We start from the raw sequence: 57,671 nt of genomic DNA, 5'->3' as shown, positions 1-57,671 counted from the left end.
TTTGGAGCTGCCAATGAAGAGCACCATCATGATGAAGCTCATCATTAATAAATTGAATGTTTAATTAATTAATATATACATTATGCAAATTCCAACAATTGTAGGAGCAGGATTAATCGTTATCGGTGCTGGATTAGGTATCGGTAAAATTGGTGGTTCAGCAATGGACGCTATCGCTCGTCAACCAGAAGCATCTGGAAAAATTCAAACAGCTATGCTTATTGCAGCAGCTCTTATTGAAGGTATTGGTTTCGCTGCGTTATTCGCTGCTTAATTAAAAAAAACAAGCAACAGTTGTAACGGTTGGTTGCAACTGTTGTTTTAAATTTAAATTTTCTAAATACATTAATATAAATGGAGAAGTTAATAGAACAATTTTCACTTGGTTTGTTTGTGTGGATGCTTGTCATCTTCATCGGCTTAATTTTATTGTTGAAAAAATTTGCTTGGAAACCTATCTTAGATGCGGTTAATGAAAGAGAAGAAGGTATCAAAAATGCATTAGCATCTGCCGAAAGAGCAAAATTAGATATGCAAAACTTGACGGCTTCAAACGAGCGTTTGTTGGCAGAAGCCAGAGCAGAAAGAGATACTTTGTTAAAAGAAGCACGTGAAATCAAAGAAAAAATGATTAACGATGCAAAATCTGAAGCTCAAGCTCAAGGTGAAAAAATGATTGCTCAAGCAAAAGCGGCTATTGAAAGCGAAAAAAATGCGGCGATGGTTGAATTGAAAAATCAAGTGTCTTCCTTGTCAATTGAAATTGCAGAAAAAGTATTAAAAAGTGAATTATCCAATACAGAAGCTCAAACCAAGTTGGTCGAGAAAATGTTGGGTGATGCTAAATTAAATTAATCCGTATGTCAAGAGCTGCGATTAGATATGCTAAAGCTATCATGGATAATGCTGTTGCTGCCAATAGAGCAGATGCAGTAAACCTAGACATGAAAACCATTAGCGAAACCGTTCATTCAAACCACGAATTAAAATTATTCTTAGGTAGTCCGGTGGTGAGTGCCGATGTGAAATTTAATGCGTTGACGGAGATTTTTTCCGGAATTCAAAATGAGACAAAAAGTTTGTTTCGTCTTTTGAAAGAAAACAAGCGTTTTGAGATTTTAGGTGAAATTGCTCAACAATATAATGAGCTTCACGATGCCTTAAATGGAATTGAAGTGGCAAAAGTTACCACCGCTTTTCCAATTACTGCTGAATTAGAAGCAAAAGTTTTATCAAAAATCAAAGAATTTTCAAGTAAAAAAATCACGTTAATCAATACAATTGATCCGGCTATAATCGGTGGATTTATCTTGAGAATGGGTGATCAACAATATAATGCGTCTGTAGCCAACAGATTGCAACAATTAAAGAGAGAATTTAGTAATTAATATTCCAAAAAAGATATAAAACAATGGCGGAAATTAAACCTGCTGAAATTTCAGCAATATTAAAAAAACAATTATCTGGTTTTGAATCAGGTGCATCGTTAGAGGAAGTTGGAACAGTACTTCAAGTGGGTGACGGTATTGCTCGCGTTTACGGATTGTCTAACGCTCAATATGGTGAGTTAGTGCAATTTGAAAATGGATTAGAAGCAATCGTATTGAACTTGGAAGAAGACAATGTTGGGGTAGTATTGTTAGGTCCTTCAACAGGTATTAAAGAAGGTTCTACTGTAAAAAGAACACAACGTATTGCATCCCTAAAAGTTGGTGAGCAAATGGTAGGTCGTGTAGTAGATACGCTTGGAAATCCTATTGATGGTAAAGGACCAATCGGTGGAGATTTATATGAAATGCCATTAGAAAGAAAAGCTCCCGGGGTAATTTTCCGTCAACCGGTAAATGAACCTTTACAAACCGGTATCAAATCGATTGATGCAATGATTCCTGTTGGAAGAGGACAACGTGAGTTAGTTATTGGTGACCGTCAAACAGGTAAAACAACTGTTTGTATCGATACCATTTTGAATCAAAAAGAATTTTATGATGCTGGTCAACCGGTGTTTTGTATTTATGTTGCCGTTGGACAAAAAGCGTCAACTGTTGCCGGAATTGCTAAAACATTAGAAGATAAAGGAGCAATGGCTTATACAGTAATTGTAGCAGCTAATGCTTCTGACCCGGCTCCAATGCAAGTATATGCTCCAATGGCGGGTGCTGCAATCGGTGAATATTTCCGTGATTCAGGTCGTCCGGCTTTGATTATTTATGATGATTTATCAAAACAAGCGGTAGCCTACCGTGAGGTTTCTCTTTTGTTAAGAAGACCACCGGGACGTGAGGCGTACCCTGGAGACGTTTTCTATCTTCACTCTCGTTTATTAGAAAGAGCGTGTAAAGTGATTGCGGATGATGATATTGCAAAAAACATGAACGACTTACCTGAATCGTTACGTCCAATCGTAAAAGGAGGAGGTTCATTAACTGCTTTACCAATCATCGAAACACAAGCAGGTGACGTTTCTGCCTATATTCCAACCAACGTAATTTCGATTACAGATGGTCAGATTTTCTTAGATGGTGATTTGTTTAATTCAGGGGTTCGTCCGGCAATTAACGTAGGTATTTCAGTATCGCGTGTTGGAGGTAATGCACAAATTAAATCGATGAAAAAAGTATCCGGAACGTTGAAATTAGATCAAGCTCAATTCCGTGAATTAGAAGCGTTTGCTAAATTTGGTTCTGACTTAGATGCTGTTACTTTAAACGTAATTGAAAAAGGTAAAAGAAACGTTGAAATCTTAAAGCAATCGGTTAACGATCCTTATAAAGTGGAAGACCAAATTGCAATTATTTATGCCGGAACAAAAAACTTATTAAGAAACGTTCCAGTAAATAAAGTAAAAGAATTCGAAAGAGATTTTATCGAATATTTGAATAACAAACATAAAGATACGTTGAATGCATTAAAAGCTGGTAAATTCTCAGATGAATTAACCGATGTTTTAGATAATGCAGCAAAAGAAATTTCAGCTAAATATAATTAACTAGTAATTGGTAATTAGTGATTAGTAATTGGCAAAAAGCACAAACCGACTATTCACTAATTACTATTCACTAATCACTTAAAAAAAATGGCAAACTTAAAGGAAATCCGTAATAGAATCAGTTCCGTTCAGTCAACGATGCAAATTACATCGGCGATGAAGATGGTTTCTGCCGCAAAGTTGAAAAAGGCACAAGATGCCATTACAGCAATGCGACCTTATGCCGAAAAGCTTACCGAAATTCTACAAAGCCTCAGTGCTTCTATGGAAGGGGAAGTTGGTGGTGCTTTTACTGCTCAACGTGAAGTAAAAAAAGTATTGATTGTTGCCATTACTTCCAATAGAGGATTATGTGGAGCGTTTAACACCAATGTTATCAAACAGGTAAAAGTATTAGTAGATTCCTATAACGGAAAACAAGTTGATGTTTTTGCAATTGGTAAAAAAGGAAATGATGTTTTAAGTAAAACTTCTACCGTTATAGCTAATAAAAGTGAAGTATTTGACGCGTTAACATTTGATAATGTATCTACTATTTCAACGCTATTAACGGAGAAATTTATTTCCGGTGAATACGATAAAATTGAAATTGTATATAATCAATTCAAAAATGCTGCTACACAAATTGTTCAAACAGAACAATTTTTACCGTTAGCTCCTGTGGTGGGTGCTGCTATTGTAAATTCAGATTATATTTTTGAACCAACTAAAGAAGAAATTGTGTTGACCTTGATTCCTAAATCATTAAAAACACAACTATATAAAGCCATTCGTGATTCTTTTGCCTCTGAACACGGAGCTCGTATGACAGCCATGCACAAAGCAACCGATAACGCGACTGCTTTAAGAAACCAATTAAAATTAACGTATAACAAAGCTCGTCAAGCTGCGATTACAAATGAAATTTTAGAAATTGTTGGTGGTGCAGAAGCGTTAAACAAATAAGAATATTTACTAAAAATAAGTCAATTAAAATAACATACATTTAAGAAAGTCACGTGGATAGCGTGACTTTTTTATTTTATATCTTTGATATTCTAATCATTTTAAAATGAATAAATACTTTCTCCTTTTCAGTTTTTTGTTTGCCCAATTTCTTTTTGCACAGTCTACGCTTTCGTTATCTGAAATCATGAAAGGAGATGAATTTATTGGACATCAACCCGAAAATCATCGATGGTCTATTGATGGGTCTACTGTTTATTTTGATTGGAATCCGAAAAACGAAAAAGGGAACAGTACTTATTTCTGGAAAAAAGAGATGCAATCACCGGAATTATTGCAAAATGACATCAATTTTTCTGAGTTGAATTTTGACAATCAAAAACAATTTGAAACCGTATATTATATTCAAAACGGAAATCTTTTTTCTTATAACAAAAAATTGAGAGTACATAAAAAAGTTATTGTTACTTCCGGAAGAATTTCAAATTTGAAACGAAGTAGTGTTTCAAACATCCTTTTTTATCAGCAGAATAATAATCTATTCCAATTGAATTTGAATGATTATTCACTGATTCAACTTACGAATTTTAAACAAGGGAAACCGGATGAAAAAAATGATAAAGACAACTTTTTAATTCAACAACAGAAAGAACTTTTTCAATATGTAAATGATCAAATTGCTCAAGAAAAATGGTATGAAGCGAAGGCTAATCAAGATAAAAGAGTGTTGCCAAAGGAATTTTATTATGAAAAAGTTTCTATGGAACAATTGACTCCTTCACCCAACGGAAAATATGTAAGCTTTAGACAATCCGATTATGCTCCTTCAAATGCAACAAAAGTAGAGCAATTTATTACCGCAGATGGCTATACTAAAAGCACAACGGCTCGATCAAAAGTTTCAACATCCAATTTTAGTAAACATAAATTAGGAGTTTATCATGTAGAAAAAGATACGGTTTACTTTGTTTCTTTTTCAAAATTAAGCGGTATTGACGTGTTTCCGGAATATTATCAAGAATATGAAAATTTAAAAGAAGAGGAAAAAACGGAAAAAGCAATCGTTATGCAGGCTCCTGTTTATAACCAAGACGGAAGTTTAGCGGTTTTAGAAATCAGAAGCCAAGACAACAAAGACCGTTGGATTGTTCAATTTCATCCGGAAACCGCAACAATTACTGAGTTAGATCATCAACATGACGAAGCGTGGATTGCCGGCCCGGGTATTCCGGGTTATGCTTTTAGTCGCGGAACGTTGGGTTTTTTAAATGATAATCAAACTATTTATTTTCAATCAGAAGCAAGTGGTTTTTCGCATTTGTATGTGATGAATCTTAAAACTAAAAAAAAGACCCAACTCACTGATGGCAATTGGGAAGTGCGAGATGCAAAACTTTCCAACGACGGAAAATCGTTTTATATCACAACCAACACCACTCATCCGGGCAACCGAGAATTTTATAAAGTAGATATTGAGACCAAAAAAATGACGCCAATCTTAACCCAAGACGGAGCTTATGAAGTGGAAATTTCTCCTGATGAAAAAACGTTGTTGGTCCGTTATTCGTATAAAGATAAACCATGGGAATTGTATATTGCCGATAACAAATCCAATACAAAACTGCAACAAATTACGTTTTCAACTACTGAGCATTTTAAAAAATACAACTGGAAATCTCCCGAAGTTGTTACTTTCAAAGCCAAAGACGGAAATGAAGTGTATGCCAGAATTTATGAGCCAAAAAAAGAAATCAAAAACAATGCAGCTATTATTTTTGTGCATGGAGCCGGTTATTTGCAAAACGCTCATCATTTTTGGAGTAGTTACCACCGCGAATTTATGTTTCATAACTTGTTGACTGATATGGGATTTACCGTATTAGACATTGATTACCGTGGGAGTGATGGTTATGGACGTAATTTTCGAACCGGAATTTATCGTCACATGGGCGGATTGGATTTGGGAGACCATTTAGACGGAAAGCAATTTTTAATTTCACAAAAAGGTATTGATGCAAGCCGTGTTGGTATTTATGGCGGTTCCTATGGCGGTTTTATTACGCTTATGGCATTGCTTACCAAGCCGGGCGAATTCAAATCAGGAGCAGCTTTGCGATCAGTTACGGATTGGGCTCATTACAATCACGGTTATACCGGAAATATTTTGAACTTCCCGGAAACGGACCCAAGAGCATATCAAAAAAGTTCACCCATTTATTTTGCCGATAATTTGAAAGATAAATTGCTCATGTTACACGGAATGGTAGATGATAACGTGCAATTTCAAGACATAGTTCGTTTATCTCAACGATTCATTGAGTTGGGAAAAAAAGACTGGGATTTGGCGGTTTATCCTGTTGAGGCTCATGGATTTAAAGAAACCTATTCTTGGGTAGATGAATATTCCCGAATCTTAAATTTGTTTAATGAAACACTTTTGGATAAAAAATAATTTGTGTTAATTCGTGTAATTCTTACCTCCCACAACCCCCTCCAAAAGAGGGAGAGACGAGACAGTGAAAATTTGCTAATTTTACGATTGTTTTCAACATATAATTTAAAATTCGTGTCAATTTGTGTAATTCGTGGCTAAAAGAAATATTCAGTGTAAATCAGTATAATTCGTGTCAAAAAAAAGTGTAATGCAACTAAAAGAACTCACAACCAAAATAGAAATGCTAGAACAATTGCCCTTAATTCAGCAATTGTACCCTGAATTTACAGAACAAATTTACAGTGATTTATTAGACGAAATGTTACCGAATAACTACAAACAAGTAGTTGCTTTTGAAGACCAAATACCCGTTGGACTTTCCGGTTTTTGGGTGGGAACAAAATTATGGTGTGGAAAATACCTTGAATTAGACAACGTTATTGTTCATCCTGACCATCGATCAAAAGGAATTGGCAAAGTATTGACGGAATATTTAAATCAAAAAGCAATTGATTTAGGCTGTAAAGTCGTAGCATTAGATGCGTACACGAATAATTTTCCGGCTCATAAATTCTATTACAATTTAGGTTTTGTGCCTAAAGGGTTTCATTTTGTAAAGTTTTTAGAGGAGAAGAGATGAAAAATTTGTCATTTATAGTTTTACTGATTTTACTTAGCTGTGCTCCAAAAGACACCTTCCAATCGCAATTTCCCGTTCCGATTTTAGAATATTTTTATGAGGTAATTGGCAATCAAACTCATTTTATTATTGAGTTTAAAGAGGTAGTTCCCGTGGAAATTCGACTGCAAAAACTTTATTTCAGAAATAATGAAAGTCAAATTGAAATGACTTCCAATCGAAAAGCTATAGTTGTTTTTAGTAAACCGGATATCATTCTCGATGAAAATCCGGAAAAAGAGTTTGGAAATCAACCCCCAAATCTAAAGCAGCCAAGATTTCAACTAAAAGTCTCCGAAGCAATAGTAGAATATAAAGAAAATGGGAAAATAAAGCATTTCAAGCTCACCAACGTGAACGAAAAGTCAAATAAATAGTTACTTTTGCTTTTAACAAAATTAAATTCAACTTTTCTTGGGACTTTATAAATCGTTATTCAAACAAACCGCTATATATGGGTTAGCCACAGTGTTGCCTAGAATATTTAGTTTTTTGTTGGTTCCGCTTTATACAAAAATGTTGAAAACAGGAGAGTATGGTGAAGTTTCTATCATTTTTTCCTGGCTAGTGGTATTCAACGTGATTTTGGCCTATGGAATGGAAACTTCTTTTTTTCGGTTTTATCATTCACACGACGATAAAAGAGCGGTTATTGGTACATCAACCATTTCTGTTTTTTGGACCACCATTGTTTTTTTGATTGGAGCACTTTTGTTTCGAAATACGTTAGCTAATCTTTCCGGAATTGATGCCGAATTTATCACCTATACCATTTGGATTTTAGTGTTGGATGCCTTGGTTATTATTCCGTTTTCGAAACTAAGAGCTTACCAAAGACCGATTGTTTATGCTATCATAAAAATTGGAAACGTTGCGGTTAATCTCGGATTGAATCTTTTCTTTTTGATTTATTTACCCAAAATTGCTGCGGCTTATCCGAATAGTTTTTTGGCCAGTTTGTATGTAGAAAATTTTCAAATTGGGTATATTTTTGTGGCTAATATCGTAGCTAGTTTACTAACCTTAATCGTTCTTTCGCCTAATTATTTTCATATTCAATGGCATTTTGATGCTAAATTATGGCGACAAATGCTTCGGTATGGTTTCCCGATTTTAATTGCCGGATTAGCATTTGCCATCAACGAACATTTCGATAAAATTTTATTAGAAAAATTACATATCAGCAAAGCAGAAATTGGAGCCTATGCTGCTTGTTATAAAATCGGACTGTTCATGGTGCTGTTCAGAACAGCTTATACTTTAGGAATCGAACCTTTTTTCTTTAGCTATGCTAAAAATGAAAATGCTCCACAAACGTATGCCGATATTACCAAATATTTTGTGATTTTTGGTTCCGTCATTTCGTTGTCAGTGATTGTTTTTGCAGATGTTTTAAAACTGTTTTTGATTCCAAATGAAACGTATTGGTCGGCAATGAAAGTGGTTCCTTTGATCGTTTTGGCCAATTTCTTTTTGGGAATTTACACCAATCTTTCTGTTTGGTATAAGTTGACAGATCGCACCAAAATGGGAGCGTATATTTCAATAGTTGGAGCTATCGTCACCTTGATTTTGAACTTTTTATTGATTGAAAAATTCAGTTACATGGGTTCTGCTATTGCAACGATTGCTGCTTATGGAAGCATGATGACCATTTCCTATTATCTCGGCAATCGTCATTATCCGATTCCGTATGATACAAACAAAATTGGTTTTTATTTAGGACTTTCCGTGCTGTTTTCCTTTGTCTATTTTTATGGGTTTAGAGAGAATTATTTTGTTGGAATTGGATTGCTACTTGTTTTTCTTTATTTCATTTATCGAAATGAAAAAAATACACTTTTACGAATATTAAAAAAATCATCTTGAAATGAATATCAAAATCATCAATAAATCACAACATCCTTTACCAAATTATGAAACCATTGCTTCAGCTGGAATGGATTTACGAGCCAATTTATCTGAGCCAATCACTTTAAAATCATTAGAAAGAACCATCATAAAAACCGGATTGTTTATAGAATTGCCTATAGGTTGCGAGGCACAAGTTCGTCCACGTAGCGGTTTGGCAGCCAAAAAAGGAATTACTGTTTTAAATTCTCCAGGCACAGTTGATGCAGATTATCGTGGGGAGATTGGGGTTATTTTGGTAAATTTGTCCAAAGAAGATTTTGTTATTGAAAACGGTGAACGAATTGCTCAACTCATTATCGCCAAACACGAAAGAGCAGAATGGGTTGAAGTAGAAGTGTTAACTGAAACATCGCGTGGTGAAGGTGGTTTCGGAAGCACAGGCGTAAAATAATAATCAGTTTTCAGCGACAGTAAGCAGTTTAAAAAATTAATAATTAAAAGTATTCAGTCAAGTCTTAATACTTAATACTCAAATCTTAATACAGCAATATGAAAATAATAGTACCAATGGCCGGACGCGGCTCTAGATTAAGACCTCACACATTAACAGTACCAAAACCATTAATTCCGGTTGCCGGAAAACCTATCGTTCATCGATTGGTGGAAGATATAGCTGGAGTTTTGAACCAACCGATTGACGAAGTTGCTTTTATTATTCATGAAAGTTTTGGCAAACAAGTTGAAAATGAATTAATTGCAATTGCTCAAAAATTAGGTGCAAAAGGAACAATATACTACCAAAATGAAGCTTTAGGAACTGGTCACGCTATTATGTGTGCCAAAGATTCATTGAGTGGTCCAGCCGTCATTGCGTATGCCGATACATTAATTCGTGCCGATTTTGATCTGGACACAACAGCTGACAGCGTCATTTGGGTAAAACAAGTAGATCAACCGGAAGCTTTTGGCGTAGTAAATTTAAATGCAAATGGCGAAATCATTGAGTTGGTTGAAAAACCAAAAGAGTTTGTTTCTGATTTGGCGGTGATTGGCATATACTATTTCAAAGATGTTGCCGTTCTTAAAAGTGAGTTGCAATCCGTTCTAGATAATAACATCATTCATGGTGGCGAATACCAAATTAATGACGGAATCAAACAAATGATGGCAAAAGGCATGAAATTTGTTCCAGGACAAGTGGATGAATGGATGGACTGTGGAAATAAAGACGTAACCGTAGAAACCAACACCAGAATGTTAGGGTTTTTACATCAAGATGGAGAAGAATTGGTTTCAAAAACAATAAAATTAGAAAATGCAACCATCATTCCACCTTGTTATATTGGTGATGATGTGGTTTTGATTAACGCAACGGTTGGACCAAATGTTTCTCTTGGAAAAGGATGTCATGTTGTTGATTCAACCATCAAAAATAGTTTGGTTCAAACCCATTCTCACATAAAGAATGCAAGTTTAGATAATGCTATGATAGGGAATCATGCATCGTTTGATGGTAATTTCACAAGTATTAGCATCGGGGATTATTCGGTTTTAGAATAGAATAAATAAACATAATGCTCGCTCCCCTCTCCCATGGAGAGGGGTTGGGGGTGAGGTAAAATGATAAAACGCACATTACATATTCTACTTTTTATTGGAATTTTTTTTCAATCGATAACCTTATTATCACAAGTAGAACCTGAAGATATTGCTGTTGATTCAAGTGAGTTTCAAGAGGCGTTTTACGAATCATTACGAGAGAAAGGGATTGAAAATTATGATAAAGCTGTAAATGCTCTTCAAAAATGTTTGGTTTTAGAACCCAACAATCCGGTTGTGCATTTTGAGTTAGGTAAAAATTATTTGGCTCAAAAAGAGTATAAAAGAGCGTATGATAGTTTTGAAAAAGCATCTCAATTGGATCCAAAAAACAGATGGTTTTGGTCTGGAATGTACGATGTTTCATATGCTACTCGTGACTATAAAAACGCTATTGTAATTATTAAAAAGCTTATAGAATTTAAAAAAGAATATAAAGAAGATTTAGTGTCGTTATACATGTTTACTCAACAATATGATGAAGCATTAGCTTTAATAGATGAACTAACCACTACAATTGGGAAATCAGAAGTTAGAGAACAATTTAGAAGTCAAATTTTAAGCACAACTCGCTACCAAGGACAAGAGACAGAAAAATTAGTACAAGCGATTAAATTAAATCCAAAAGGTGAAGATAATTATGTGGCATTAATTTATCTGTATTCTGAAAACAATCAAGAGGATAAAGCAATGGAAATTGCAAAATTATTGGAAAAAGAAATTCCATCTTCTGATTGGGCTCAAGTGAGTTTATTCAAATTTCATCTAGAAAAAAGCGAAGGTGAAAAAGCTTCTGTTGCCATGCATAAAATATTGGGAAGTGCCAAAATAGATCGAAAAATCAAGCACCGTGTTTTCAATGAGTTTTTGGTGTTCGCAAAGAAAAATCCGGTTTTTGCAATTGAAATTGAAAAGGCAATTCCGTATTTCAAAAACGATACTCAACTAAATGTTGCCAAAGAAGTAGGGAAATTTTACCAACAAAAAGCAGATTGGAAAAATGCGGCCAAATTTTTTGAACTTGCTTCTGAAAATAACCCAACTGATTTTGAAAACAGTTTTTTATTGATGAATGCTTGGGTAGAAACCAATCAATATTCTTCTTTATTAACTTTTGCGGAGCGAAATAATGAATTATATCCTCTTCAACCGGAATTTTACTATTATGCCGGAATGGCTTATAATCAACAAAAAAAGTTTAAAAAAGCGAAAGATCTTTTAGAAATAGGTGTTGATTATGTAGTTGACAATCCAAAACTAGAGGCAAATTTTTATATTCAATTAGGCGAAGCTTTCAATGGATTGGGCGATGTGAAGAAAAAAGAAAGTTATTTTATAAAAGCAGATAAACTATTAAAAGCAATTAAATAATGAAACAAGTTTTTGGGATAATGATAATTCTATTTTCTTTAGTGGGTTGCAAAGCCAAAAAAGGAATTGTAGAAGGAAAAGCTTCGGATGATTTGACTACTCAAAAAATCATTGAAAATCATTATGCTTCAAAATCTGATTTTTCTACTGCTTATATTAGGGCAAACGCAAAGTATAAAGACAAAAATCAATCGTTAGCTTTTTCAGCAGAAATCAAAATGAAGAAAGATGAAATGATTTTGGTGAGCATTAGATTTCTTGGTATAACAATGGCCAAAGGGTTGATTACACCAAGTGAGGTAAAGTATTATGAAAAAAACGGCGGTAAATTTTTTGAAGGAGATTATACAACGTTAAGCAATTGGTTAGGCACTGATTTAGATTTTTTTAAGGTGCAAAACATGTTGTTAGGAAAAGCAATGGACGATTTAAGAAAAGGGAAATACAGCAATTTAATTGAAAACAAATGGTATAAATTACAGGAATTAACAGACCAAAAAAATGTGAAATCCTATTCTTTTGAAGCCATCAATTTTTTGATTAAAAAACAAGAAATTGAACAAGTGGAGAAAAACAGAAAACTAATCGTATCGTATCCGTTGCATAAAGAATATAAAGAAGCAATTTTACCGTTAAATCTTTTAATTGAAGCCATTCAAAACAGTGAAAAAACAGCTATATCATTGGAATATAATTCTATTACGTTTAATGAGCAATTGTCTTTTCCGTATAGTGTACCAAGTGGATATGAACAATTATTTATCGAAAACTAAAGTCTAGTCTATGCAAAAGTCAGTTTATATATTATTTTTTCTTTTCTGTAGCACTTTAGTTTTGGCTCAAACAGAAGCACAAAAAAAATTAGAGCAACGAAAAGCTCAATTGTTGGAGGAAATCAGATTGAATGAACGAATCCTTCAAGAAAACAAGAAGAAAGAAAAGTCTGTAGTTACGGTTATTCAACAGCAAAAAGCAAAAATTGAATTGCGTGAAAAATTGATTCAAACCAATGAAAAACAAGCTAAATTATTGTCGGATGATATTTATACCAATCAAGTAAAAATAAATCAACTAAACCGCGAATTAGAAATATTAAAAGAGGATTATGCCAATATGATTGTTAAGTCCTATAAAAGCCGATCTGAAAGAAGCAGAGCGATGTTTTTATTGTCTTCTCAAAATTTTACTCAGGCCTATAAAAGGATTCAGTACATGAAACAATATGCCGGACATCGTAAAAATCAAGGGGATGAAATCAAAGAAAAAACAACAGAATTAGAGGTATATAATGTGAAATTAGGAGCCTTAAAGGTTGAAAAAGAAAAAGTGATTAAAGAGCAAGAACAAGAGAAATTAGTTTTAGTAAAAGAAAAACAAGAGCAAGAAAAATTGGTTAAATCAATTAAAAAAGATCAAAAGAAAATTATTGCTGACATCAAGAAAAAACAACAGGAAGCCAATGAAATTGACAAAAAAATCCAACGTTTGATTCGTGAAGCTATTGCCGCTGAAAATAAAAAAACTGCCAAAAAAGAGGGTGTAAAAACTAAGTCAACCGGAACTTCTGAAACAAAAATTGTGCTAACAGCTGAAGGAAAAGTAGAATCAGATAATTTTAAAGCGAACAGAGGAAGTTTACCTTGGCCGGTTGAAAAAGGATTTGTGTCACTTAAATTTGGTAATCAACCGCATCCCGTTCAGCCGTCTTTAATTGTGCATAGTAATGGTGTTGAAATCACAACTGAACAAGGTTCAAATGCCAGAGCTGTTTTTGGCGGAACCGTTATGTCAATTCAAATTCTTTCTCCGGTAAATAAGTTAGTAATGATTAAACACGGTGATTTTATTACGGTTTACCAAAATTTAGAAACAATTTCCGTAAGTAAAGGCGATAAGGTAAACATCAAACAAACTATCGGTAGAATCAGAACAAATGAATCAACCGGAAAAACGGCCATTAAATTTTCTGTGCTTCAAAATGATACTTTCTTGAATCCTCAAAGTTGGTTGTATAACATGTAATTAGAAAACGATAACAAAAATATAAGCCCCAAAAAGTTTAAATCTTTGGGGCTTTTTTATGGATTTATAAGAAAAGTGCTTTTAATTCTGTAGCATCGTTGGGTTTCATTTTTCCTGCTAAAACCAAACTAAGTTGTTTTCGTCGTAAAGCAGCATCAAAGCGTTGTTTTTCTAATTCGGTTTGCGGTTCAATTTGTGGAACAGGAACGGGATTTCCTGTTTCGTCTACCGCTACAAACGTATAAATAGCTTCATTTGCTTTTGTTTTATTTCCCGATTCGCGGTCTTCAATCCAAACATCAATATAAATTTCCATGGAAGTGTTAAACGCACGTGAAACTTTTGATTCAACTGTAACTACACTTCCAAGCGGAATCGCTTTATTAAAGGCAACGTGATTGACAGATGCAGTCACACAAATTCTTCTGGAATGTCTTCTAGCCGAAATACTTGCTGCTCTGTCCATTCGAGCTAATAATTCTCCACCAAATAGATTATTCAAAGGATTGGTTTCACCAGGTAATACCACATCAGTTAAAGTGGTAACAGATTCGGAAGGAAATTTTACTTGCATCTTTTTTTTTGCAAAGGTAGAAATCTACTTTTAAAAAAATAGACAAAGAAAACATAAAAAAAGCCCTTTTAAAAAAGAGCTTCCTATATTATTCTTGAACTAAAAGCCAGGCTTCTTTGTTGTGATTGGCTTTAATTTCACCCAAGGCTTGTTGTGCTTCTTCTAAACGGGAATAACTATCATAAACCACTGGGTGCAATCCATGTTTATTTGGTTCAATTTGACGAGCATTATAGCCTAATTTTTGTAAACTAGCCACAGCTTTTTCAGCATTTTTAAGTTCTCTAAAAGCACCGGCAACAATATGATAATTTTTTTGTTCCTCAACTACAGTGAGTGAAACAGAAGAAATGGGGTTGTCAATAAAAAATGTAGCTTGTTGAATTTTTTGTTCAACTTTTTTCTGAACAGCTTTTTCTACTTGTAACAAATCATTGGCTCTTTTGGTTTCGTGCCATTGATTAACAAAAAAACCACTTATACCTAATCCAACTACTGCCACAGCGGCATATTTAAACCAATTTGGCCTTTGTTTTTCGGTTGAAAGAACGATAACCGGTTTTTCCTCTTTTGGTTCTGGTTCTACAGAAAGTAACTCTCTTTTTACAGGAGGAGATACAATAGAAGTTAAACCAAAAGCATCGGTTAAATAATTCAAAGTATCAATCGGTTCAAATACCAATCTGCCTTCCGGATTTAAGGTTAATTTACCGATCTGGTTAAGAAGTAGTGATTGTTGATTTTGAAGCAACAATTTCCATTCTTTTACTTCATTTTCAATTTGTTCAGTAGCTTTTTCAAAGCTAATTTTTTCAACTTTGGTAATGTAATTCGCCAAAATACCATCGTTGTTTTTTAATTGAAAATTAAACGAAATCATTTTTTTTGGCGGATATAAAGTATGTGTTGACGCCACTAATTTAGCCGATTGAAATTCGGTAAGAAAACCACCGAATCCTGGCACAATTACACATTGGTGTCGATATAACAATTGGGATATATATTGCTCCATTCTCATAACAACAAAGAAAAAAGATTACACGGCCGTTTCAAAATTTTATCAACAAATTTTATCAACAATTCACAAAAAAAGAATAACAAAAAGAACCTCAGAATTTTAGAAAAGCTAATTCTTTAAAAAAATCAAAAAAATACGGTTTAGTGTTTTAAAATTAGTGTTTTTTTTGTTTCTTTGAAGCTCATTTATACGCCATGTTAACATCTGAATTGTATTATACGCTCGCATTATTGAAGGCGGAAGGAGTAGGTGACGTAGTTGCCAAAAAACTCATCCAACACTGTGGTTCTGCCGAAAATGTTTTTCAATCTAAAAAGAAAGAATTACTTTCTATTGACGGAATTGGAACTGTTCTCTTAAAAAATCTCAACAACAAATCTATTTTTGACGATGCTCAAGCCGAATTGGATTTTATCCAAAAAGAAGGCATCATTGTTCATTCGTTCAAAGACGAAACTTATCCCGAAAAACTAAAATATTGTTTTGATAGTCCAACACTATTGTTTTCATCAGGGGAAATTCAGATGAATAAACAACCTATAATTAGTATTGTTGGCACTCGTCAAATTACGTCTTATGGAACTGCTTTTTGTAAACAATTAATTGAAGACATTGCTCCGCTAAACCCTATTATTGTGAGTGGTTTTGCTTACGGAGTTGATATTGTAGCTCATCAGGCAGCAATAGAGCATAATTTGCAAACCATTGGGGTTTTGGCTCATGGTTTAAATCAAATTTATCCCAAACAACACAAAAAATTTGTGGCTAAAATGGAGCAAAATGGAGGTTTTTTTACCGAATTTTGGCATACTTCCAATCCGGATAAAGAGAATTTTGTCAAGCGAAACCGAATTGTGGCCGGAATGGCTGAAGCAACAATTGTCATTGAAAGTGCTGAAAAAGGAGGGTCATTGATTACAGCTACTTTGGCCAATGATTATAATCGGGATGTGTTTGCTGTTCCGGGAAGAGTAGGCGATAAATTTAGTGCCGGATGTATCAATTTAATCAAAACCCAGCGAGCTCATTTGTTAACGTCTGCGGCTGATTTGATATATATTATGAACTGGCAATTGCAACCTCAAAAATCAAAACCGGTTCAAAAACAATTATTTGTTTCGTTAGAAGAAGACGAACAAAAAGTGTATGATTATTTGTTTCAAAAAGGAAAGGAATTGATGGACATAATCGCTATTGAATGTGACTTTCCGGTGTATAAAATATCTTCAATTTTGTTGAATTTAGAACTAAAAGGAGTTATTAGACCTTTGCCAGGCAAATTGTTTGAAGCCATTTAACCATTATATCGACTTTTCCCAAACGACTTCATATTTCGCATATTGACCATTTTCAATGGCTTCTAATACAAATATTTTTGGGAAAAGTTGATTGATGTCTTTTTTGAATTCATTTTTTTCTTCTTCAACAAAAAGATCATTGATGGTAACAATCTTCAGTTTTGAAAAGTCAGTTGAACTAATAGTTTCAAATTGATTTTTTTTGAATTCAAAAACAAAAGTATTTTTACAATAAATAAATCGAGTAATATTTACTTTGCGATGCCTTTTATGAATGAAAGATAAATTGATTTTTTTTAAAGGTTCTTTTTTAATGACAAAAGAGCAATTCTCACTCGCATTTTGGTTAAAAACAAGATAAACAGGTTCCTTACTTTGACCAAAGCAAAAAAATGTTGAAACAAAAAAGGCGAGTAAAATAAAATGCTTCATCTTATAAAAATCCCAATTGTTGTCTAACTCGTTTAAGAACACCATCAGCCACAGAAGATGCTTTTTGAGCTCCGTCACTTAAAGCTCGATCAACCTCTTCTAAATTGTTCATGTAATAATGATATTTTTCACGTTCTGATTGAAAACGTTCTAATACTAATTCAAAAAGAGCTTGTTTAGCATGACCATAACCATAATTTCCGGCCAAATAGTTTTGTGTCATCGCGTATACTTGATCCTGTTGAGCCAATAGTTTATAAATGGCAAAAACTTTACAGGTTTCAGGGTCTTTTGGTTCTTCCAAAGGTTTGCTGTCGGTTTCAATGGACATTATTTGTTTGCGTAACGCTTTGTCGTCTAAAAAAATATTAATGATATTTCCTCTTGATTTACTCATTTTATGGCCATCAGTTCCCGGAATATACATGGTTTCTTCTTGAATTTTGGCATCCGGTAACACAAATGTTTCTCCCATTTGATGATTGAATCTTGAGGCAACATCTCGCGTAATTTCCAAATGTTGTAATTGATCTTTTCCAACAGGAACAATCTCTGCATCATACAATAATATATCTGCAGCCATCAACATTGGATAGGTGAAAAGTCCGGCATTTACGTCCTCCAAGCGATCCGCCTTATCTTTAAATGAATGAGCTAATGTTAAGCGTTGAAAAGGAAAAAAGCAGCTCAAATACCATGATAATTCGGCTGTTTGCGGCACATCGCTTTGACGATAAAAAATTACTTTACTAATGTCTAAACCACAGGCCAACCAGGTTGCTGCTACACTATAGGTGTTTTGTCTTAATGAAGCCCCGTCTTTTATTTGCGTAATTGAATGTAAATCGGCAATAAATAAAAAAGAGGTGTTTTCAGGTTGATTCGCCATTTCAATCGCCGGCAAAATCGCTCCTAATAAATTACCTAAATGTGGTGTTCCTGTTGCTTGAATTCCAGTAAGTATTCTTGACATGTTCTGTTGGTTTAAAAAAGCACAAATTTCGTAAAGTTTTTTGTAAAAAAGCCAATAAATTAAAAGGTTATATTTTTTCGCACTATTTACCAAATTTTGTATAGAAGAATACCAATTGGTTTTAGTACATTTGGATCTATGAAATGGTTAAAAATTGTTTTTTGGATACTTTGGAGAGTATGGTTTTATGTGCTCATAGGACTTTTAATTGTGATTATGTTTCCATTGCTAATTGTTTCTATTTTAAAAGAAACATGGTATCCTTTCTTTTTTAAATTGGCTCAGATTTGGGCAAAAGGAATTTTATTCGGCATGGGTTTTTATACAAAAGTAAAAAGGGAACAACCATTCAAAAAAGGAGAAAGCTACATGTTGGTAGCGAATCATACTTCGATGACTGATATAATGTTGATGTTGATTATTGCAAAAAATCCTTTTGTTTTTGTTGGAAAAAAAGAATTGTCAAATATTCCGCTTTTTGGATTTTTTTATAAACGCACTTGTATTTTAGTCGATAGAGATAGTCCAAAAAGTAGAATGGCAGTATATGAAAGAGCTCAAAAAAGACTTCATCAAGGCTTAAGTATTTGTATTTTTCCGGAAGGACTTGTGCCGGAAGACGAATCAGTAGTGTTAGCTGAATTCAAAGACGGTGCGTTTCGGCTAGCAATTGAACACCAAATTCCTATCGTGCCAATGACTTTTTATGACAATAAGAAAAGATTATCTTATACGTTTTTTAGTGGAAGTCCCGGAATAATGAGAGCAAAAGTGCATGAATTTATTCCCACAGCCGGATTTACGGTTGACGATAAAAAAGCTATTCGCGATAAGGTGTGGGAGGTAATTCACACAGAATTAATCAACGATAATCAATCCACTTCAATAAATTAGAAACGTTCATCGTGCTGCGACACATCCAAACCAACTTGTTCAGATTCTTCGGAAACCCTTAGCGGAATGATACTATTTGTTACCTTATAAAGCAACAATGAACCAAAAAATGTAAAAGCCGCAACAAGAAGTAAGGCAATCATGTGGTGACCAAATACATTCCATCCGCCATGTAGCAAACTAGCGTTTTCACCTTGTGCAAAAATAGCAGTCAAAATCATTCCCATAATTCCACCAACACCGTGACAAGCAAATACATCTAGAGTATCATCAATGGCTTTTAGTTTTTTCCAATACAGCATTTTATTGGAAACGATTGCGGCAATGAAACCGAAGAATATACTTTGCGGAATAGTTACAAATCCAGCTGCCGGAGTGATGGCAACCAATCCAACAACTGCTCCAATACATGCACCTAAAGCTGACACTTTTCTTCCGTGAAGGCGATCAAAAAATATCCATGTAAGCATGGCTGAAGCTGAAGCAATAGTTGTTGTTGCAAATGCCATTGCGGCGGTAGCATTAGCGGCTAAAGCAGAACCGGCATTAAACCCAAACCAACCAAACCAAAGCATACCGGTTCCTAACAACACAAATGGAATATTGGTTGGAATATGCTCGTTGTTTTTTCTTTTTCCAAGCACTAAAACACCGGCCAAAGCTGCAAACCCTGCACTCATGTGCACAACCGTTCCACCGGCAAAATCTTTAACGCCAAAATAACTTCCTAACAAACCATTTGGATGCCAAACCATGTGACAAAGAGGTGTATAGATAAATAAGGTAAAAAGACAAATAAAAAGCAAATAGGAAATAAATCGAACTCGTTCAGCAAATGAACCGGTTATGATTGCAGGAGTAATCACAGCAAATTTCATTTGAAAAAGGGCAAACAACACAAAAGGAATAGTAGAAGCCATCTTAGCATGAGGCAAAACCGATACTTGATCAAAAAAAGCAAATTGAAAAGGATTTCCAATTATGCCATAATAATTCCCATTGATAGTTATTCCAACTGAATCACCAAAAGCTAAACTAAATCCAATGGCTACCCAAAGTAATGAAACGACTCCTAAACAAATAAAACTTTGCAACATGGTTGAAATGACATTTTTCTTTCCCACCATTCCTCCGTAAAAGAAAGATAATCCGGGTGTCATAAGCAATACTAAACTCGAAGAAGTTAATAACCAAGCAACATCAGCTGTTACAATATCTTCTTCTGTTCCAAAATTAGAAAGGTTTAGGGGTTCAGAAGGCCAAATGAGTCCTAAAACTGCTACAAAGGCTATCAAAACAAAGGAAACAATCCATCTTTTTTCAATTTTCATAACTTATACCCTTTAAAATTTAGGGTATAAAAATATAAAAATAAATTAAAAACAAAAACAACCCTTTAAATTTTAGGGTTAAAATATGTTTAAATAAAAAAAGGAAGCAATTTGCTCCCTTTTTCTATATGGTTAAGTTTGAATTATTTTTCCAACTTTAAGAATACAAGTAATCCTGTATCGGGATCGGTAAAACTTATGTTAACAGCATCATATGTAAGTGAAATGATGGAAAGAGGTAACGTTTCTGTTTCTCCTTCTTCATTAACCGTTAATAAGTTAAGGATATTTTTATCTAAATTATAGGTTCCGTTTGTTTGAAAATTTTCGCAAGCCGATCCTACAACTTCAAATGAGTTTTCTTCGAAAGTACCGTTTTCAGTTAATACCAAATTATCTCCTTCACAAGTTGAATCATTTGTATAATCAACATAAACTATGGTATTCAAATTGTTCATAGCACCAATTTGTTTGATGTACCATTTTCCAACAATGTAATTTTCCTGAACAAAATCATCCACCAATTTTTCATCATCTTCACATGAAGTGAAAAGACTCAAAAAAGCAAAAGACACTAATAAAACTAATTTTTTCATACATTAAAAAGTTAAATAAAAACAACCTTATACTTTGGATAAGGTTGTTTTTAAAATATTATTGAATTACAATGTTGTCAATATCCATGTTGGTTGTTAATGCCGGAGATGAAAGGGCTGAACCAACATATTCAAATAAAATTACTCCATTTCCGGTTAAGGAAGTTGGAAAATTCCAAACACCACTATTTGTAAAAGCAGCGGTAGATGAATTAGAAGTTGAAATTGCAAAATTAGAAGTAATATCAACTAAATTAGCAGGATTAACAACTCCACCAATTTGGTAATCTGTTGAATAATAAACTTTTAAAACCGCTCCAACATTGAATGAGGCTCTAGTTTGGAAAGAAATGGAATTGGCACATGTAAAATCTACAGGCACAATAAAATAGGTTTGAACATTTTGTGCAGTGCTAAAAGCAGTCATTTGAATGTATTTATTTGCCGGAGTTCCGTTTGAGCGACATCTCCAGTAAGCATTACCAACGAAAGGATCGTTAATGAAATTTGGAAAATCATTTTGACCTGTTGTATTTGAACCCGCTGTATAACTTTCAAAAGTTTCGTTTAAGCTACATAAGTAAGTTACATTATTACCAACGATTGGTGGAGCAAAATCAATTTCTACTCTTTCTCCTGTCAATTGAATATCTCTTTCATAACGAGCTACAAATTGATAATCACTTCCAAATTTTGTCATTACACCCCTAACTTTACCATAACCTGTTTGAGCTGGTTTTCCAGCAAAACGTGCAAAGCTACTTGTTCTGAAAATTACAGTATTTCCAACATTATTTGTTAACAAATGGTTGGTAGCACCACCTAAATCTTGAGTTGCTTCGTAGTAATTTTTACCAATAACAGCATCAACAAACTGAACACCATCTAACTCAATTAAAGTGTTTAAGTTAGCATCTTGTTTTGCTTCGTTTACAGTAAGTGTTCTTACTAATTGACTTTCCGGTACAATATTACATGTTCTATTTAATACAGATTTGTATTTGTATTCCGGAATTCTTCCTACAGAAGGAACATTTGAAGAGTTCACATAGATATCACCAATACGCAAACCACCATTTGAAATATCAGTATAAGAATTTTGTAACTTAATCATAACTTTTCTTCCTGGTTCAAAATTGATGAAAGTTGATGTTACATCAACAGGAACACTAAATCCTCTAGAACCGTCTAAGGTTTGAAAAGAAATAGATTTGAAAAAAGTTCCTTCTTCGTCACTTGTAGTTACATACGCTTCAATAACATCATCTTCAAGATATTGAGTTACAGTAGCCGTAGCCGTAATATCAGCAACTTCTTTGTTTTTTTGTAAAGTAGTTCCAACACAATCTAAATTTGGAACTTCATAATCGTCATCATTCACACAGCTAGTGCTTATTCCGGCAATTAAAGCCGTGAATAAAATTGATTTTAAGAAATTAGTTTTCATACGTATTTTTTTTATAAATTGATGTAAAAGTTAACAAAATAGGTTCTTCCGAAACCATAAAAATATTTTGGAGCAAATGAAGGTGTTCCACTTGAAACATCTTGATTCAATTCGCGATAATTTGCATTTCTTGCTTGTTCAAATCCTCCTGTTTTATATGTCACGTCAAAAATGTTGTTGATAGAAGCAAAGAAACCAAAAGTGTTTCTGTTTTTACGACTAATTCTCCAAGATTTTCCACCTACTAAATTAATCAATGTAAAATCTTCAAATTTTTCTTGTTTTAACAATTCTCTTGCTCTTTCTTCTGTAGCTTCAGGAAATGGGAAACCACTTATATCTGCCGGATTACTGAAAAAACTATCTGTTCTTAATAATGCAGAAACATCTAAATAATTGTTTGCAAGATAGTTGGCATTTGCTCCAATCCACCAGAATTTAGGATCTCTATATTCAATACCAAAGCTATAGGCTTGTTGAGGTGTTCCTGCAATTTTATAATCTTTTAGTTTAGCCGTTCCAACACCTACAATCGTGTTTTGTCCTGTTGCAGCTAAATTATCATTATTTAAAAACACATTTGGATTGTTTGCATAAGTATATTGCCCCCAACCTGCATTAGCAGTTAATTTAATTGTAGAAGTCATTTGGTATTCAAGACCTAACTCTCCTCCAAAATTTAACTTATCCATTCCGGTTACAATTTCAGCAATAAAGGCATCGCCACCATCACCATCGTTATCTTCAAAAACACCTTCAGCAAAGAAGAAAGAAGTTTCTGTTGCATTTTGAATTTTAGAATAATAACCTGTTAATCTTGCTTTTAGTCTAGGAGCACGGATCACATAACTTAAATCGGCACTTGAAATGGTTTCACTATCAACATCAAGAGTTAAGTTATTCAAACGAGCATTAGGAAATGAATTTCTTAAAGAAGGAGCTTTTGACATGTAAACACCATTTGCTGTAATAAAATGTCTTCCGGTAATTTTATAGGTTAAACCACCTTTGAATCCAAAATTATCGTATTCCAATTTTTTGCTTTTACCGAAAGAACTAGTTGGATAAATACCGTTTTTATATAAACCTTCTCTTTGGTATTCAGAACGCGAAAATTCTTGAGCCAAATAAAAATCAACTTTTTTATACGTAAATTTAAATTGGGTAAACGCGTTGATAACACTTGCATAAAGCTTGTAATTATAACCAAATTTATCGCCTTCTCTAACTTCTCTATCCGGATTATTTAAATCAGATTGCGACGCATCACCATCTTGGAAATTATCAATGTCAGAGTAATATTCACCTCCTAGTAAATCTAATAAATTTTGGAAGTTTTTGGAAGTTAAATTACGATAAGAAGCACCGGCATTCAAAACAATATTATCACTTAATTGAGAGTTAATAATTGTGTTAACTGCCCAAGTTGTATCATCTACACGGTCTTCGTATAAAACATATTTACTTCTGCCGGGTATATAATCTATAATATCATTATTACCATCTACAACTGCAGTTCTGTTGGCTCTATACATCATATCCCAATCAATCTGACGTTGAGAGAAGAAATTTGCATTTGCTGCATTTAATAAATTAGGCGTTGGAATTCCTCCTAAACCTCCAGGTAGATATGCAGAAGGGTTTTGTTGTAAAACTTCATCTACGTTATTGTTATACAACGATGTGTAATAACTTGGTAAGTTTCTGTAATATGTTGGATCCGGATTGGTTGCGTCTTGAAAATCAAGTCTTGAATTTCCAATTGAACCAAATTGATACATTACATTTGTGTTAACAGATGTTTTTTTGGATGGTTTCCAGTAATGACTTAAAATGAATACTGGTTCTTCAATGTCTCGGTCTCTTGAGTTTCTCTTTTTGCCATTTTGCCATCCCCAGTAAGAGTTATATTTTTCACCTGCAATACTGGTTACTTCATCCGTATTTGGCGAATTTTTTCCTCTACTGTTTTGAGCATAAATTGAAGTAAAGTTCAAGCTGTTTTTGCTGTTAATTCTTTTTTCAACACTCGCAAAAAATGAGTTAGCGGCATAATCAGTTCCTTCAAAGAAACCTTCTTGAGCCCATCTTCTTGAAGCGGAAATTACATAAGCCCATCCATTTTTATCCATTCCGGAAGCATGAGTAGCCATTCCTCTCCAACTGTAATTAGAGTTGGTTCCTGAGAATGAAATTCTACTTCCCGGACGGTAAATAGAGGCTCTTGTATTAATTTCTTGTGTTCCTAAAATTCCACCAAATGTATAATCAGATGGTGCAGAGCCCATTGTAAATTCTTGATTTCGGGTAGCATCATTCAATCCTCCCCAGTTACTCCATTGTGGTCTTCCGTCATAAATCTTGTTCATTACCATACCATTAATCATGGTGGTAGCATATTCGTTATCTAAACCTCTGATTCGATAACGAGCTTGACCCCAGTTAAACGCTGCCGCTTGTTGAAACGCATCTCTGGAGGCTTGCAATAAACCGGCGGTATTTTCTGAACCGCTGTTGTCATCGCCTAAATCGGTTTCTGTAAGCGTAATTAAACTTAATTGTTGCTCACTGGTAATGTCTTCTTCAAATGAAATAATTCCTAAGTCAAGTGTTTGACCGGCAACAATTTCTAATTTTAAAAGCTGTGAAGTGTACCCCTGACTTTTAATTTCTAAAAGTTGGTTACCACTTGGTACATTTTCCAAAACAAATTCACCTTGAGCGGAGGTTAGTCTCATGACGCTTGTGTTTTGAAGGGTAATGACCACACCTTGTATGCCGCGTTGTGTTTTGGAATCAACTACTGTACCTTTTACAGTCGTTGAGGTTTGTGCAAACCCCACCAACACTTGCATGACAAGAAAAATACTAAAAACAAGTTTTTTCATAAATAAAGTTAAAATTAATTCTTTTTTGTTAAGTTAAAAATTTCTTAACAGCCTGCAAATGTACATTATTTAATAATATTATTTACTTTTGGTGCGAAGTTTGTATTAAACTTCACTGTAATTTAATATACAATTTATGAAAATTAAACAATTGATTCCTGTTTTTATTGCTTTTCTTTCAATTTTAACCGCTCAAGCACAGCAAAAAAAGTATAAACTGCATACCGTTGCTTTTTATAATTTAGAGAATTTATTTGACACAAAAGATGATCCAAAAATTTTTGATGAAGAATATACTCCCGCTAATGGTTGGACAGAAGAAAAATACCAACAGAAATTAAGAAATTTAGAAAGGGTTATTGCAGAAATAGGCACAGGTGAACAACAGACCAACGCTCCTGTTATATTAGGTGTCTGTGAAATAGAAAATAGAGGAGTATTAGAAGATTTAGTCAAAACGCCAAAATTAGCTGCAAAAGATTACGGAATCGTACATTATGATTCTCCTGATGCTCGTGGTATAGATGTTGGGTTTTTGTACCAAAAGAAACATTTCACTCCAACAAGTTCTGCTAATATACCTTTAATTATTACAGACATAGACGGAAGTGGTAAAAGAGTTTATACCCGCGATCAATTATTAGTGAGTGGTTATTTAGACGGAGAAGAAATGCATTTTATCATTAATCACTGGCCATCTCGTTCAGGTGGTGAGAAAAGAAGTAGCCCATATCGTGAAGCAGCCGGTCGTTTAAACCGTAAAATTATGGATTCACTTATCGCTATAAATCCTAATGCCAAGATCATGACTATGGGTGATTTAAATGATGGTAGCTATAATAAAAGTGTAAAAGTTGAAATAGGTGCAAAATTGAAAAAATCGCAATTAAATGAACCAAGAGACATTTTTAATCCTTTTGAACAAATGGCTAAAGACGGACATGCAACACTTTTTTATCGTGATTCAGGTGATATTTTTGACCAAATCATGGTCTCACAACAATTTATTGGCGAAGATTATTCAACCTTTAAATATTGGAAAGCCGGAATTTATAATAAACCGTTTATGATTCAACAAACCGGACAATACAAAGGGTATCCTTTGCGAAATTCACCGGCTGAACCGGGTTTTAGTGACCACTTTCCTGTATATATTTATTTGATTAAAGAAGCAAAATAAATACTAAAGCCGATTCGTTTCGGCTTTTTTTATTTTGTAAATTTACCATTCTAAAATCGATACAAATGGCTATCCAAAAACCATTCAATCTCAATCAATGGATTGATGAAAACCGACACCTACTCAAACCACCCGTTGGAAACAAGAACATATATGTAGATTCCGGTGATTACATCGTCATGATTGTTGCCGGACTCAACGCCCGAAAAGACTATCACTACAACGAAACCGAAGAACTATTCTACCAACTCGAAGGAAACATCACCGTTTATGTGCAAGACAACGGAGAAAAAATTGCCATGCAACTCGGTCCCGGCGACATGTTTTTATTACCCGCCAAAACACCACATTCACCCGTCCGACAAGAAAATTCAATCGGATTAGTAGTCGAACGAAAGCGTGCCGGACAAGATATTCCCGACGGATTACTCTGGTTTTGCGACCATTGCAACCATAAATTATACGAAGTATATTTTGAACTCAAAGACATCGAAAAAGATTTCTTAGGTCATTTTCAACATTTTTATAACTCCAAAGAACTTAGAACCTGCCAAAATTGCGGTACTGTCATGGAAACCGATTCCCGATTCGTCGCCAAAACCGATAACTGATAACTGAAAACAGATTTTCGGCAGACAATTCCCGCTGTCCGTTACAAGCTTGTTTGCAAAAACTGTTTTTTCTAAGTTGCCCCAAGAGCTTCCTTTGGTCGCTTTGGTTCAACAAGAAAAAATCAGTTTTTGCTGCACAAGGCTTTCCACTACCATCGGGGCTGCAATTCGCTGCTATGTAACAAAAGTGGTTTTCCAAAACAAAAAAAATCGGTATCTTCGCAAAAAATATAACAAAAACCTTTAAAAAAGTTATAATGTCAACAATCGCACAACAATTCGGCATGACCGAAGCCCTAGAAATATTAGGCATCAAACCCATCAACGAAGGAACTTCCACCGGAAACAACCATTTTTCTAATGGAGAAATCATCGAAAGTTATTCACCTGTTGATGGTCAATTGATTGCCAAAGTAAAAACCACCACCGCAGCCGATTACGAAAAAGTAATGCAAACCGCAACCGAAGCTTTCAAAACCTTTCGTTTAATGCCGGCTCCAAAACGAGGCGAAATCGTTCGTCAGTTTGGTGAAAAATTGAGAAAATACAAAGAACCACTCGGGAAATTAGTTTCCTACGAAATGGGAAAATCACTTCAAGAAGGTTACGGTGAAGTGCAAGAAATGATAGACATTTGCGATTTTGCAGTAGGTCTTTCTCGTCAATTACACGGTTTAACCATGCATTCCGAGCGTCCCGGACATAGAATGTACGAGCAATATCATCCGCTTGGTGTGGTGGGAATCATTTCGGCCTTTAACTTTCCGGTAGCCGTTTGGTCTTGGAATACCGCTTTGGCTTGGATTTGTGGCGATGTTTGCGTTTGGAAACCTTCTGAAAAAACCCCACTTTGTGGTGTGGCGTGTCAAAACATCATTGCTGAAGTATTAAAAGAAAATAATTTACCGGAAGGAATCTCGTGTTTAATCAACGGCGATTACAAAGTAGGTGAATTAATGACACACGACAAACGTGTTCCTTTGGTTTCTGCAACCGGTTCCACCCGAATGGGTAAAATTGTTGCTCAAGCTTGTGCCGCTCGTTTAGGCAATTCATTATTGGAATTAGGAGGAAATAACGCCATCATCGTTACTCCGGATGCCGACATCAAAATGACGGTTATCGGTGCCGTTTTTGGAGCCGTTGGTACGGCCGGACAACGTTGTACTTCCACTAGAAGGTTAATCATTCACGAAAGTATTTATGATAAAGTAAAAGACGCTTTAGTTTCTGCATACGGACAATTACGCATCGGAAATCCGTTAGACCAAAACAACCATGTGGGTCCGCTAATTGATGTTCACGCCGTTGAAATGTATAAAAAAGCGTTAGAAAAAGTTGTAGCCGAAGGCGGAAAAGTAATTGTTGAAGGAGGTGTATTATCCGGTGAAGGTTATGAAAGTGGTTGTTATGTGAAACCTGCTATTGCCGAGGCTAGTAACTCATTTGAAATTGTTCAGCACGAAACCTTTGCTCCGGTTTTATATTTATTAAAATATTCCGGCGATGTGCACAATGCCATCGAAATCCAAAACGGTGTAGCCCAAGGATTATCTTCGGCCATCATGACCAACAATTTACGTGAAGCAGAAGCTTTCTTATCACATGCCGGTTCAGATTGCGGAATTGCCAACGTAAACATCGGAACATCCGGTGCTGAAATCGGTGGAGCTTTTGGTGGTGAAAAAGAAACCGGAGGTGGCCGCGAATCCGGTTCAGATGCTTGGAAAATTTATATGCGAAGACAAACGAATACAATTAATTATACCACAAGTTTGCCATTGGCACAAGGGATTAAGTTTGATTTGTAGTTTTGAGAACATAGAACATAGAGAATAGAATAAAGAAAATAGTAAATACAAAGCCTTGCAACATAAAAATTGCGAGGTTTTTTTATGGAATGACGCAACTTTTTGCTTTCTTTTTCATCTATAGATAAATCAATCAAATAATTCATGAAAAAGTTATTTTTATTTTTGGCTTGTATGCCGTTTTTACTCGCCACCACATGCGAAGAAGATGACGAGGTATATTGTACTCAAGAAGCAAAAGCCGGTTTGAATATTACTGTTAAAGATGCGGTGACGCAAGATTTACTTTCACTTGGTGTAACGGTTATAATTCAAGATGGTTTATATACCGAAACTTTAGAAGAATTCATTGGTGAAGATTTTTCATTTTTTATGGGAGCATGGGAACGAGTTGGTACTTATACCGTAACTGTTTCCAAAGAAGGTTATCAAACGTTCACTTCTGATCCCATTGTTGTAACGGCTGATGTTTGCCACGTTATTCCTCAACAAATAACCGTTGAACTTCAACCCAATTAAGACATGTTTTGTTTTGTTTTATACACAAAAAACCCTGCTAAGTACAAAAATTAGCAGGGTTTTTAATTATTTATCCATTGACTATTTGACTAATTGTCCAATTGCCACATTATTTCGTCTTCTTCACATACTGCGTTAAAATCACAATATATTGACCTTCTACCCGACCTTCAATTTGCTCGGCATTATCCCAAACCAATTTAATATTGTGCACAGCAGCACCACGTTTAGCTGTGAAGTTTGCTCCTTTTACATCTAAATCTTTAATCAAAACCACAGAATCACCATCTTTCAAGATGTTTCCGTTGGAATCCTTGTGGATAATTTTACCTTCGTCGTCATCTGCTTCTCCGGTAGCTTTTGCCCATTCTAAGGCATCTTCTTCCAGATACATCATTTCTAACAAATCGTGGTTTTTTAGTCGGGCTAACATTCTCCACGATACAATTTGCACTGGTAAATGTTCGCTCCACATGCTTTCATTTAAACCTCGCCAATCATCCGGATGTGTTGTTTCCGGATTTTCGATTTGATTTTTTAAATTTTCAGTAATTAATATACTGTTTTCTATACTTTCATCCGTTTTAGGAGCAACAGTATATACCACTAAATTTTCGTCAGAGCCGCTGATTTCACAAAGTGAACCGCTACGGTCTCTTAATCTTTTTTCGGTAATGGTCATTATAAATTGAAAGAAGCTCCGATACTAAATTGGAATTGATTGTTTAGTTTTTCATAACCAATTGGGTCATTGTTGTAAGAAGCAATTGGAAATCCAACTTCTGAAAACAATCCAAATCCTTCAGAAAAGAAATAACGAACGCCGGCATGAGCACCAAAATTACGCAATCCTAAATTTAAACCCGGATAAATATCAATAGCTTCCGGTAATTTTAAAACATTTCCAATGTTGGCACTAAAACGAGCTTTGATATCAAATTCGTCTTCAAATTTTGAAGCATCGCAATCCACACTCAACAAGTAAACAGTTTGAACACCAATTGACATGTTTTCACCAATCCCACGGTCATAAAACAAAGTAATTCCGGTTGCGTGGTCTTGAATGTTAGCACCTACTTGAAATTTTTGATCTCCTTTTCCTTTATACGCTTGAGCATTCGCAAAAAGAGAACCGAACAATAGTCCTAATACAAATAATTTTTTCATGGTTATAAAATTTTTACAAAGGTATGATTTTTAGTAAATAAAGGTGAAGTTAAATTGAATTTTCAATTTTTAATGAACACGGATTTTAAAAATTGGAGTAATTTGGATAATTTGATTTTTTGGGCTTTACACCTGACAGGTTTGAAAAAAAACCTGTCAAGTGTAATGTTATCAATAGATTTTTAAAATTTTAGAAATTTCTAAAATCCGTGTTCTAAAAATTAAACCGTCTTAATTTCTTCCTTTTTCGTTGGGATACAATTGAGGCAATGGTTCACTTTGCCAATATTTTTTAGAATCAATATTAATTTTAAAAATTGGAGTAATTTGGATAATTTGATTTTTTGGGCTTTACACCTGACAGGTTTTTTTTCAAACCTGTCAGGTGTAATGTTATCAATAGATTTTTAAAATTTTAGAAATTTCTAAAATCCGTGTTCTAAAAATTAAACCGTCTTAATTCCTTCCTTTCTCGTTGGGATACAATTGAGGCAACGATTCACTTTGCCAGTATTCTTTAGAATCCACATCTAAAATGGTAAGCGGTCCATAAAAAGCAGCTCCGGTATCGATATTCCACACACAGGCTTTGTTGATGGGAATTGTTTCATTGATACGAGTGGTAGGTGTATGACCAATATAAATTTCGTTGTAAAAAGTAAACCTTTTTGGATAATAAGGACTATTTTTAGTTAATTCCGGATTGAGCGAAAGAGCTGTTTCCCACAAGGTTCTATCCCAATAAAAGAGTCGAGGATAATATTCATAGGCAATGCCGTTTACGTTGGTAAAACCTGCATGTATAAACAATCGGTTTTGGTCATCTAAATAATAATCACGTAAATGATTTTCTAAGAAATCGATGTGTTCTAAACGTGTTTTTTCAGAAACGTTTTGATAAGCATCAATGGTTGATTGACCACCATGTTTGAACCATTCTTGGTTGTAATCGTTTGTTTTTAAATAATTGAGTAACAGTTCGTCGTGGTTACCACGTATGAAAAAACAGTTTTGTAGCTTCCCTAATTCAATTAAAAAATCTAACACCTGAGGCGATTCGCTCCAGCCATCTACATAATCGCCTAAGAAAATTAATGTATCATTTTTTGTGGCTTGACTTCTTTCAAGTACTTGGTGTAATGCCCGAAGACCACCGTGAATGTCGCCGATTACAAATGTTTTAGTCATTGATTTTATCATATTTCACCTTCCTCAAAATCCGCATAGTTTCCTTAAAATTGATATATACTAATGGATTTTCAACTGATTTAAGCAGGGTTTTGGCATCAATTAATTTTTGTTTAGCTTCTTCAAAGCCATTCAAATAACAAATCATTAGGGTTGAAGGCAAATTTAGTAAATCCTTGTTATCAGTTACGCTTAAAACGGTTCCTTTTTGTAATTTTTGTAATAAAGCTAAATTGGAATTATAAATATGAAACATCATTTTTCGATTGTATTGTGGTGGGTCAAACAAAAATTCGTTTTCGATTTTATAATATCCGTTATCAAAAAAGGTTAGTATTTGTTTTTCCAGAGGATAGTAACTTGTTTTGTCATTCAGCCCTAACGGAACATATTCAGTAATCGAAAATGTTTTGTCATCATATTCAATGGAAACTTCATCAAAAGCAGAGTAAAATAGCTTGATTTGCTCGTTAATTAATTCAATATCTACTCTTGAAAAAAAGATTTTATCCCTCACTTTTTTCTTTTGACCGGCCCAACAAACCACAAAAAGTTCTTTAAATACATGGTAATTTGAATACATGTCTTTATGACGATTGTTCATAAAATCCAAAACACCTTCTAATGTATAGGAAATACTGTTTCGCGAATTATTTTCAATTCCAATAACGGTTTCAGCATTCATTTTAGAAAATGGAATTTTTTCGTCTGTTGGGATGGAATTACTGCCTCTTCGTACAAAAACGGTGTGAGCCGGAATAGTATAAATTCCCTTTTTAAAAGCAGAAATTTTGCTGTTAGGTTTGATGGTTACCAATCCAACCACTTTGTCTTTTGGTAAGTTTGGAAATGGCACATTTTCATATTGAATTTTAGGAGGATTTTCCAAAAAAGCATTTACCAAGTTTTGAATGCGGCTATCGTCAAAGAAATCATCACCCACAATTTCATTTTCTTGATCTTCTACGCCCACAACAATATACGCATTATTAGTTGGATTGGAATTAGATAAGGCACAAATGTGCTTCAAAAACTTTGCTTTTCCCTCTTTTGAGTGTAGATTAAGTTGTCGTTTTTTATCATAGAAACTATTCTCATCATGATGAGCTAAAAGGTTTTTGATGAGCAATCGTTTATTAATCACGTGAATTACTTTTAATTAAAAAACGCTCAACAAATAAATTTATTGAGCGTTTAAGAGTCGTTAGAAAAAGATTAATTTTTAACTATTTTCTTTGTGCCAATTTTTGTGTTATCAGCAAAAACATTTACAAAATAAACGCCGTTATCTAAGTGTTTTAGGTTAATTTCAGCTTGCTTTGATTCCATTATTTTACGACCATTTAAATCAAATAGTTGATACGAAAAGTCACTAAAATCAGAATTGCTTACAGAAATTGAAACAACATCAGATGTTGGATTAGGATATGCATCAATTCGAGTTGAACGCGAAAAATCAGTAACCCCAAGTGTAGTTCCCTCTAAAGTAAAAGAAAGGTTATTAAAAGCAGTATTATTTGTTAAAGTACTGATTGTAGTCCAATTGGTTGCACCCGCTCCAAAAGCGTTAGCCGGATCAACCAATTTAGCTTGATAATTCGTTCCGCTAGCACCTGTTCCTGTATTCCAATTAAATCGAGCTGCTGCTGTATAAGCGGTTAAATTTACTTTAGGTGCAAAAACCAACCAATAAGTTGTAGATGCATCAACAATAACCGGACTGGGTAGAGCTGTAGTTAAATCAATATCAAAAACTACTGTTTGAGCCGTTTGAGTGAGTGTAATACCGGCTTGAGTTCCAACCACATCTAAATCGGCTACAATAGTTCCACCTAAACCACCGGGTATACCGGATGGAATATTAGTAGCACCATTGGTATAAATCATAAGTCGCATTCCTTGATAAATTGTAGAAAGGTTTTGGTCATTTTGAAATCCTCTCAACGTAACTTTGGTCAATTGAGTTTGTTCAGCAACCGTAAAATCATCGGCACTATACACAGCATTTCCATTCGAAAGAACATTCGAAACAATTCCATTTGTTCCGGTTACGGGTTGATCAAAAACAACTGTTTGACCAAACATAGCACTTGAACAAGCAAGAAGTAAAAAGTAAAGTTTTTTCATAAAAAGATGTTTAAAAATTTCTCCACCAAATTAGGAAATTTTATAATACAAAATATTTTTTTGACATAAAAAAAGCTATTTAACAAAAACAAAATCAGTTCTGTAGAAATTTATAACACTTATTATATTGTTTTAATTGTTTAAAATAGCCTTGTTAAGGCACTTTATTCCCCATACTCTCTGTCCAAATTTCAAACCAATCTTCAATATCCCATTTTATATTTTCGATTTTTTGCAATTGTTGAATTCGAGCAACATTAACAGTTCCCGCAACCGGAATGATGTTTGAAGGATGATGTTTAATCCAAGAAAGTAATAAAATATCGGCTCCAACATCGTATTTTTCTGTCAATCTTACCAATACTTTTTTTAATCTTCTGGTTTGTTCAGAATCTTCTCTAAATACACTTCCTAGTGGATTCCATGCCATCGGACGGATATTGTGAACTTGCATATGGTCTAAGCTTCCATCCAACATGGGTTGAAAATGAGTAGCAGAAAATTGAATTTGATTATACGATACTTTCGTTTTTTGTTGAATTAAATCCGTTTGAGAAGGCGTAAAGTTTGACAAACCAAAGTCAATAATTTTACCTTCTTTATTCAATTTTTCAACTGCTTCCGCAATTTCATCAGCTTGCATCAAAGGGCTTGGTCGATGAAGTAAAAACACATCCAAATAATCCGTTTGAAGATTTTTCAGCGAATTTTCTGCAGACCAAACAATGTATTCCTTTGAATAATCATAATGCTTAATCCGATTATTTCGATTATCAGAAAGATGCTGAATACCGCATTTTGTGATCAATTGAATGGCTGAACGATTGATTTTACTTTGTTTAAAAGCTTCGCCAAATGCTGCTTCTGTGGTATATCCACCATAAATATCAGCGTGGTCAAATGTGGTGATTTTATTTTCTAAACAAATTAGAATTTGGTTGGACATTTCAGCTTCACTTAAATTTTTGTCCCAAACACCCCAATTCATGGTGCCAGCTATTACGGATGATAATTTTGTTTTCATTTTTTATGGATAATAGGTTATTGGTAATGGGTAATAGGTAAAAGGTTATAGGTTGTTATAAATTGAAACTTCTAAACTTCTAAACTTTTAAACTTTTAAACTTTTAAACTTTTAAACTTTTAAACTTTTAAACTTTTAAACTTTTAAACTTTTAAACTTTTAAACTTTTAAACTTTTAAACTTTTAAACTTTTAAACTTTTCCTATTCGGTCTTAAAATTATAAAAACTAAATCACAAAACACTCTTAAAGCCTACTATTTAAAAGAAGTTTTAACGCAATGTTAACATCTTGAAAGGAATAAAATTTTCAATTTGCACTGTTAAAATTAACAATTTAATTTTAGTTCAAAAAACGGAATAAAATGGAAGAAAACACAGCCACATTGGATATTAGAGCCATCAATGAAAAAATTGAAAGAGAAAGTGCGTTTATCGATTTGCTTACTTATGAAATGAACAAAGTTATTGTGGGTCAAAAGCACATGGTTGAACGATTGTTAATTGGTCTTTTGGGACAAGGACACATTTTGTTGGAAGGTGTTCCGGGTTTAGCCAAAACGTTAGCCATTAACACCTTGTCACAAGCCGTTCAAGGTTCGTTTAGCCGAATTCAGTTTACACCCGATTTGCTTCCTGCCGATGTAATCGGAACGATGATTTACAATATCAAACAAAATGAATTTTCCATCAAAAAAGGACCCATTTTTGCCAATTTTGTTTTGGCTGATGAGATCAACCGTGCCCCTGCAAAAGTGCAATCCGCATTGTTAGAAGCCATGCAGGAGAAGCAAGTAACGATTGGTGAAACCAGTTTTAAATTAGATAAGCCGTTCTTGGTTTTAGCCACTCAAAACCCAATCGAACAAGAAGGAACGTATCCGTTACCGGAAGCTCAAATGGACCGTTTCATGCTCAAAACTGTAATTGATTATCCCAAAATGGAAGACGAGCGTTTGGTTATTCGTCAAAACCTAAAAGGAAGTTATGAGAAGGTAAATGCGGTGATTTCGATTGATCAAATTCTTCGTGCTCAACAAGCCGTTCGTGAGGTGTATATGGATGAAAAAATTGAAAAGTATATTTTAGATATTATTTTCGCTACGCGTTTCCCTGAAAAATATAAACTAGAAAGCTTAAAACCACTAATCAGTTACGGTTCTTCGCCTCGTGGAAGTATCAATTTAGCCACAGCTGCCAAATGTTATGCGTTTATTAAACGAAGAGGTTATGTGATTCCGGAAGATGTTCGTGCCGTTGTACACGATGTTTTGCGTCACCGTATCGGAATTACCTACGAAGCTGAAGCTGAAAATATTACTTCGGTTGAAATCATTAATAAGATTGTAAACGAAATTGAAGTGCCTTAAAATTTAGTTGGCAGTTATCAGTTATCAGTAGGCAGTGAAGATGTTTAACGGATAACAAAAAACCGACAACCGACAACTGAAGAAAGAATGGAAACAAAAGAGCTACTCAAAAAAGTACGAAAAATAGAAATCAAAACCCGACGATTGAGTGATCATATCTTTTCGGGAGAATACCATACGTCGTTTAAAGGTCGTGGTATGACGTTTTCAGAAGTGCGTCAATACCAGTTTGGTGATGATGTTCGTGCGATTGATTGGAATGTGACGGCTCGCTACAACGAACCGTATATCAAGGTTTTTGAAGAAGAACGAGAACTCACCATGATGTTGATGGTTGATATTTCGGGTTCGGAAAGTTTTGGTACAAAAAACCAATTAAAAAGTGAGATTGTAACCGAAATTGCAGCAACAATGGCTTTTTCAGCCACGCAAAACAACGATAAAATCGGACTGATTTTGTTTTCAGATGAAATCGAATTGTATGTGCCTCCCAAAAAAGGGAAATCACACGTTCTTCGTATCATTCGGGAGTTGATTGAATTTAAACCGAAAAGTCATAAAACCAATCTTTCACAAGCGTTGAAGTTTTTGTCAAGTGTGATGAAAAAGAAAGCGATTGTTTTTTTAATTTCTGATTTTATTGCCGATGATTCGTATGAGCATACGTTAAAAATTGCCGGAAAAAAACACGACATCACCGGCATTAGAGTATATGATATTCGAGAAGAAAAAATACCTAACATTGGAATGGTAAATATGTTGGATGCCGAAACCGGAGAAACTCTTTTGGTGAACACCAATTCAAAATCCATTCGAATGGAATATGAAAAATACTACCGAGACAGAGTGAATTATTTCAAAGAAACCTTTTCCCGATGTGGTTCTGGAACGGTTCATACACGTGTAGATGAAAGTTATGTAACCAAATTATTGACTTATTTCAAATCCAGATAAACTAGTTGTTAAGCCAAAATGAAACAAAAAATATATATACTTTTTCTACTGCTTACCACTGTGGTTTTTGCTCAACAAAAAAGAGTAACTACTTCAGTAGACAGTACCAAAGTAAAAATAGGAGCTCAAATCAATTTGACACTTAAGACAACGGTAGATACCTTATCCAAAGTTGCCTTTCCGGAAGGAAAATTATTCGGACGATTGGAAGTGCTAGAAAGTTATCCCACCGATACCATCAAGGAAAACGATAAATACCAATTGATTAAAAAATACGGGTTGACGCAATTTGATAGCGGAAGATATACCATTCCTTCCCTTCAAGTGATAATCAATTCAAAAGTTTATCCGACTGATAGTGTTTTGGTTGAAATTCTTCCCGTGGTAGTTGATACGTTAAAGCAACACATGTATGATATCAAAGATATTTCAACGGTTCCAAATGATTATTCGTATTGGTGGATAATTCTATTGATACTGATAGGAGTGGCCGGACTGGGTTATCTTATTTATTATTTTATTAAAAGAAATAAAAAACCGGTTGAAGAAGAAATCTTGTATGCATCTCCCATCGAGAAAGCTACGGCTCATTTAAAGTCATTGGAAAAAAAGAGCTTGGTAGAACGTGGCGAAGTGAAAGAATATTATTCCGAATTAACGGATATTGCCCGAACGTATATTGAAGAAGCCATCGAAATTCCGGCAATGGAAAGTACTACCGATGAATTGATAGCCGCTTTTAAGATTGCCGTGGTTAAAAAGAAACTTTCCTTGACGGAAGAAACCATCAAAAATCTAGAAAAGGTTTTGAAACAAGCCGATTTGGTAAAATTTGCTAAATCAAAACCGTTGGAATTTGAGATTGCTGATGATAAAATCAAAATAGAAAAAACTATTTATAAAATTCATCAATCCATTCCGGAAGTTGTAGAAGAAGAGGAAGATTTAATCGATAACGAAGCAATCAAAGCCAAAATTTTAAAACGTAAAAAAGCGAGAAAACGAAATATCATTATTCTTTCTACGGTTGGTGTTATATTACTTTCATTGGGAATTCTGGTTGCGGTTAAAGGATTTGATTTCTTAAAAGATAATATTATTGGCCATCCAACCAAAGAGTTACTGGAAGGCGAATGGATTTCGAGTGAATATGGAAATCCGGCCATTATTATTGAAACTCCTAAAGTGCTTAAACGAATGGATGTATCAAAAATGATGGGGAAAGAATTAGGGGAATTAGCTAACATGCAAATGTTTGGTTATGGTTCGATGATGGATGATTATTATATAGCAATCATGACAACCAACTTTAAACAAGAAATTAAAGTTGATTTGAATCAAGCGTTTGAAGGTTCATTGAAAATGATGGAAGCAAACGGAGCTCAAAATATTTTAGTGAAACAAAATGAGTTTTCAACTCCGGAGGGAGTGAACGGTTTACGTGCGTATGGAACAATGAGTATTTTGGATAAGCTTACTAAAAAAAGTCGTAAGGCGTTTTATGAAGCAATTTATTTTGCTCAAGAAGGAGGTTTGCAACAAATAGTTGTGATGCACGAGGAAGGCGATGAAGTGGCCAACCAAATTACAGAGCGAATTATGAATTCAGTTGAACTGGCCAAATTAAAACAATGATGGAAAAGATAACGTTTTTACATCCGCAGTTTTTTTGGTTGTTTACCCTTTTACCGGTTGCAATCGCTTGGTATGTTTGGAAAAGAAACAAACAAACCGCAACGTTAAAAGTGAGTTCTTTGAAAGGTTTTAAAGTAAAAGGTTCCATTCTTCCTAAATTAAAACCGATACTTTTTGTGATGAGAATGTTGGCTTTAAGTGCTATCATTGTAGCTTTAGCTCGCCCAAGAACGGTGGATGTAAGCAATAAAACCAAAACCACTCGCGGAATTGATATTGTGATGGCTACCGACGTTTCGGGAAGTATGTTGGCCAAAGATTTAAAGCCCAATCGGTTAGAATCTTTAAAAAAGGTAGCGGCAAACTTTGTGAATGACCGACCCAATGACCGTTTCGGAATTGTGGTGTATGCCGCCGAAAGTTATACCAAAACTCCCGTAACGAGTGATAAATCGATTGTGATTGATGCCATCAAAAGCATTAAGTATGATAACGTGTTGAAAGACGGAACCGGAATCGGGATGGGATTGGCTACAGCTGTAAATCGATTAAAAGACAGTAAAGCCAAAAGCAGAATCGTGATTTTGCTAACCGATGGTGTTAATAATGCCGGATTTATCGAACCGGAAACCGCTGCTGATATTGCCAGAGAATATGGCATAAAAGTATATACGATTGGAATAGGAACCAACGGAATGGCTGAATCACCGTATGCGTATGCTCCTAATGGCGGGTTTTTATACCGCATGATGCCGGTTGAAATTGATGAAGCATTAATGAAAAACATTGCTAAGAAAACCGACGGAAAATATTTTAGAGCCACAAGCAATAGCAAGTTAAAAGAAATTTACGACGAAATTAATCAATTGGAAACTACCGAAATTGAAGAACAAAAATTCTACAATTATGACGAGAAGTTTCGCCCGTTGATTTGGATTGCAGGTTTACTTTTATTGATAGAAATTGTATTAAGACAAACCATTTTTAGAGGTTTTATATAAGATGTATTCACAAATTGACGAAAAAATATATTTGTACTTTTTGGCGGTTATCCCACTGATAGTCTTGCTTTTTCTTTTCAATTTATATTGGAAACGCAAAAAGCAACGCGAATTTGGCGATGTTGAATTGGTTAAAAAGTTAAGCCCTGAAAAATCGGTTTTTAAATCGGTTTTGAAGTTTACCGTTTTATTGTTGGCTTTGGCTAGTTTAATTATCGCTTTAGCCAATCCGAAAATTGGTACCAAAATGGAAACGGTAAAACGAGAAGGTATCGACATTGTTTTTGCAATCGACGTTTCCAAAAGTATGCTGGCCGAAGATGTTGCTCCCAATCGATTGGACAAAACCAAACAGATTGTTTCGCAAATCATTAATCAATTGGGTAGTGACCGCATTGGAATGGTGGCCTATGCCGGAAGTGCTTTTCCTGTGTTGCCGATTACAACTGATTATGGTGTGGCTAAAATGTATTTGCAAGGTATGAATACCGATATGGTTTCTTCACAAGGAACTTCACTGGAAGATGCCATCAAATTATCGGCCAATTTTTTTGATAAAGGAAATGCAACCAATAAGTTGATTATATTAGTTTCGGATGGTGAAGATCATTCTGAAGGCTATGAAGGAGCGGTTGAAGAAGCTGTAAAAGTTAAAGCAAAAATTATCACGATTGGTGTTGGAACCGAAAAAGGCGGACCGATACCATTAAAAAGAAATGGAGTAATTGAAAGTTTTAAACGAGACCAAAATGATGAGGTGGTAGTGACTAAACTTAATCCCGAAATTTTAAAAGAAATTGGTAAAGGAACCAAAGGCGGTTATGTGTATGGTGGAAACACCAAAGAAGTTTTGAATTATGTTAAAAATGCTTTGGAAAATATTGAAAAAACCGAATTTGAAACTACTCAAGTAGCCGATTTTCAATCGCAATTTCAATGGTTTTTGGGAATTGCGTTTCTACTTTTGTTTTTGGATATTTTCTTGTTGGAAAGAAAAACGAAATGGATTAGTAAATTGAACTTATTTAACGAAAAGGAATCATGAAAAAGCTAGCTGTTTTAGTATGTTTACTTTTTTCCTTTCTTTTGCAAGGGCAAGAAAAAGAAAAGCAGGAAAAAGACAAGATTTTGCCTAAAGCAAATGAAGCTTTTGCGGAGAAAAATTATACTGATGCCGAGGCTCAATATAGAATTTCCAATTCAAAAGGACTTTCCGGTGCGAAACCGGCTTATAACTTAGGAAATTCCATTTACAGGCAAAATCAGTTTAGTGAATCGAAGTTTGCATATGGAAAAGCACTTGAAAAAGCAACCACTAAAGAAGAAAAACACAAAGCTTGGCATAATTTAGGCAATGTGTTTATGAAAGAAAAGCAATATAGCAAAGCGGTTGAAGCGTATAAAAATGCGTTGCGAAATAATCCTTCCGATGAGCAAACCCGATACAATTATGCATTGGCAAAAGAATATTTGAAGAACAATCCGGAAGATCAAAATCAAGACAAAAAAGACGACAAAAAAGACGACAAGAAGGACGACCAAAAACAAGACAAAGGCGACGGAGATAAAGACAAAAAAGACGAGAAAAAAGAAGGAGAAAAAGATAAAGGAAAAGGCGACAACAAAGAAGATAAGAACGAAGGCGATCAAAAGAAAGATCAAAATCAAGGAGGTCAACCAAAGCCACAACCTTCAGGAATTTCTAAAGAAAGTGTTCAAAATCTTTTAGACGCTGTAAATAATGAAGAAAAGAAAGTGCAGGAAAAAGTGAATCTTCAAAAAGTAAAAGCAAAACCTGTTCAAACCGAAAAAGATTGGTAATTGAAAATGAAAAAACTAGTATTCATACTATTATTAACGTGTCAAACCTTTTTTGCACAAGTTCAATTTGATGCCAAAGCAAGTAAAACATCTTTGGGATTAAACGAACGATTGCGAATTGATTTTACCATGAATGTGGATGGCGATAATTTTGTTCCCCCGTCATTTGAAGGTTTTCGATTGTTGGCAGGGCCGAGTCAACAAGTGAGTCAGTCGTGGGTGAATGGAAAAAGTTCGTTTAACAAAACCTATTCCTATTTTTTATTGCCTTTGCAGAAAGGAAACTTAACAATCAAACAAGCTTCGATAGAATATAATGGTCAAGTCTATAAAACGACACCAATTGCTATAAAAGTGACCGATGCGGTTGAACAACCTCGCGACCCTAACGATAATTCGGTTTCCATTAATGACGCTTTACATTTGGTAGCCGAAGTAAGTAAAGCAAATCCGTATTTGAATGAACCTATTACCGTGGTTTACAAATTATATTTCAGTCACAATATCGGAATTACGAATTGGCGGGAATTAGACAAACCCAAATACAATGATTTTTGGAGCCAAAATATCGACATTAAACAATTAGTTGCCGAAGAAGGAACCTACAATGGTGAACGTTTTCGTTTTGTAGTGCTTCGCAAAACTGTTTTATATCCACAAAAATCAGGAAAGCTTGAAATTGAACCACTTTCGTTGGATATTGATGTGGAATTGCCAACCAATCGACGAAATATTTTTGGTCAAGTAATGCTCACCAAAGACCATAAGCGGGTTTCTGCCGGAAGCAAAATCATTAACGTGAAACCACTTCCCGAGAACGGAAAACCAATTGATTTTTCAGGAGCCGTTGGTAAATTTGATTTCAAAGTAACACCATCCAAAACCACTTTAAAAAATGGCGAAAGCATGGATTTGGAAGTGAGTGTTTCCGGTTCAGGTAATTTAAAATTATTCAGTTTGCCCAAGCCGGTTGTGCCAACAGCTTTAGAAATGTATGATCCGGTTCATTCCGAAAATGTGAATACGCCTTTGAGTGGAATGAACGGAAAAATCTCCGATAAATACACGATAATTCCACAATTTAAAGGAAATTATACGATCAAACCAATGCAGTTTTCGTATTTCGATTTAGGAACAAATAGCTACAAAACAATTGCTTCCAACGAAATTACCATCAATGTAATGGATGGACCAACTTCGCCAAATGCCGGAAATATAAATCAAGACAATGCTTCGGTGGAGAAAAAAACGGTTTCGGCTCAAGATCAATTCAAATTCATTCATTTAAAAACCAAATTATCTCAAATCAATAAAAAAGATTTCTTTGGCTCTGCAACTTATTATGTTTTGATGGGGATTCCGTTTTTACTGATTCCATTTATTATTTTGTTTAAAAAGAAAAAAGAAGCAATTGACGGTGATGTGATTGGTAATAAGTTGAAAATGAACAATAAATTGGCTAAGAAGTATTTATCAGAAGCCAAAAAACAATTAGGTAACAAAGAACCGTTTTATGTTGCGTTAGAAAAATCGTTACATAACTTTTTGAAAGCCAAATTGAAAATTGAAACATCAGAAATGAGCAAAGAATTAATCAAAGAATTTTTAGCCGATAAAAAAGCCCAACCTGAAACGATTGAAAAATTCATTCAAATTACCGAAAATTGTGAGTTGGCTCGTTATGCACCGTTTTCAAATGTAGCGATGCAAAACGATTTTGATAAAGCAGCAGAAGTTATCTCGGAATTGGAAAAACAAATTAGTTAACCACAAAGGTCACTAAGAAGGCACAAAGAGCACAAAAAGTTTACTATGAGTGAAGATGAAATCGCAAAAATAGTTTTTGAATCAGCCTTAAAAGTTCACAAGGCTTTAGGTCCGGGATTGATGGAAAGTGCTTATGAAGAGTGTTTGTTTTATGAATTAAAAAAGCAATCGTTAAAAGTAGAAAAACAGAAAGCGTTACCTTTAATTTATGAAGAAGTAAAAATGGATGTTGGCTACAGAATCGATATAATAATTGAAGATAAATTTATTGTTGAAGTGAAATCGGTTGAAGCATTAAATGAAGTTCATTTAGCTCAAATTTTGACTTATTTGAAGTTGACAGAATGTAAATTAGGAATGCTAATTAATTTTAATGTTAAACAATTAAAAAATGGAGTTCGAAGAGTAATCAATGGCGTTCTATAGTGACCTTTGTGCCTTCTTAGTGAACTTCGTGGTAAAGAAAATGAAAAATATCATCTATATTTTACTCTTGCTCACCCAAACACTTTGGGCTCAGAGTGTTTTTGATAAAGGAAACGAACACTATCGAAAAGGCAATTATCAAGAAGCGATAAATGCTTACGAAAGTATTATAAAAGGCAAAAAAGAATCGTGCGATTTATATTTTAATTTGGCCAACAGTTACTATAAACTAAACCAAATTGCTCCTGCTATTTATTATTATGAAAAAGCATTGTTGATTAGTCCGAATGACAAAGACATTCAAAACAACCTAAAATTCGCGAAGAACAGCACGATAGACGATATAAAAGAAGTTCAAAAAGTGGGTTTTGAAAAAATTCTAGGCAATTTCACAGGACTATTTCATTATAATTCCTGGGCCTATATTTCAGTTGGATTGGCTGTTTTGTTTTTGCTGTTTTTTATTGGCTATTATTTTTCACACACAACCTTGTCAAAACGCATCTTTTTTGTCGGAATGTTTATCGTTCCAATTTTGATTTTGATGGCTGTTGGAGCGGCAATTTTCGAAAAAAATCTATACGAATCGGAACGTCCGGCAATTGTTTTTGCAGAAGTAGTTTCGGTAAAAAATGAACCTCGTGAAAACGCAACCGATGCTTTCATTCTTCATGAAGGAACCAAAGTTTTTGTGTTAGAAACGGTTGATAATTGGAAAAAAATCGAACTTACCGATGAAACCGAAGGATGGATTTTAAGTGAAGCTATTAAGGAGTTGAAGTAGTTTCTTCATACACTTTTTTCTCATCTTAGATCCAATTGATAACCATTGGCATCATAAAAGATATTGCTTCTAAAATGGGTTCATAAAAAAGTTTTCTTTTTTTTAAACAAAAATAACTTTTTTGTGAACCATTAAGGTATTAAGTTACATTAAGTCTTTATACATCTTAATACCTTAATGGTTTAAATAATTTAAGTTTTTATTTTTTTTAATTATTCTTATTTCTTAAATCTGTATTCTAAAATGTCTTAATTTTAATGGTTTTAATCTAAAAACTTATCTTTGCCAAAAATTTTGGATGATTGATGAAAAAACTCTTCCGTCATCCTACATCCATCTTCCATCATGTCAAGAGATATTCAATTAAAAGAACGTTGGGAAAACGTTGTCAACATACTTTCCAAACAATTTGCCGACGGAGATGAACTCGACCTCGATGCCATTATTTATCTTATTGGGGTGCAAGAATTGGGCAAAGTAAAACAAACCTTCAAAAAAGACGAAAAAATCAATTTGATGCACATTGCCATTTGTCGTTTACTCGAACCGTATGGCTATTATGAATTTGATTTTTATGACAACGACGGTTGGCCGCATTACAAAGTAAAAGAAGAACTTCCGCCTCTGAAAGCAGGTGAGCAAGCTGTATTAATGAAAGAAGCGATTGTGCATTATTTTTTGGAGAAGGAATTGATTAAATAGTTTTCAGTTTTTAATAAAAACTCTCACCTTCCACTTTCCACCTCCCAACTTTTTCCTAAATTTGCACCTTTACAGCACGAACGATGATAGACAAGATTAAAGAATACATTGGCGAAGCACAAGCTTTTCAAACGGATAACGCAGCAACTCTTGAACAATTCCGAATTAAATTTTTAGGTAGCAAAGGTCTATTGAAAGACTTGTTTGCCGAATTTAAAAATGTTCCAAACGAACAGAAAAAAGAATTTGGTCAGGTAATCAATACGTTGAAAAACACCGCAGAAGAAAAAGTAAAATCTATTCAGGAAATGCTGGAAAGCAAAGAAGAATCGGTGGGTGTTTTTGGTGATTTAACGCGTCCGGGTGAGCCATTTCCAATTGGTTCTCGTCATCCAATCTCGTTAGTGAAAAATCAAATTATCGATATTTTTTCCAATATTGGTTTTAATGTTTCCGAAGGTCCTGAAATTGAAGACGATTGGCATAATTTCACCGCATTAAATCTACCGGAATATCATCCGGCAAGAGATATGCAGGACACGTTTTTTATTCAAACCAATCCTGATGTTTTGTTGCGTACACATACTTCATCTGTGCAGGTGCGATACATGGAAAACAACAAACCGCCAATCAGAACCATTTCTCCGGGACGAGTTTTCCGTAATGAAGCCGTTTCTTCGCGTTCGCACTGTATTTTCCATCAAGTGGAAGGGTTGTGTATTGACAAAGATGTTTCGTTTGCCGATTTAAAGCAAACACTTTTATACTTTACAAAAGAAATGTTCGGAAAGTCGAAAATTCGTTTGAGACCGTCTTATTTTCCTTTTACCGAACCAAGTGCAGAGGTTGATATTTATTGGGGTTTAAAAACCGAAACCGATTATCGCATTACCAAAGGAACCGGTTGGTTGGAAATCATGGGCTGCGGAATGGTTGACCCAAATGTGTTGAAAAACTGTGGCATCAATTCTGATGAATACAACGGATTTGCTTTTGGTATGGGAATCGAACGCATTGCCATGCTTTTATACCAAATTGGCGATATTCGTATGTTTTATGAAAATGATGTTCGCTTTTTAGAGCAATTTAAAACGAGTATATAATACAAATAAACCTGACAGGTTTCCGAAACCTGTCAGGTTTAAATAAATTCCCATGAAATCCGACATTATCATTCCTAAAGTAGAAAACGTTTTTCTAGCCGCCATTCAAGAATGGAACGACGACTTTATGGATAACGTTTGGAATGTCTATCTCATCAACGACAGCGACTTCAAATTAGACAGCGTGATGGTCGTTTCAAAAGCGTTTGGTACCGTTAATGGCGAAATGAAAAAAACCTCGCTTTTACGTCATGCTTTTGTTGAAATTCCTTCCGTTTCTGCCGTAAAAATTGAAATGATTGAAGCCAGTGTTTTGGCCTTAAACAATGAATTCATGGTAACCTATTTCATTGGAAATACCTTATACGACAAAAAATTTACTTTCAGAACAAATACCATCAACGAACGAGCAACGGAAGAAGTGCCTGTTTTGTTTAAGAATGGGGTGGTGGTGAAGTAAAAGAATATAGAACAAAGAGAATAGAAAATAGACTAAAATTATAAGTGTCTTGTCTATTTTCTTTATTCTATAATCTATTTTCTAAAAATTAATCCAACTTATCCGTCAATTTTTTAAACACACCTTTTGGGTCTTTACTTTCATATAAAATTTGATAAACCGCATCAATGATTGGCGTTTTGGCTTTGTAATCTTGGTTGAGTTTGTAAGCACTTTTCACGGCATAATAGCCTTCGGCAACCATACTCATTTCCATCATGGCACTTTTTACGGTATAGCCTTTTCCGATCATGTTTCCGAACATTCGGTTACGTGAAAACACGGAATAACCGGTTACTAATAAATCGCCTAAATAGGCCGAATCATTGATGTTTCGTTTCATTTTATGTACTTTTCGGATGAATTTTTTCATTTCGCGAATGGCATTGCTCATTAATAAAGCTTGAAAATTATCGCCATAACCCAAACCGTGAGCCATTCCGGCCGCAATGGCGTAAATATTTTTTAGCATTGCCGCATATTCTGTACCGATAATATCGTCTGAAATTTTGGTTTTGATGTAATTGCTGTTCAGATTTTTAGCAACAATTTTAGCTTTTGACGCATCAGCACAAGCAATCGTTAAGTAGGAAAGACGTTCTAACGCTACTTCTTCTGCGTGACACGGACCGGTGATTACACCAATATTTTCATACGGAATGTTGTATTGTTTATGAAAATGTTCGCCAACAATCAAAAACGTTTCAGGTACGATTCCTTTAATGGCAGAAAAAATCACTTTATCGTTTATGGATTCGGTTAATTTTTCTAATTCTGTATTTAAAAAAGCAGATGGAATGGCAAAAATTAAAATATCGGCATAACTCACCGCTTCGTTTATATCGGTGGTTAGGTGTAATTTTTTGGTATCAAATTCAACGGAACTCAAGTAATTTGGGTTGTGTTTTTCTGTTTTGATATGGTCGATTGCGTTTTGATTTCGCATGTACCAACAGATTTGCGATTGATTAACACAAAGCATTTTTGCTATGGCCGTAGCCCAGCTTCCGCCGCCAATTACAGCAAATTTTGGAGAATTGTTCATTTTGTTTGTTTAGTTTGCAAAGGTAAATTTAACCTAAATTTTTAAATTGATAGTTTAAAAGTTGAATCAATTTGTTTGATGAAACCGTTTTGCCTACAGAATGCTCATTTTCATTAAATTGTGGCGGAGCTAAATTTTGTTCTGACGCTTTTTCTGTATAATATTTTTTTCGAGTGGGATGAAATGGAGCAACAGCATTTAAAACCGTATTCCAAACTTCTTTTTCAATGATTTTTTGAATAATTTCTATGCAATCCTGTTGATGAATTAAGTTGATTGGTGCTTGCGGATTTTCAATATTATTTCTTCCTGCTAAAAAATTTATAGGATGACGGTCTTCGCCAATTAATCCGCCAAATCGGAGAATTGTAGATTGAAAATTTGAATTATTTAAAAGTAAATTTTCAGAAATTAGCAATTGTTTTCCACTTTCCGTTTCCGGATTTGGAACAGTTTCTTCCGTTACAACTTGATTTACATCAGCATAAACCGAAGTAGAACTCACAAAAAGCACTTTTTTAACCGATGATTTTTCGATAAACGGAATGAAATTTTCCATTTTCGCCACGAAATTTTCACCGGAATTTCCTCTTAATCCTGGTGGAATATTGATGATTAAAACTTCTGAATTTTCTAAAAAAGCGTTACTATTACGCGGAAGTTCATTCGCTTTAAGCGAAATTAAAAAAGGTGAAATTCCTTCATTTTTTAGAATTTCTAATTTTGTTTCCGTTGTAGTTGAACCTTTTATCGAATAGCCATTTTGTAGCAAATGTTTCGCCAAAGGCATTCCTAACCAGCCGCAACCTAAAATGCTAATTTGTTTCAAGACTGTCTTTTTGAGTGATTAAAGAATCTATTTCGGTTGTTAGACTTTCTTTGATTTCAACTTGTATTGATTTGTTTTTTTTAAGTTTTTTCTTTACAACAATCGCATCGTTTAACACAAAAGGCATTGGAATAAAAGCATCCGGTCGTTTTGGAATACTAAACTGCGGATTTTCCAATAAATCAAACGAAGAAACCATAATGTCTAATTCTAATTCGTCGTCTTTATGAATTTGAAAACTTAAAGTCAATGGTTTGTTGTTGATTGGATAATAATTCAACACATTGGATTTTTTTCGTTTAAAAAAGCTTCCTTCTTGGTTGATGTTTTTGATGCCATTGGCTTTTAAATGATGAATTTTTAATTTTTCAGGAGCAAAAACATCTATTCGGTTCACTTTTCGATTAGCATCGATTCTTATCGTAAGTGCTCGTTGATTGCCCACAACAGTATCTCTTAAAAAAGTAAAAGTAGGTTTGGCTATGTTTTTCTTTGGAGCTTCAGCTGAAAAACTATATCCGGAATTGTATTTGCTTGACAATCCGTGTTGGTTTAAAATGTTGTCTAAATTCGGTTTTTCGCCTAAATAATTTTTGGTCCAATGGTCTAAAACTTTATCATAGGTTGCCCAATTGGCTTTGTCTTTATCAGCATCATACACATACAACAAGCTGTTGGGTTTTCCTTTTCCTTTTTCAAATTTTCCATCAAAATGAGCTTTGATAAAAAATCCGATGGAAATGATAAACAATAAAGTTCCCCAATTAACTTTTTTTGAAAAATTACCAAAAACTGGCAATAAAAGTGCAAAAGTAAGCACGACCAAAACAGCACTTCCGGTAAGCATTTTTAATCCTAAACCAATTGGAAGCAATTGAATAAACGGAACCAAAATCAGTAAAGCCGGAACGCTAATAGCAACATTTATAAACGGATTTGACTTTTCTTTAAACACAAAAAATACAAGTGTAAAAACAGCAAAATAGACTGGAAACACAAAAAATGCAGCTCCTTTTAAATAGAAACATATTAAAAAATTGATGATGAACCACAAAAATACCGGAGCTACAAAATGGCTTGACACCAATTTAATTTTGGTAAATTTAGCATATATCCAAAAACAAATAGCCAACGACAGTAATACAAATGCGGCAATATAACTATGTCCATTGTAGGTGAATCCGTGCAACATATCTTGGTATTGCGGATATAGCGACTGAATCATTTCCCAACCAAAAAAAGTTACCAATCCAACAATAATGAGAGACAAAAATAAAGGAGCAAATCCACGCACGATTTCTTTAAAATCTAATAAGTGTTTGCCTAAACCAATGGTTACAACACTAAGAAAAAGCACAAAAGCAACAATTAAAAGCGGAAAATTCCATGAAAACGGATAATGAAAAAATCCAATTGGTGAGCTGAAATAAACGTGATCTTCGTCTGTTTTAAGATTACTCAAATCAGCATTTGAATAATAATTCAGCAATGGAATTAAATAAGTTGCTTGATGTTCAATAGATTCGGGTGTAATGTTTTCAAAATTATCTTGAACCGTATGATAATCAAAGTGGTCATCGATAAAGGCAAAATTGAAACCGGGAATATCGGCTTTTTCGCGAAAAGCTGTTAAATCGGTATCGTTGGGTAACATTTTATAAATGCTGTACATCAAGGAATTAGAAACCGGATATTTGGGATTGGCTTTGCTAAAGGTTTTAATCAAATTGGCATTTCCGCCGTTGGTTTCTGCCAACATCATTGATGGGCCAGCTGTTCCACGAGCTTCAAAATTGATAACTAAACCCACATCTTTTGCCCAAGGATGTTCTGAAGCAAAAGCATAGGCTCCGTTTAAACCCAATTCTTCTGCATCTGAAAAAACTATGATAATATCGTTTTTTGGTGTTTTGTTCGTATGCAAATAGGTTCTGATTCCTTCTAAAATAACGCCCAAACCATAGGCATCATCGCTCGCTCCGTAGGATTTTGTGTGTGGAGCACTATCAAAATGAGTGAGTAACAAAAGTGATTTTGAGGAATCGAAACCTTTTATTTTGGCTACAATATTTTGTGTTTCCACTAAATTATTCCATTTGCTCAGTATGGTGCTTTTTTGAATTTGTGGAGAAAGCCCTAACTTTTTTAATTCACTTTCTAGGTAGTTAATGACATTTTGATGGTATGGAGAACCTACATAATGCGGTTCTTTTGAAACTTCTTCAATATGTTTTAATGCTCTTTCGGTAGAAAATTCAGAAAGCGGGACATTTCCTTTTGAATAATCTGAGGGCATCATTCGGTAAAAAATAAACCAAATAATCAATAGAACTAGTAGTGCGTTGAGTAATGAAATGTAATTTTTTTTCATGATTTGGTTTAGTTTTAGTGGTCTCTTTTAACAAGCATATAAAAATCATTTTCCAACATCATATAGCCTTGATCATACAAAAAGTGATAGGTGTTTCCTGTTTTAGTATGCAAAATGGAAGTAAAAAATTCAAAATCAAAACCTTTGCTAAGCAATTTTGATTTGGTGGTTTTACTTTTTCCTTCCACATTTAACTCGCATAAAATGCGATAATTTTTTCGCAATTTGTTATTAATGTTTCGCATTAAATTGTTGCTGTCTTTGTTCATTTTGTTGTTGTAGGCATTTCTACAACCGTCGCTACAAAACTTTTTGTCTTCGCGACCGATGATTTTTTCACCACATTCTAAACAGTTTTTCATCGTTTTAAAACTTTAAAAATCAATCAAATATACAAAAATATTTTCCGTTTGCAAACGTTTACAAATATTTACAGTCGAAAGTAAATGATTTTATACCGAATAAATTTTGCAAACCGTTAAATCTTTGCATCGTCGAAAACAAACAACGACAAAAAATAATTTATAAACCATTTAAAATTTTACACGCCATGAATGCATTAAAAAACAAAGTACAGTTAATCGGACACGTAGGAAAAGATCCAATTATCAGAGATTTAGAAGGAGGAAAAAAAGTTGCTTCCTTATCACTTGCCACTAAAGATGTTTATGTAAACAAAAGTGGAGATCAAAAAGAACAAACCCAATGGCATAATGTAGTTGCTTGGGGCAAAACAGCCGAAATCATCGAAAAGTTTGTTGACAAAGGAAAAAAAATCGGATTAACCGGAAAGCTGACTTCCAGAAGTTATGACGACAAAGAAGGTAACAAACGTTATGTAACTGAAGTAGTGATTAACGAGCTACTTTTGATGAACTAGGAAACAATTTCAATAACAAAAATCAAATTCAATAACAAAAGAATCTGAAACGAGTTCAGATTAAACCATTAAATTTTATACGCCATGAACACAATGAAAAACAGAGTACAGTTAATCGGTCACGTAGGAAATGACCCTGAAGTAAAAACCTTTGAAGGTGGAAAAGTAGCTAATTTAACACTTGCTACAAATGACAATTACACCAACAAAAAAGGTGAAAAAGTTGAACAAACAGAATGGCATCGTGTGGTTGCTTGGGATAGCAATGCTGATATTATCGAAAAATTTGTAACCAAAGGAAAAGAAATTGCTATTGAAGGCAAACTTTCAACCAGAAGTTATGATGACAAAGACGGAAACAAACGCTACATCACCGAAGTAGTGGTGAGTGATATTATGTTGATGGGTAAAAATGTTTAACAACTAAATCTTTAAACGATGAAAGTAAAACATTTTAGAGTTCGTGTAAGTGGGGAACATTTACAGAACGATCAAGACGTTATTAATCAATTTTTAACAGAAGTTACAGTTGAAAAAACAGCCACAAACTTTATTACGGGAATGATTGATTATTGGTCGGTTTTGGTTTTTTATTCGCCAAAAACAGAGAAAACTAAAGAGTCGAATGAAACGGAAAAAGTAGCCGTGTTGAATTATGAAGAATTAACGCAAGAAGAAAAAAACACGCTCAATTCTTTAAAGCATTGGCGAAGTGAAACCTCTAACAAATTGGGTTTACCACAATATATGATTTGTCATAATTCTGAGTTGATGACCATTGCTAAAATGCGTCCGGATTCAATTGATGAATTGAAAAAAATCAAAGGTTTTGGTCAACACAAAATCAATCGTTATGGGAATGATATTTTATCGTTACTTCAAGTAGGATAATTTTAGTTTTTTAAACTTTAAAAAGCGGAGGAGAATTCTTCCGCTTTTTTTGTTTTTAAATCCTTAGAACTCTTTGAAAACCAAAACTTTTCAACACGAAATCGTTTTCGTTGTGGTAATGTATGGGTGTAATGTTAAAACTATTAAACTTTTCTGTAAATTTATTATTCAATTCAGAAAAAGAGTGAATAAATTAAGGTCATTTTTAGTAGTTTTAACCATTTCTTTGATTTCATTTTGTGCATTTGGACAAGTTGGAATCAATACTACTACGCCATTAAGTATGCTTGATATCAATGGTAATTTATCTGTGAAAACAGTTACTTTAACCGGCAGTGCTACTCCAACGCTTATTAATGATGGTGTATATATTTCTGTTCGTCCGATGGCAACTGATCAAGAATTTAGATTGCCTAATCCAGCTAGTTTTCCTGGTAGGATTTATGTTATACGAAATATTCAAAATTCAATCACTGCTATGATAACAACAAGTGGTGGGTTATTGTTTCCTAAAAATTCTACTGTTGGAAGTGCACAGATTTATATGTTTGAAGGAAATTTAAGAACTGTAATTGTAATAAGCGACGGAATAAACTGGACATACATCAATTAAATCTACTTTTTGCTATTCTAAAAGTATTGGCATGAGCTTCAACAATCGTTTTGATTTCCGGTGAATAACCACCACCCATACTCACTTGAACAGGAATTTGATGTTTTAAACACTGTTCAAAAACCAATTCATCTCTTTTTTTACAACCTTCTATCGTACAAGATAATTTACCAAGTTTGTCAGTTGCTAAAATATCAACACCGGCCAAATAAAAGATAAAATCCGGGTTTACTTTTTGGATTAATTGAGGTAAAGTTTCTGCCAAAATTTTTAAGTAGGTTTCATCATTAGTACCATCCGGCAAAGCAATATCTAAATCGGAAACTTCTTTTTTAAACGGATAATTCGATTTTCCATGCATGGAAAAAGTAAAAACGGAAGGATTGTCTTGAAAAATCTCTGCTGTTCCGTTTCCTTGGTGTACATCTAAATCGACTATTAAAATTTTTTTAGCTAGGTTTTGATTCAAAAGAAATTGAGCCGCAATGGCTTGATCATTCAACAAGCAAAAGGCTTCGCCTCTGTCTGAATACGCATGATGTGTACCTCCGGCAATGTTGAACGCAATTCGGGTATTAAAGGCTTTTTGAGTTCCAATGATGGTTCCGTTCGCAATACGAAGTTCTCGTTCAACCAACTCAGCCGATAACGGAAAACCAATTTTTCGAGCCGCTCTTGAATCTAAAGTTAATTCCAACAACTCATTCACATAAGAACGTTTGTGAACATTTAAAACGGTTTCTAAATTAGCCACATCCGGTTCAAAAAAATCATCATGTTCTGCCGTTCCCTCGTGAAGTAATTGTTGAGGTAACAATTCATATTTGATCATCGGAAACCGATGACCTTCCGGTAACGGATGTTTATAAATGGGATGAAAAGCAATCGGGAGTTTCATATTACAAAAGTGTCAGCACTTCTTGTAGCGATGAAAAGGCTTTAAAATTCGGATGATTGATTTCAAAATCAATTTTCTCGTATTCCCAAGTGGTGTGATAGGGAATATGAACCGCGTGACCACCAATGTTCAAAACCGGTAACACATCTGATTTTAAAGAATTTCCAATCATCAATAAATCTTCAGCTTTGCAATCTAAACGGCCTAACATTTTTTGATAATCGATTTCTTGTTTGTCACTCATTACTTCAATGTGGTGAAAATAATGACCAATTCCCGAATCGTGCAATTTTCGGTGTTGGTCTTTTAAATCGCCTTTGGTGGCTACAATTAGTTTGTATTTGCCTTGTAATTGCTGTAAAACAGGTTCTACTTCCGGCAATAATTCAACCGGTTTTTGAAGTAAATCTCTTCCAATCTGTATGACTTTTGCAATATTTTGACCAGAAATAGAATGGTTAGTCAATTCCAAGGCAGAATCAATCATAGACAACGTAAACGCTTTAATCCCAAAACCATATAAAGGTAAATTCTTTATCTGATGGTTTAAAATCAAACCCAATATTTTCTGTTTGGAAGCAAAGTCCTGAAACAATTCGCAAAAACGTTCTTGAGCCTCGTCAAAATTTGGTTCGTTGTGCCATAAAGTGTCGTCGGCATCGAAAGCGATTATAGTGGGTGTCATTAGAAAAGACTTAATTGGGTTTTAATTTTAGGGTAGAAAACTCCAATTATTACAAATGGATTGTTTGCTCTTCTTCTGTGCCATTGCATAGTAGTTCCTAAAAAAAGGTAAATATCATTTTCTTTAGTAAAAACATCAAAATATTTTTCTCTAACTTTTAAAATTGCGACTTCTTTATTATTATTGTTATCTCTCAGACAATTAAAATATAATTGAAAAATTTCCCAATCTTCTATCATTAGTTTGCTTGTAACACCTTCGTCATCTTCAAAAACATAATAAAATTTATATGGAACTTTAGGAATCAATTTTTCAGGATCTGTATCAATTTCAGCAAATAAATCAGTTTGTTTTCTAATTTCTTTCCATTCATCCTTCCATTCTTTTTCGTCTTCTTCAACAACAAAATCAGTAATTTTTGTTGGTTTAAATGTTGCTAATGAAACATTTTTTGGAGCTCTAGAATCCTCAAGTAGTTTTGATTTATTTGTATAAATGTTTTTTAGACAAATTTCTTTTCGTTCTTGCCAAAAATTATCTGTTTTTAAGGTATTGATTATTTTTATATCATAGTTTAATGGCTTATAACTTTCAGGTCTAAAATCTTCCGCAATAGTTCTTTCTCTTACATCAAGCTCAACCCAAGTATATTTTTTAAAACCAGTATCTTTTTTTACTTGGTTTAAAAAGCTTAATGGAACAGGATATATTCTTATCCAAGTTCCATCCTCTAAAAATCCAGCTGTACAAACTAATTCATCATAACTTCGAGAAGGTAAAGGATATGTAGTAACAGCAATTAAAATCTTTTTTTTAGCCATATCTACAAATGCTCTAGTTTGTATTTAAATCCCTTTAAATTTGTTACAGCTTCTGAAAGATGTTTTCTGTGACATTGACAAATATCAGATTCAAAACAAGTTAAAGCAATTCGCTTATTCTCTTTTAACAAATTGAGAATTTTAGTTTGACTTTCTATTGATTTTTTTAAGTTATTGTTTTTATATTCTTCAAATAATAAATCATAATCACTTTGTGTTTTAAGTTCTTGTCTATGTTCAGAATCTATTCCTACTTCTGGTATATGAACATATTCTATTCCTAAACCATTACATGCATTTTTTAATTGACTTTTACTAAAACCATATTTCATGCTTAATGCATTCTTACGAACATCACATAAAACTTTGATATTATTTTTTATTAACTTGTTTAAATAAGTTTCTAGTGTAATTCCTTCATATCCGATCGTAAATAATACAACATCATCTTCAAAAGATCTGTAATTATTTAAATCTTCAAGTTCCTCTTTTGATAAATATTTTTCAGCTACGCTACTATTTATTGAATAGTAAGGGTATCTTTTGTAAGTTAATTTAATTAAATCATCACTAGTCTTGTTTGAATAAATTATTTTGAAATCTCCTATTGTCTTTTTATCTTCTTTAGTTAATTCATTCAAATAATTAATTTCATCTTCTTTTCTCCAAGATTTTTCATTTTCACTTACAATTCCATATTTTTTTAAAGTTGACAAATCAGCATTCGCCTGAAAAGAAAAGCAACCAAACTTATAAGGTACAAAATCGAAAGCTTTTTTATTTTTTTGAAATCTTGTAAATAAAAAAAGTAGTTTTTGAAGTTGAATTTTTTCTAATTCCCCATCAAAAACCTGAAGTAATGATAATATAATTTTTCTTCTGTAGTACATTTTGTAAAAGTAATCTTTTTTAACTAATCAAAGCCCCATTATCCACCCCATCCGCATCCGGATTTACAAAAACCAATTTCCCTTCGGTATTGTTGGTCATTAAAATCATACCTTGGCTTTCTACTCCACGTAAGGCTCTTGGGGCTAAATTTACTAAAACGGTCACCCGTTTTCCAACCACTTCTTCCGGTGAAAAATATTCTGCAATACCTGAAACAATGGTTCGCACATCCATTCCGGTATCTACTTTTAACACCAACAATTTATTGGCTTTTGGCATTTTTTCGGCTTCCAAAATCGTGCCGACACGCAAATCCAATTTTGAAAAATCTTCAAACGTGGCAGTTTCTTTTTGTGGTTCAACGGTTTTGTTTTCCATTTTATTTGCGGTTTTGGTAGCTTCTAATTTGTCTATTTGTTTTTGGATTTCGGCATCGTCAATTTGGGCAAACAATATTTCTGCCTGACCGATTTGGTGACCGGGTTTTACTAATTCGGATGTTTGTGAAACTTTCTCCCAACTAATCAAATTATTTTTAAAAATAGTGACCATTTTTTTGGCCGTAAAAGGCAAAAAAGGCTCTGATAATATTCCCAATGCCATAGCAATTTGCAACGCTACATACATTTGTGTTTTCACCCGTTCCGGATCGGTTTTCACCATTTTCCAAGGTTCTTCATCTGCCAAATATTTGTTTCCTAAACGAGCTACATTCA

General features: G+C 34.1%; 60 protein-coding genes (2 of these 60 running past the window's edge). 37 read left to right on the top strand and 23 right to left on the bottom strand.

Annotated features, from left to right (window positions below):
- From atpB to H601_RS0100770, 15 genes are all read left to right on the top strand, one after another.
- Window positions 1-48 carry the 3' end of a F0F1 ATP synthase subunit A gene (gene atpB, locus H601_RS0100840; RefSeq protein ID WP_026709756.1) on the top strand. 1,080 nt of this gene lie to the left of the window's left edge, so only the last 48 of its 1,128 coding nucleotides appear in the window; the start codon falls outside the window, past its left edge; it ends in the stop codon at window positions 46-48.
- Window positions 49-82: 34 nt separating this feature from the next.
- Window positions 83-274: an ATP synthase F0 subunit C gene (gene atpE / locus H601_RS0100835; protein WP_008255642.1), complete on the top strand. Its 192-nt coding sequence runs from the start codon at window positions 83-85 to the stop codon at window positions 272-274.
- An 80-nt stretch (window positions 275-354) separates the two neighbouring features.
- The gene (locus H601_RS0100830; RefSeq protein WP_026709755.1) at window positions 355-855 is read left to right on the top strand and encodes a F0F1 ATP synthase subunit B; all 501 of its coding nucleotides are present in this window, start codon (window positions 355-357) and stop codon (window positions 853-855) included.
- Window positions 855-1,388, top strand: a complete 534-nt coding sequence (gene atpH / locus H601_RS0100825) for an ATP synthase F1 subunit delta (protein WP_156900310.1) — start codon at window positions 855-857, stop codon at window positions 1,386-1,388. The genes H601_RS0100830 and atpH overlap by 1 nt, the downstream gene beginning before the upstream one ends.
- Before the next feature lie 23 nt (window positions 1,389-1,411).
- Window positions 1,412-2,989, top strand: coding sequence for a F0F1 ATP synthase subunit alpha (gene atpA, locus H601_RS0100820; protein WP_026709753.1), 1,578 nt, complete (start codon window positions 1,412-1,414; stop codon window positions 2,987-2,989).
- A gap of 87 nt (window positions 2,990-3,076) precedes the next feature.
- Complete coding sequence (gene atpG / locus H601_RS0100815; protein WP_026709752.1) at window positions 3,077-3,934, top strand: ATP synthase F1 subunit gamma; 858 nt, start codon at window positions 3,077-3,079, stop codon at window positions 3,932-3,934.
- 106 nt (window positions 3,935-4,040) lie between these two features.
- On the top strand, window positions 4,041-6,386 hold the full coding sequence (locus H601_RS0100810) for a S9 family peptidase (RefSeq protein ID WP_026709751.1): 2,346 nt from the start codon (window positions 4,041-4,043) through the stop codon (window positions 6,384-6,386).
- Window positions 6,387-6,576: 190 nt separating this feature from the next.
- Window positions 6,577-7,008 (top strand): GNAT family N-acetyltransferase, encoded by a 432-nt coding sequence (locus tag H601_RS0100805; protein WP_026709750.1) that lies wholly within the window; start codon window positions 6,577-6,579, stop codon window positions 7,006-7,008.
- Window positions 7,005-7,424, top strand: a complete 420-nt coding sequence (locus H601_RS0100800) for a hypothetical protein (RefSeq protein ID WP_026709749.1) — start codon at window positions 7,005-7,007, stop codon at window positions 7,422-7,424. The genes H601_RS0100805 and H601_RS0100800 overlap by 4 nt, the downstream gene beginning before the upstream one ends.
- Before the next feature lie 37 nt (window positions 7,425-7,461).
- The gene (locus H601_RS0100795) at window positions 7,462-8,916 is read left to right on the top strand and encodes a lipopolysaccharide biosynthesis protein (RefSeq protein WP_026709748.1); all 1,455 of its coding nucleotides are present in this window, start codon (window positions 7,462-7,464) and stop codon (window positions 8,914-8,916) included.
- 1 nt (window position 8,917) lies between these two features.
- Complete coding sequence (dut, locus tag H601_RS0100790; RefSeq protein ID WP_026709747.1) at window positions 8,918-9,352, top strand: dUTP diphosphatase; 435 nt, start codon at window positions 8,918-8,920, stop codon at window positions 9,350-9,352.
- A 98-nt stretch (window positions 9,353-9,450) separates the two neighbouring features.
- Window positions 9,451-10,461, top strand: a complete 1,011-nt coding sequence (locus tag H601_RS0100785) for a sugar phosphate nucleotidyltransferase (protein WP_026709746.1) — start codon at window positions 9,451-9,453, stop codon at window positions 10,459-10,461.
- A gap of 60 nt (window positions 10,462-10,521) precedes the next feature.
- Window positions 10,522-11,871, top strand: coding sequence for a tetratricopeptide repeat protein (locus H601_RS0100780; protein WP_026709745.1), 1,350 nt, complete (start codon window positions 10,522-10,524; stop codon window positions 11,869-11,871).
- Window positions 11,871-12,644, top strand: coding sequence for a lipoprotein insertase outer membrane protein LolB1 (gene lolB1, locus H601_RS0100775; protein WP_026709744.1), 774 nt, complete (start codon window positions 11,871-11,873; stop codon window positions 12,642-12,644). Before H601_RS0100780 ends, lolB1 begins: the two co-directional genes overlap by 1 nt.
- A 10-nt stretch (window positions 12,645-12,654) precedes the next feature.
- Window positions 12,655-13,893: a murein hydrolase activator EnvC family protein gene (locus H601_RS0100770; RefSeq protein WP_026709743.1), complete on the top strand. Its 1,239-nt coding sequence runs from the start codon at window positions 12,655-12,657 to the stop codon at window positions 13,891-13,893.
- A 64-nt stretch (window positions 13,894-13,957) separates the two neighbouring features.
- On the opposite strand, the gene H601_RS0100765 is transcribed toward H601_RS0100770, so the two are convergent.
- A complete protein-coding gene (locus H601_RS0100765; protein ID WP_026709742.1) occupies window positions 13,958-14,467 on the bottom strand; it encodes an acyl-CoA thioesterase in 510 nt (169 codons plus the stop codon).
- An 88-nt stretch (window positions 14,468-14,555) separates the two neighbouring features.
- Window positions 14,556-15,479, bottom strand: coding sequence for an HU domain-containing protein (locus H601_RS0100760; protein WP_281170562.1), 924 nt, complete (start codon window positions 15,477-15,479; stop codon window positions 14,556-14,558).
- A 200-nt stretch (window positions 15,480-15,679) separates the two neighbouring features.
- On the opposite strand from H601_RS0100760, the gene dprA reads away from it, so the two are divergent.
- Window positions 15,680-16,783, top strand: coding sequence for a DNA-processing protein DprA (dprA, locus tag H601_RS0100755; RefSeq protein WP_026709740.1), 1,104 nt, complete (start codon window positions 15,680-15,682; stop codon window positions 16,781-16,783).
- Between the two features lie 3 nt (window positions 16,784-16,786).
- Here dprA and H601_RS0100750 read toward each other — a convergent pair whose 3' ends face one another.
- Together H601_RS0100750 and trpS are read right to left on the bottom strand one after the other, a co-directional pair.
- Window positions 16,787-17,215, bottom strand: a complete 429-nt coding sequence (locus tag H601_RS0100750; protein ID WP_026709739.1) for a hypothetical protein — start codon at window positions 17,213-17,215, stop codon at window positions 16,787-16,789.
- Window position 17,216: 1 nt separating this feature from the next.
- The gene (gene trpS / locus H601_RS0100745; protein ID WP_026709738.1) at window positions 17,217-18,188 is read right to left on the bottom strand and encodes a tryptophan--tRNA ligase; all 972 of its coding nucleotides are present in this window, start codon (window positions 18,186-18,188) and stop codon (window positions 17,217-17,219) included.
- A 138-nt stretch (window positions 18,189-18,326) separates the two neighbouring features.
- Between trpS and H601_RS0100740 the strand changes: the two genes are divergently transcribed.
- Entirely contained in the window at window positions 18,327-19,082 is a 756-nt protein-coding gene (locus tag H601_RS0100740; protein ID WP_035655294.1) for a lysophospholipid acyltransferase family protein, read from the top strand.
- Here H601_RS0100740 and H601_RS0100735 read toward each other — a convergent pair.
- The 4 genes from H601_RS0100735 to H601_RS0100720 form a co-directional block, all read right to left on the bottom strand.
- Window positions 19,079-20,413: an ammonium transporter gene (locus tag H601_RS0100735; protein ID WP_026709736.1), complete on the bottom strand. Its 1,335-nt coding sequence runs from the start codon at window positions 20,411-20,413 to the stop codon at window positions 19,079-19,081. The two genes, H601_RS0100740 and H601_RS0100735, sit on opposite strands and share 4 nt — an antisense overlap.
- A 143-nt stretch (window positions 20,414-20,556) precedes the next feature.
- A complete protein-coding gene (locus H601_RS0100730) occupies window positions 20,557-21,009 on the bottom strand; it encodes a lipocalin family protein (RefSeq protein ID WP_026709735.1) in 453 nt (150 codons plus the stop codon).
- Window positions 21,010-21,067: 58 nt separating this feature from the next.
- Entirely contained in the window at window positions 21,068-22,456 is a 1,389-nt protein-coding gene (locus H601_RS14935) for a DUF5689 domain-containing protein (protein ID WP_035655292.1), read from the bottom strand.
- 11 nt (window positions 22,457-22,467) lie between these two features.
- Complete coding sequence (locus tag H601_RS0100720; protein WP_026709734.1) at window positions 22,468-25,344, bottom strand: carboxypeptidase regulatory-like domain-containing protein; 2,877 nt, start codon at window positions 25,342-25,344, stop codon at window positions 22,468-22,470.
- Between the two features lie 136 nt (window positions 25,345-25,480).
- Here H601_RS0100720 and H601_RS0100715 point away from each other — a divergent pair, with 136 nt between their 5' ends.
- From H601_RS0100715 to H601_RS0100700, 4 genes are all read left to right on the top strand, one after another.
- Window positions 25,481-26,524, top strand: coding sequence for an endonuclease/exonuclease/phosphatase family protein (locus H601_RS0100715; RefSeq protein ID WP_026709733.1), 1,044 nt, complete (start codon window positions 25,481-25,483; stop codon window positions 26,522-26,524).
- Between the two features lie 65 nt (window positions 26,525-26,589).
- Window positions 26,590-27,135, top strand: a complete 546-nt coding sequence (locus H601_RS0100710; protein WP_026709732.1) for a 3-hydroxyanthranilate 3,4-dioxygenase — start codon at window positions 26,590-26,592, stop codon at window positions 27,133-27,135.
- 257 nt (window positions 27,136-27,392) lie between these two features.
- A complete protein-coding gene (amaB, locus tag H601_RS0100705) occupies window positions 27,393-28,946 on the top strand; it encodes an L-piperidine-6-carboxylate dehydrogenase (protein WP_026709731.1) in 1,554 nt (517 codons plus the stop codon).
- A gap of 144 nt (window positions 28,947-29,090) precedes the next feature.
- On the top strand, window positions 29,091-29,465 hold the full coding sequence (locus H601_RS0100700) for a carboxypeptidase-like regulatory domain-containing protein (RefSeq protein ID WP_051220611.1): 375 nt from the start codon (window positions 29,091-29,093) through the stop codon (window positions 29,463-29,465).
- 109 nt (window positions 29,466-29,574) lie between these two features.
- Here H601_RS0100700 and H601_RS0100695 read toward each other — a convergent pair whose 3' ends face one another.
- The 6 genes from H601_RS0100695 to H601_RS0100670 all read right to left on the bottom strand — a co-directional run bounded on the left by H601_RS0100695 (window position 29,575) and on the right by H601_RS0100670 (window position 34,971).
- Window positions 29,575-30,147: a PhnA domain-containing protein gene (locus H601_RS0100695; RefSeq protein ID WP_026709729.1), complete on the bottom strand. Its 573-nt coding sequence runs from the start codon at window positions 30,145-30,147 to the stop codon at window positions 29,575-29,577.
- The gene (locus H601_RS0100690) at window positions 30,147-30,632 is read right to left on the bottom strand and encodes a DUF6646 family protein (protein ID WP_026709728.1); all 486 of its coding nucleotides are present in this window, start codon (window positions 30,630-30,632) and stop codon (window positions 30,147-30,149) included. Before H601_RS0100690 ends, H601_RS0100695 begins: the two co-directional genes overlap by 1 nt.
- 456 nt (window positions 30,633-31,088) lie before the next feature.
- Window positions 31,089-31,820 carry a metallophosphoesterase family protein gene (locus H601_RS0100685; protein WP_026709727.1) on the bottom strand — a complete coding sequence of 244 codons (732 nt, stop codon included), beginning with the start codon at window positions 31,818-31,820 and terminating at the stop codon, window positions 31,089-31,091.
- Window positions 31,813-32,964 carry an ATP-binding protein gene (locus H601_RS0100680; RefSeq protein WP_026709726.1) on the bottom strand — a complete coding sequence of 384 codons (1,152 nt, stop codon included), beginning with the start codon at window positions 32,962-32,964 and terminating at the stop codon, window positions 31,813-31,815. The genes H601_RS0100685 and H601_RS0100680 overlap by 8 nt, the downstream gene beginning before the upstream one ends.
- Window positions 32,965-33,035: 71 nt before the next feature.
- Entirely contained in the window at window positions 33,036-33,947 is a 912-nt protein-coding gene (locus H601_RS0100675; RefSeq protein ID WP_026709725.1) for a T9SS type A sorting domain-containing protein, read from the bottom strand.
- 154 nt (window positions 33,948-34,101) lie between these two features.
- Window positions 34,102-34,971: an aldo/keto reductase gene (locus tag H601_RS0100670; protein ID WP_026709724.1), complete on the bottom strand. Its 870-nt coding sequence runs from the start codon at window positions 34,969-34,971 to the stop codon at window positions 34,102-34,104.
- Window positions 34,972-35,334: 363 nt separating this feature from the next.
- Between H601_RS0100670 and H601_RS0100665 the strand changes: the two genes are divergently transcribed.
- From H601_RS0100665 to H601_RS0100605, 12 genes are all read left to right on the top strand, one after another.
- Window positions 35,335-36,339 (top strand): AAA family ATPase, encoded by a 1,005-nt coding sequence (locus tag H601_RS0100665; protein ID WP_026709723.1) that lies wholly within the window; start codon window positions 35,335-35,337, stop codon window positions 36,337-36,339.
- A gap of 87 nt (window positions 36,340-36,426) precedes the next feature.
- Complete coding sequence (locus tag H601_RS0100660) at window positions 36,427-37,293, top strand: DUF58 domain-containing protein (protein ID WP_026709722.1); 867 nt, start codon at window positions 36,427-36,429, stop codon at window positions 37,291-37,293.
- Between the two features lie 18 nt (window positions 37,294-37,311).
- Entirely contained in the window at window positions 37,312-38,928 is a 1,617-nt protein-coding gene (locus tag H601_RS0100655) for a hypothetical protein (RefSeq protein ID WP_026709721.1), read from the top strand.
- A complete protein-coding gene (locus tag H601_RS0100650) occupies window positions 38,928-39,929 on the top strand; it encodes a vWA domain-containing protein (RefSeq protein ID WP_026709720.1) in 1,002 nt (333 codons plus the stop codon). The genes H601_RS0100655 and H601_RS0100650 overlap by 1 nt, the downstream gene beginning before the upstream one ends.
- 1 nt (window position 39,930) lies before the next feature.
- Window positions 39,931-40,974: a VWA domain-containing protein gene (locus tag H601_RS0100645; RefSeq protein WP_026709719.1), complete on the top strand. Its 1,044-nt coding sequence runs from the start codon at window positions 39,931-39,933 to the stop codon at window positions 40,972-40,974.
- Window positions 40,971-41,750, top strand: coding sequence for a tetratricopeptide repeat protein (locus H601_RS0100640; RefSeq protein WP_026709718.1), 780 nt, complete (start codon window positions 40,971-40,973; stop codon window positions 41,748-41,750). Before H601_RS0100645 ends, H601_RS0100640 begins: the two co-directional genes overlap by 4 nt.
- Before the next feature lie 6 nt (window positions 41,751-41,756).
- On the top strand, window positions 41,757-43,517 hold the full coding sequence (locus H601_RS0100635) for a BatD family protein (RefSeq protein ID WP_026709717.1): 1,761 nt from the start codon (window positions 41,757-41,759) through the stop codon (window positions 43,515-43,517).
- A 45-nt stretch (window positions 43,518-43,562) separates the two neighbouring features.
- Window positions 43,563-43,943: a GxxExxY protein gene (locus tag H601_RS0100630; RefSeq protein ID WP_026709716.1), complete on the top strand. Its 381-nt coding sequence runs from the start codon at window positions 43,563-43,565 to the stop codon at window positions 43,941-43,943.
- A gap of 40 nt (window positions 43,944-43,983) precedes the next feature.
- Window positions 43,984-44,727, top strand: a complete 744-nt coding sequence (locus H601_RS0100625) for a tetratricopeptide repeat protein (RefSeq protein WP_026709715.1) — start codon at window positions 43,984-43,986, stop codon at window positions 44,725-44,727.
- A gap of 345 nt (window positions 44,728-45,072) precedes the next feature.
- Window positions 45,073-45,429: a hypothetical protein gene (locus tag H601_RS0100615; protein ID WP_026709714.1), complete on the top strand. Its 357-nt coding sequence runs from the start codon at window positions 45,073-45,075 to the stop codon at window positions 45,427-45,429.
- Window positions 45,430-45,512: 83 nt separating this feature from the next.
- On the top strand, window positions 45,513-46,532 hold the full coding sequence (pheS, locus tag H601_RS0100610) for a phenylalanine--tRNA ligase subunit alpha (RefSeq protein WP_026709713.1): 1,020 nt from the start codon (window positions 45,513-45,515) through the stop codon (window positions 46,530-46,532).
- 52 nt (window positions 46,533-46,584) lie between these two features.
- Entirely contained in the window at window positions 46,585-46,992 is a 408-nt protein-coding gene (locus H601_RS0100605; protein WP_026709712.1) for a hypothetical protein, read from the top strand.
- Window positions 46,993-47,080: 88 nt separating this feature from the next.
- On the opposite strand, the gene H601_RS0100600 is transcribed toward H601_RS0100605, so the two are convergent.
- From H601_RS0100600 to H601_RS0100585, 4 genes are read right to left on the bottom strand one after another with little or no spacing between them, the layout of a single operon-like run.
- Window positions 47,081-48,076, bottom strand: a complete 996-nt coding sequence (locus tag H601_RS0100600; protein ID WP_026709711.1) for an NAD(P)H-dependent glycerol-3-phosphate dehydrogenase — start codon at window positions 48,074-48,076, stop codon at window positions 47,081-47,083.
- Between the two features lie 28 nt (window positions 48,077-48,104).
- A complete protein-coding gene (locus H601_RS0100595) occupies window positions 48,105-48,905 on the bottom strand; it encodes an SDR family oxidoreductase (RefSeq protein ID WP_026709710.1) in 801 nt (266 codons plus the stop codon).
- Window positions 48,892-51,276 (bottom strand): M28 family peptidase, encoded by a 2,385-nt coding sequence (locus H601_RS0100590; protein WP_026709709.1) that lies wholly within the window; start codon window positions 51,274-51,276, stop codon window positions 48,892-48,894. The genes H601_RS0100595 and H601_RS0100590 overlap by 14 nt, the downstream gene beginning before the upstream one ends.
- Before the next feature lie 14 nt (window positions 51,277-51,290).
- On the bottom strand, window positions 51,291-51,638 hold the full coding sequence (locus H601_RS0100585; RefSeq protein ID WP_026709708.1) for a hypothetical protein: 348 nt from the start codon (window positions 51,636-51,638) through the stop codon (window positions 51,291-51,293).
- A gap of 188 nt (window positions 51,639-51,826) precedes the next feature.
- On the opposite strand from H601_RS0100585, the gene H601_RS0100580 reads away from it, so the two are divergent.
- From H601_RS0100580 to H601_RS0100565, 4 genes are all read left to right on the top strand, one after another.
- Window positions 51,827-52,156, top strand: a complete 330-nt coding sequence (locus H601_RS0100580; protein ID WP_026709707.1) for a single-stranded DNA-binding protein — start codon at window positions 51,827-51,829, stop codon at window positions 52,154-52,156.
- 93 nt (window positions 52,157-52,249) lie between these two features.
- Complete coding sequence (locus H601_RS0100575; RefSeq protein ID WP_026709706.1) at window positions 52,250-52,576, top strand: single-stranded DNA-binding protein; 327 nt, start codon at window positions 52,250-52,252, stop codon at window positions 52,574-52,576.
- An 18-nt stretch (window positions 52,577-52,594) separates the two neighbouring features.
- Window positions 52,595-53,047 (top strand): HRDC domain-containing protein, encoded by a 453-nt coding sequence (locus tag H601_RS15955; RefSeq protein ID WP_051220610.1) that lies wholly within the window; start codon window positions 52,595-52,597, stop codon window positions 53,045-53,047.
- 184 nt (window positions 53,048-53,231) lie between these two features.
- Window positions 53,232-53,660, top strand: coding sequence for a hypothetical protein (locus H601_RS0100565; protein WP_156900309.1), 429 nt, complete (start codon window positions 53,232-53,234; stop codon window positions 53,658-53,660).
- Here the strand turns inward: H601_RS0100565 and H601_RS0100560 are convergent.
- The 5 genes in view from H601_RS0100560 to metG are tightly spaced (at most 19 nt apart) and all read right to left on the bottom strand, a layout consistent with a single transcriptional unit that may run on beyond the window.
- Window positions 53,653-54,558 carry a histone deacetylase family protein gene (locus H601_RS0100560; protein WP_026709704.1) on the bottom strand — a complete coding sequence of 302 codons (906 nt, stop codon included), beginning with the start codon at window positions 54,556-54,558 and terminating at the stop codon, window positions 53,653-53,655. The genes H601_RS0100565 and H601_RS0100560 overlap by 8 nt on opposite strands.
- A 1-nt stretch (window position 54,559) precedes the next feature.
- The gene (locus H601_RS0100555) at window positions 54,560-55,243 is read right to left on the bottom strand and encodes an HAD family hydrolase (RefSeq protein WP_026709703.1); all 684 of its coding nucleotides are present in this window, start codon (window positions 55,241-55,243) and stop codon (window positions 54,560-54,562) included.
- Window positions 55,243-56,064, bottom strand: a complete 822-nt coding sequence (locus tag H601_RS0100550) for a hypothetical protein (RefSeq protein WP_026709702.1) — start codon at window positions 56,062-56,064, stop codon at window positions 55,243-55,245. The genes H601_RS0100555 and H601_RS0100550 overlap by 1 nt, the downstream gene beginning before the upstream one ends.
- A 2-nt stretch (window positions 56,065-56,066) precedes the next feature.
- Window positions 56,067-56,954 carry a DUF488 domain-containing protein gene (locus tag H601_RS0100545; protein WP_026709701.1) on the bottom strand — a complete coding sequence of 296 codons (888 nt, stop codon included), beginning with the start codon at window positions 56,952-56,954 and terminating at the stop codon, window positions 56,067-56,069.
- 19 nt (window positions 56,955-56,973) lie between these two features.
- On the bottom strand, window positions 56,974-57,671 hold the 3' portion of the coding sequence (gene metG / locus H601_RS0100540) for a methionine--tRNA ligase (RefSeq protein ID WP_026709700.1). 1,360 nt of this gene lie beyond the right edge of the window; 698 of the gene's 2,058 nt are visible here — the last part of the coding sequence; its start codon lies beyond the right edge, outside the window; the stop codon is at window positions 56,974-56,976.

The sequence above is a fragment of the Flavobacterium filum DSM 17961 genome, from assembly GCF_000425465.1.
GTDB classification, from domain to species: domain Bacteria; phylum Bacteroidota; class Bacteroidia; order Flavobacteriales; family Flavobacteriaceae; genus Flavobacterium; species Flavobacterium filum.
The sequence above is the reverse complement of the archived record's forward strand: the minus strand, read 5'-3'. Positions and strand labels throughout refer to the sequence as shown.

Excerpts from the sequence above, each read along its gene's own strand:
- H601_RS0100660 (WP_026709722.1), top strand. The coding sequence starts at position 36,427 with ATGGAAACAAAAGAGCTACTCAAAAAAGTACGAAAAATAGAAATCAAA.
- H601_RS0100760 (WP_281170562.1), bottom strand. The coding sequence starts at position 15,479 with ATGGAGCAATATATATCCCAATTGTTATATCGACACCAATGTGTAATT.
- H601_RS0100830 (WP_026709755.1), top strand. The coding sequence starts at position 355 with ATGGAGAAGTTAATAGAACAATTTTCACTTGGTTTGTTTGTGTGGATG.
- trpS (WP_026709738.1), bottom strand. The coding sequence starts at position 18,188 with ATGTCAAGAATACTTACTGGAATTCAAGCAACAGGAACACCACATTTA.
- H601_RS0100545 (WP_026709701.1), bottom strand. The coding sequence starts at position 56,954 with ATGTACTACAGAAGAAAAATTATATTATCATTACTTCAGGTTTTTGAT.
- H601_RS0100720 (WP_026709734.1), bottom strand. The coding sequence starts at position 25,344 with ATGAAAAAACTTGTTTTTAGTATTTTTCTTGTCATGCAAGTGTTGGTG.
- H601_RS0100670 (WP_026709724.1), bottom strand. The coding sequence starts at position 34,971 with ATGAAAACAAAATTATCATCCGTAATAGCTGGCACCATGAATTGGGGT.
- H601_RS0100605 (WP_026709712.1), top strand. The coding sequence starts at position 46,585 with ATGAAATCCGACATTATCATTCCTAAAGTAGAAAACGTTTTTCTAGCC.
- H601_RS0100555 (WP_026709703.1), bottom strand. The coding sequence starts at position 55,243 with ATGACACCCACTATAATCGCTTTCGATGCCGACGACACTTTATGGCAC.
- H601_RS0100715 (WP_026709733.1), top strand. The coding sequence starts at position 25,481 with ATGAAAATTAAACAATTGATTCCTGTTTTTATTGCTTTTCTTTCAATT.
- H601_RS0100665 (WP_026709723.1), top strand. The coding sequence starts at position 35,335 with ATGGAAGAAAACACAGCCACATTGGATATTAGAGCCATCAATGAAAAA.
- H601_RS0100750 (WP_026709739.1), bottom strand. The coding sequence starts at position 17,215 with ATGAAGCATTTTATTTTACTCGCCTTTTTTGTTTCAACATTTTTTTGC.
- H601_RS0100780 (WP_026709745.1), top strand. The coding sequence starts at position 10,522 with ATGATAAAACGCACATTACATATTCTACTTTTTATTGGAATTTTTTTT.
- H601_RS0100700 (WP_051220611.1), top strand. The coding sequence starts at position 29,091 with ATGAAAAAGTTATTTTTATTTTTGGCTTGTATGCCGTTTTTACTCGCC.
- amaB (WP_026709731.1), top strand. The coding sequence starts at position 27,393 with ATGTCAACAATCGCACAACAATTCGGCATGACCGAAGCCCTAGAAATA.
- H601_RS0100690 (WP_026709728.1), bottom strand. The coding sequence starts at position 30,632 with ATGAAAAAATTATTTGTATTAGGACTATTGTTCGGTTCTCTTTTTGCG.
- H601_RS0100810 (WP_026709751.1), top strand. The coding sequence starts at position 4,041 with ATGAATAAATACTTTCTCCTTTTCAGTTTTTTGTTTGCCCAATTTCTT.
- H601_RS15955 (WP_051220610.1), top strand. The coding sequence starts at position 52,595 with ATGAAAGTAAAACATTTTAGAGTTCGTGTAAGTGGGGAACATTTACAG.
- H601_RS0100800 (WP_026709749.1), top strand. The coding sequence starts at position 7,005 with ATGAAAAATTTGTCATTTATAGTTTTACTGATTTTACTTAGCTGTGCT.
- H601_RS0100710 (WP_026709732.1), top strand. The coding sequence starts at position 26,590 with ATGGCTATCCAAAAACCATTCAATCTCAATCAATGGATTGATGAAAAC.
- H601_RS0100640 (WP_026709718.1), top strand. The coding sequence starts at position 40,971 with ATGAAAAAGCTAGCTGTTTTAGTATGTTTACTTTTTTCCTTTCTTTTG.
- dprA (WP_026709740.1), top strand. The coding sequence starts at position 15,680 with ATGTTAACATCTGAATTGTATTATACGCTCGCATTATTGAAGGCGGAA.
- atpG (WP_026709752.1), top strand. The coding sequence starts at position 3,077 with ATGGCAAACTTAAAGGAAATCCGTAATAGAATCAGTTCCGTTCAGTCA.
- atpE (WP_008255642.1), top strand. The coding sequence starts at position 83 with ATGCAAATTCCAACAATTGTAGGAGCAGGATTAATCGTTATCGGTGCT.
- H601_RS0100550 (WP_026709702.1), bottom strand. The coding sequence starts at position 56,064 with ATGGCTAAAAAAAAGATTTTAATTGCTGTTACTACATATCCTTTACCT.
- H601_RS0100630 (WP_026709716.1), top strand. The coding sequence starts at position 43,563 with ATGAGTGAAGATGAAATCGCAAAAATAGTTTTTGAATCAGCCTTAAAA.
- H601_RS0100735 (WP_026709736.1), bottom strand. The coding sequence starts at position 20,413 with ATGAAAATTGAAAAAAGATGGATTGTTTCCTTTGTTTTGATAGCCTTT.
- H601_RS0100695 (WP_026709729.1), bottom strand. The coding sequence starts at position 30,147 with ATGACCATTACCGAAAAAAGATTAAGAGACCGTAGCGGTTCACTTTGT.
- H601_RS0100785 (WP_026709746.1), top strand. The coding sequence starts at position 9,451 with ATGAAAATAATAGTACCAATGGCCGGACGCGGCTCTAGATTAAGACCT.
- H601_RS0100655 (WP_026709721.1), top strand. The coding sequence starts at position 37,312 with ATGAAACAAAAAATATATATACTTTTTCTACTGCTTACCACTGTGGTT.
- H601_RS0100625 (WP_026709715.1), top strand. The coding sequence starts at position 43,984 with ATGAAAAATATCATCTATATTTTACTCTTGCTCACCCAAACACTTTGG.
- H601_RS0100730 (WP_026709735.1), bottom strand. The coding sequence starts at position 21,009 with ATGAAAAAATTAGTTTTATTAGTGTCTTTTGCTTTTTTGAGTCTTTTC.
- H601_RS0100740 (WP_035655294.1), top strand. The coding sequence starts at position 18,327 with ATGAAATGGTTAAAAATTGTTTTTTGGATACTTTGGAGAGTATGGTTT.
- H601_RS0100685 (WP_026709727.1), bottom strand. The coding sequence starts at position 31,820 with ATGACTAAAACATTTGTAATCGGCGACATTCACGGTGGTCTTCGGGCA.
- H601_RS0100650 (WP_026709720.1), top strand. The coding sequence starts at position 38,928 with ATGGAAAAGATAACGTTTTTACATCCGCAGTTTTTTTGGTTGTTTACC.
- H601_RS0100770 (WP_026709743.1), top strand. The coding sequence starts at position 12,655 with ATGCAAAAGTCAGTTTATATATTATTTTTTCTTTTCTGTAGCACTTTA.
- pheS (WP_026709713.1), top strand. The coding sequence starts at position 45,513 with ATGATAGACAAGATTAAAGAATACATTGGCGAAGCACAAGCTTTTCAA.
- H601_RS14935 (WP_035655292.1), bottom strand. The coding sequence starts at position 22,456 with ATGAAAACTAATTTCTTAAAATCAATTTTATTCACGGCTTTAATTGCC.
- atpA (WP_026709753.1), top strand. The coding sequence starts at position 1,412 with ATGGCGGAAATTAAACCTGCTGAAATTTCAGCAATATTAAAAAAACAA.
- H601_RS0100645 (WP_026709719.1), top strand. The coding sequence starts at position 39,931 with ATGTATTCACAAATTGACGAAAAAATATATTTGTACTTTTTGGCGGTT.
- H601_RS0100560 (WP_026709704.1), bottom strand. The coding sequence starts at position 54,558 with ATGAAACTCCCGATTGCTTTTCATCCCATTTATAAACATCCGTTACCG.
- H601_RS0100675 (WP_026709725.1), bottom strand. The coding sequence starts at position 33,947 with ATGAAAAAACTTTACTTTTTACTTCTTGCTTGTTCAAGTGCTATGTTT.
- H601_RS0100635 (WP_026709717.1), top strand. The coding sequence starts at position 41,757 with ATGAAAAAACTAGTATTCATACTATTATTAACGTGTCAAACCTTTTTT.
- H601_RS0100590 (WP_026709709.1), bottom strand. The coding sequence starts at position 51,276 with ATGAAAAAAAATTACATTTCATTACTCAACGCACTACTAGTTCTATTG.
- H601_RS0100600 (WP_026709711.1), bottom strand. The coding sequence starts at position 48,076 with ATGAACAATTCTCCAAAATTTGCTGTAATTGGCGGCGGAAGCTGGGCT.
- H601_RS0100575 (WP_026709706.1), top strand. The coding sequence starts at position 52,250 with ATGAAAAACAGAGTACAGTTAATCGGTCACGTAGGAAATGACCCTGAA.
- H601_RS0100615 (WP_026709714.1), top strand. The coding sequence starts at position 45,073 with ATGTCAAGAGATATTCAATTAAAAGAACGTTGGGAAAACGTTGTCAAC.
- H601_RS0100765 (WP_026709742.1), bottom strand. The coding sequence starts at position 14,467 with ATGCAAGTAAAATTTCCTTCCGAATCTGTTACCACTTTAACTGATGTG.
- H601_RS0100580 (WP_026709707.1), top strand. The coding sequence starts at position 51,827 with ATGAATGCATTAAAAAACAAAGTACAGTTAATCGGACACGTAGGAAAA.
- H601_RS0100585 (WP_026709708.1), bottom strand. The coding sequence starts at position 51,638 with ATGAAAAACTGTTTAGAATGTGGTGAAAAAATCATCGGTCGCGAAGAC.
- H601_RS0100805 (WP_026709750.1), top strand. The coding sequence starts at position 6,577 with ATGCAACTAAAAGAACTCACAACCAAAATAGAAATGCTAGAACAATTG.
- lolB1 (WP_026709744.1), top strand. The coding sequence starts at position 11,871 with ATGAAACAAGTTTTTGGGATAATGATAATTCTATTTTCTTTAGTGGGT.
- dut (WP_026709747.1), top strand. The coding sequence starts at position 8,918 with ATGAATATCAAAATCATCAATAAATCACAACATCCTTTACCAAATTAT.